This is a genomic window from Neoakkermansia glycaniphila, assembly GCF_001683795.1.
GTDB lineage: Bacteria > Verrucomicrobiota > Verrucomicrobiia > Verrucomicrobiales > Akkermansiaceae > Akkermansia > Akkermansia glycaniphila.
Genome location: NZ_LIGX01000021.1, coordinates 57,672 through 110,428 on the forward strand (window position 1 = coordinate 57,672; position 52,757 = coordinate 110,428).

The following is a 52,757-nucleotide window of genomic DNA, read 5'->3' on the forward strand; positions in this document are numbered from 1 at the left end:
CCCCAAGCTTCCACTCGGCGTATGCCATACAGTTGGCATCATTCTCCACAAAAGCGGGCAGACCCGTCGCTTCCGACACGATCCTGCAAATGGGCACCTCGTGCCACCCCGGCACATTCGTCAAATCTCCCACCACGCCTCGGGCATAATCCACCACACAGGGAATCCCCATGCCGACCGCACGTGCCGCAGGCCACTTCTTCACCAGATCCTTCAGCGTCTCCACCATGGCTTCAATCAGCAGTTCCGGCGTTGCAAACTCCTGAGTTTGCAATGCTGGAGCGCGATCCAGCATCTCGGTACCCTGAATAATGGCGAACTTGACGGAAGTACCGCCAAAATCCATACTGATCGCAATCTCCTCGGAATCGGTCATAACGGGCACGGAGAATATCATACTTCGGAATCGAACAAAAGCAAAAACACGAACTCCGGAACGCAGAATCGCATAAAAAAGAGCAGCCTTGAATGCCAGTGCATTCGGAGAATACCGCCAATCCGTTCCGCAAAACGGAAACGCATTGAAAAATTGGCTTCCATTATCGGAACGAACATGTAAAATATCCGTTAATCAATTCACACAATATGAATCTGAAACCATTTCTCGCCCTGGCCTGCGTATGCGCATTCGGCCTTTCGATCACGGCGGCGGAAGCCGCACAGACGCCTCCTGCCAAACAGGCAGCCTCCGCCAAAGCCCCCAAACTCTCCGCTTTCAAATGGTACACCACCAAAGCGGAAGCCCTCGCCGCCGCACAGAAATACAACGTCCCCGTATTCGTCGTCTTCACGGCGGACGACTGCTCCTACTGCAAAAAACTCGAAAAGGAAATCCTGGCATCCTCCACCTTCAAAAAAGAAATCAAAGGCAAGGCCGTCGGCCTCATGTTCAAGAAAAAATCGCTCCGCACCCCGTGGACGGGCGATGCCGCCGACTGCCAGCAATGGCTCATCATGCGAACCACTCCCGGCCTCGCCATCGTGGCTCCGAACGGCGAACGCATGGAACCCTGCGGCTACCGCGCTGAAAAGAAACCCAAGGAATACACCGAGCGCATCCAGCTCTGCTACGATAAACTCCGGAAGGAAGCCCAGCCGGAAACGGAACCTTCCTCCGACGCACCCGCCGAATAACTTCCCGCCCACCTTGCCCAGGCAACCTCTACTCTTCCGGAAGCCCCCGGACGGCGGCACTTGGCCGCACCTTGGCAACACGCAAACAACATCTTCTCTTTCATCAACATGAACATCACGACAATCATTCCGTCATGGAGCGCCGCTCTCGGCCTCCTCTGCCTCGCAGCCATCCCCGCCTCCGCCGCGAACCGCAAAATCGCACCCCGGGCCGCCAAAGCCCCCGCAGCGCAAACGGCAGACACCCAGAAGCTCCAATACGAAACCTCCGCCAAAAAGGCGCAGGCCAAAGCCAAAGCCGGCAAAAAAATCGTCTTCCTCCTCTTCACGAACGAACGCACCTGCCAGCCCTGCAAAATGCTCGAAGCGCAAATCCTGAGCAAGGCCGAATTTGCCAAAGGCCTTCAGGAACTGGCAGTACCCGTCAAATACGCCTTCCCCATCAGCGGTGAAGGCGCCACGCTACTCGGCAAATACAGCGTCGGCGGAACGCCCACCATCATCTACACGGATGCATCCGGCAAAAAGCTCGGGCAATCCGGATACCGCGGCGGCGACATCCAGTCGTACATCAACGAAGCCAAAAAATACCGCGACCAGGCATACGGTGCCCAATAACCCTCAGCTTCACATTCAACCATCCACACGCCCGGGAACATTGATTTCCGGGCGTTTTGCATCACAAAACGCAGCGCCGCCGCCGACCTCCGTTCCGGAACGGCAACAACTGGAAATCAAGGCTTGAAAAAACGCCGTCCATGCACGGAAAAAAGCTTGCAAAATCCCTCGTGCATACTAAAATGCGCGACCGATTTTTCGCTCAGCGGGCGCAGGCGCCTCATTCACCCGCTGCAGAAGAGGCCGCGAGAAACATCGGCAATATTAACTCAACATTCATATTAAATGAGCAAATCCGAATTGGAAGCTTTGATCGAAAGCAAGCTTCCGACCTATCACAAGGGCGACATCGTCAACGGCACCATCCTTGAAATCCGTCCGCAAGTCGTCCTCGTGGACATTGGCTACAAATCCGAAGGCGTCATTCCGATCTCGGAATTCGAAGACGAAGAAATCGAAGTGGGCGACCAGATCGAAGTTCTTCTCGAAAGCCTCGAAAACGACGAAGGCCTCGTCGTCCTTTCCAAGGAAAAAGCCGCCCACAAGCAAAACTGGGACAAGATCGTCGGCGTCTATCGCGATGGCGGCCTCGTCAAGGGCAAAGTCAAGAGCGTCGTCAAGGGCGGCCTGATGGTGAACGTAGGCGTCGAAGCCTTCCTTCCCGGCTCTCAGGTGGACATCATTCCGCCGAAAGACCTCAACGAATACCTCGGCAAAGTTTACGAATTCAAGATCGTCAAAGTCAACGACGAACGCAAGAACATCGTCCTCTCCCGCCGCGAAGTCATCGAAGCCGAACGCTCCGAACAGCGCCAGCGCTTCCTTGAAACCGTCAAGATCGGCGACAAGGTCGAAGGCCTCGTCAAGAACATCACCGACTTCGGCGCATTCGTGGACCTCAACGGCATGGACGGCCTGCTCCACATCACCGACATGAGCTGGGGCCGCGTAAACCACCCCTCCGAAGTTCTCCACATCGGCCAAAACCTCGAAGTCCTCATCCTCGAAGTGGATCGCGACAAGGAACGCGTCTCCCTCGGCCTCAAGCAGATGAGCGACAACCCCTGGGCGGACATCGAACGCAAGTACCCGATCGGCATGCATGTCAAGGGCCGCGTGACCAAGCTCCTCGCTTACGGCGCATTCGTCGAAATCGAACGCGGAGTCGAAGGCCTCGTCCACGTTTCCGAACTCTCCTGGGTCAAGCGCATCACGCGCCCGAGCGACGTACTCACCCTCGATCAGGAAATCGAAGCCGTTGTCCTCAACATCTCCGTTGAAGAACAGAAGATCTCCCTCGGCGTCCGTCAGCTCGACTCCAACCCGTGGGAAGCCATCGAAGCCCGCTTCCCGGTCGGCACCGTCATCACCGGCGCCGTGCGCAACCTGACGCCTTATGGTGCCTTCGTTGCCCTCGAAGAAGGAATCGACGGCATGATCCACGTCTCCGACATGAGCTGGACACGCAAGATCAACCACCCCTCCGAAGTCCTCAAGAAGGGCGACGTCGTCGAAGCCCGCGTCCTCAACATCGACAAGGAAAACCAGCGCGTCTCCCTCGGCATCAAGCAGCTTGAAAACGACCCGTGGGAATCCATCGACGAACGCTTCAAGGTCGGCGACCTCGTCTCCGGCCAAGTGGCCAAGATCGCATCCTTCGGTGCCTTCGTCAACCTCGACGGCGACATCGACGGCCTCATCCACATCTCCCAGCTCCGCGAAGACCATGTGGAACGCGTCAAGGACGTCATCAAGGTGGGCGACAGCATCCAGGCCCGCGTCATCAAGGTCGACAAGATCGAACGCCGCATCGGCCTCTCCATCAAGGCCGTCAGCTACGATCCGGAACAGCTTCGCCGCGAAACCGCTTCCTTCGAAACGCTTCGCGCCGGCGACATGGTTGGCCTCGAACAGGCCTTCAACCTTGCCGCTCTTCAGTCCGAAGAATGGAGCCCCTCCGAAAACAAGTAAACCTTCGGCTCATCCGAGCTTGAACAACAGCGCCGCAGGAACTCCCTGCGGCGCTTTTTCGTATCCCGGTCTCCGCTTTGGGCATAACATCTTCCTTGTCCTGTTTCATGAAATGGCTTGACGCGCAACCCGCGCATCAATAGTATAACAACATACATTCCGATCGAAATCGGAACATTTTATACCCCCAAATCCCGCAACACCAATGATCGAAACCACCCTCCTGATACTGAGCCTCGGAACACCGTTGCCGCAAATACTCTCTTCCGAACAACCGAAACCGGCCAACATCTGCGCCACGAACATCTCCATGCCGAACGGCACCGGACAGCCTGACGGAGCATCTACCTCCCGTCAAGAACCATGGTGGCCGCGGAAATACAGCAGCCAGACCGCGGACCCATGGGTCACGAACTCGAAACAGCCCAAACGCATCATCACCGACGAACAGGGACGACTCAAGGAAATATGCTTCATCGACGATGTCGGCAATCCATGCCACTACGACAACGTGCCGTTTGCCATCCTCCGCTTCCATTACGACGCTCGTGGCAATCTGATACGCGCCGAATACCTCGACGAACACGCACAATGGTATAAGCCTGACGACCTGCCCATCCTTTGCGGTCGTTTCGACTTCACCTACGACGCACAAAACAGGCTCGCCAGCCAAACCTCCATCGGCCCGGACGGCAAACCGTACAACCTCACCACAGGCACCCAGGGACTCCGGTATGCAACCTTTCGCCACACCTACGATACGCAGGGCCGCCTCATCGAAACACTCCTGCTCGATGCGGAAGGTCGCCCGATTCATGCAGAACCGCACCAGTACACGCGCACCAAACACGCCTACGACGACCGCTCGCGCACCATCACCACCACCTTTGAAGACGAACTGGGCCGCCCCAGCACATGGTTTTATGGAGCCGCTTCATGGGTGGAAACCTATGATGAACACGGCAAAAGAACCTCTCGCCGGTTCATCGATTCCACCGGCAGCCCGATCGAACGAGCCGATGCAACCGGAGAAACATGCACCTATGACAACAACGGCAGAAAAACGACCCTCACGGGCTTGAAGGTCCGCAACGGAACAGAAACACCCGGCATCACGACCCGTTATGAATACGATGAAGCCGGACACTGCATCCGCGAATCGCAATGGAATCCAGATGCCTCTCCTGCAGCCCACCGCAACGGGGCTCATGCCACAATCACCCGTTACGATTCATCCGGCAACATCATCCAGAAGTACGGTATCGATCCGGAAGAAAAACGCATCGGTTCATCGGCCATACTCGCCTACGATGACAATGGCCGCGTCGTGAGAATAACGAACGTCGATGAACAGGACAATCCGGCTCCACCAGAAAGTACAGGATACCAATACTATGCAGAGCATGCTGCCATTCGCCAATATTACGCGCGACCTCTTCCTGCCGCCATCCTTGAATACACATACGACCGTCTCGGCAATCGCACATCCATCACGAAAAAGGATACATCCGGCACCCCGGATCCCGACCAGTCGGGATGGACAACCGCACGTCAAACCTACGATACCCGGAGCAATTGCACCGGGGTCTCCTACTTCGATGCGGAAGGACGCCCGGTCATCGACCGCTCGACGGGCTACGCCTCCGCACGACACACCTACGACCGCAGAAACCGCCGCATCCGAAGCGAATACTTCGATGCAGAAGGAAATCCCCTTCCCGGCGAACCGCGCACGGAAACCCGCTGAGACGGCAAAACATCCACCCGGCATATTCACGCCGTCCGGCGGCGCCTCAGCAACAGACCGGACAGGCCGAAAAGGCTCAGAATGACCGACGACGGTTCGGGAACGGCAACAAACGGATCATTCGCCAGCGACCAGCCCATATCTTTGAACATCGCCAGCTCCAGATCGGAATAATTCCTGCGAACAACACCGCTCAAAGCCATATCTCCCATCAAAATATCCTTATACCCCACCCATTTGGAAATATGGGAACCGTCCTTGGACATCTCAACCCCCAGAGAAGCCATATCATTCGTCTCGTAGGCTGCATACGGATAATCCAGAATCCCCATCCCATGCTTCTGCAAATAGGCTACAGTCGTCGTCCCGTCGAAAAACTTGGGATCAATGCTTCCTGCATACGATTTCACACTCGTCAGCACCTCCAGAGCCGTCTTGCTGTCGCTCCTGCCCGGTGCATAAAACCCTAGGGGATGCGCCATTTCATGCAAAATAACCGTCTCCATATCAAACTGGAAGCCTTGAATTCCCGAAGCACTCGCACCGTAATACAATGAATTATTCAAATGCAGTGCCGAGCTGATCGTCACCACTACATCCGCATAATCCGAAGGCAGATAATGCCCATACTTCCAGACATCCTCAAGATTATTGACGGATGCCGCACTGCCGGAGGCTACCCCGCGGCCACCGAGATCGTCGGCCGTCCAAACTGTCTTCGTTTTCGGTGCGTAGGGCGGAGAACTCTCCGTACTCATGAGCGGCACGGCGGAAGCAGCCGTACCGATAGTCTGGTTGACATAGACGAATGACACATTCACCTTGCGGCTGGCTTCGTTGGAAAAAAGCCCCGCAATCGTATCCATCGCACGCATCACACTGGCAATCTGCGCATCGCTCCAGTCCACATTTCCCGGTGTTCCCGTCCATGACTCCGTCTCTCCATCATTGTAAAACGTACAGGAAAACGCACCATTTTCCCGAACGACAGGAGCAGCGGCAACCATACTGACCTGCACCAGCAAAGCCAGTGCGGCAACGGCGAAGAGAGAACGCAGTTTCATACTTGATTCCCTACCACAGACATCAGCCAAGCGTCAAGAGAAAAAGAAAAACACCTCAAAATGCATCCGTTTTTTTCCTTAGCCATTGACGCTCCCAAACATGAAGTATATACTGAAATACAAGAAATCCACGCTTTCCATACACAACATAAAACCCTAATAACAAAACAAATAAATGAAACCCACCTACCTTATTCCACTTCTGCTCGCCCTGCCTGTGACAGCCTATTCCGCGCCTCATCCGGTACAACAGGCCGCGCTTGCTGCAACCGCAGCCAAAAAGACTGCCAAACAGCTCGAACAGGACGTCGAAACCGCCCTCAAAAAAGGCGATGCAGCCGCCTACGAAAAGGCAGCCCAAGCCCTCTACGATCATGTAAACGGCATTATGGCCGCCGCCTATGATCCTATTCTCAACTTTCAACCGCCATCCAATCCTTCCCTTTTGATTGTCAAAGAGGAACCTGGCATGGGCACCAAACCCGCCGAAGCCGTCGTGGCAAAACTGCAGAGCATGAAGGCAACGCAGCAGGCATGGCTCGCCTTTCGGGAAGCCGAAGACGCCGCTATCCTCTATCCATGGAATGGAGACGGAACAGATTACCTCGACCGCCGCCCAAAAAGCATCAGCGAGCAAGGAGACAAAAACCTCTTCAAGGCCGTCCGCATACTGGAACGATTGCGCTTTGCCAGCGCCGTGAAAGCTCAATATGACGATTCTACCGAAAACACCCCTTATCCTTACTTGCCTTTCTCTGAAAATGAACCATTAGACAAATTCCTGAACAATCCCGATACTCAAAAGGCCATCGACCAAGACAACATGGCCTGGAAAAACTCCATCGGGCTGAATGCGCTGTACGAGAGTACCAGACTCCAGAGATATTTCTCTTTTTATCTCCATGGCGGAATCTGGGCGGCAGTCACGAAAGAAAAGCATGCTGCCATACAGCAGTTATGGGAAAAATACCGCGACTGCCTGCTCCACGAACATAGAGCCCATCCCGCTTATCTTCAAAGGATCACCGGCCTGAACCAACTCTGCGACGAAACAGGCCTTTCCAAACAACGCAGCCATGACATCCTGCAATACATGGGAGTCCTGCCCTATCCCAAAGAACTGGAGAACGGCCTCATCGATTACGCTCCCGCACCGTGGCCGTTCAAAACCGCAACAGACAACCTGCCGGCAGGAACCAAGCCCTGACCCGCTCCGGCAGGCTGCCCCTCCCTGAAGGCAAGTCCTCCGGAAACCGTCTTCCGGAGGGCTTTTGCCATACAGCGAACGAACCGCACCGTTTCCCGGAAAAAGAGGTTTCCGGGAGAGGTTTGCTTGTCAGGATGACACTCAATGACACGACTCCAGATAGATGAATCGGCCTTGCCGTAGTATACTGGCAGCGTGAAAAAGTGCCAAATCTGTGGGGCCAATGCGACCATGTTCCTCACACAAATCATCAACGGTCAAGTCACCGACCTCTCGCTATGCGAGAAGTGCGCGCGGGCTAAAGGGCTGTTCGATCCACAGTCCCTTTCCTTCGCCGAACAATTCTTCCCCTCCATGATGAAGGAGAAGATGGAAGAAATCGTCAACTCCATCTCACAACCCCGGCCGCAGTCCGTACCGTCGTCCGACAAAATGGACAACATGATCAGCGTCTGCCCGGCGTGCTCCTTCCGCATCGAGGACTTCCGGAACACAGGCCGTCTCGGCTGCCCCCACTGCTACTCCATCTTTGCGGAAGAAGTCTTCCCCTCGCTGGAACAGTGCCAGACGGGCAAGGAACACGCCGGCAAGGAACCGGAACAATCCAGCAAACAGGCCGAAGTGCGCCAGAACCGCCAGCAGCTCGAGCAGCAGCTCAAGCAGGCCGTGGCGCATGAAGACTATGAACTGGCGGCGAAACTGCGCGACCAACTGAAAGAACATTCATGAGAGCATCGGCATCCTTCCCCATGCGTCTCTCGACGCTTCTGAACCATCCTGCGCCCTGGCTCACCAGCCTCGGCGACGGGGACGACATCGCCCTGTACACGCGCATCAGCCTCGCGCGCAACCTGCCCGACCTGCCCTTCCCCGGCTGGTCTCTGCCCGAGCACAGGCAGGCCGTACTGAACCGCGTCCTGCCCGTCCTGCAGGAACTGCCTGAGCTGAAAAACGGCTTCTACAGCGAAATCTCCGATCTCCCCCTGCAAGAGCGGCACCTTCTGCTCGAACGCCAGCTCCTCTCCACCGAACTGGCCGCCAGGGATGCAGGGTGCGCCGTAGCCGTCTCGCGCAACCAATCGCTCGACATCCTCATCAACGAAGAAGACCACCTCCGACTGCGCCTCTACCAATCCGGATGCGACATCCCCGCGCTCTGGGCCGAAATGGACAGGCTGGACACATGGATCGAAAACCGCCTGCAATACGCCTACGACGCCCAGCTCGGCCACCTCACCTCCTGCCCGAGCAATCTGGGCACAGGCCTCCGCATCACCGTCGCACTTCACCTGCCCGGCATCTCCATGGCCAATCTGGCGCCGCAGCTCATGAACGCCGCGGAAAAACTCAACATCACCATCCGCAGCCTCTACGGCGACGGCCCCGAAGCCTTCGGCAACGTCTACCAAATCTCGAACAAAAGCACGCTCGGACAATCCGAAGAAGAAATCGTCACACAAATGGCGGCCATCGTCAACAGCATCGCCGAGCGCGAACGGCAGATCCGCCTCAAACTGCTGCAACGCAACTTCACGGATGTAATCGACCGCGTCGGCCGCTCCGTCGGCACCCTGCACTTCGCCTGCAGCCTCAGCTGCCGGGAAGCGGCGGAACACCTCTCGTACGTCCGGCTCGGAGCCGCCCTCGGGCTGGTCAACTGGGCGCCCGCCCCCCAGCGGGCCGAAGCACGGGAACAGCTCTCCTCCATCGCCCTGCACATCCTCCCCGCACACCTCAAAAAAGCCATGATCGAAACCTTCGGCGACAGGGCCGAGGAAAGCGACCAGCAAACCCTGCGGGCCTTCTACATCCACAAAAACCTCTGCCCGGCTCTCCCCTACGGAGCCAAGGAGCCGGATGCAGCCCCGACAAACGATTAACCACCATTTCCACATGAACCCCTTCACACCAAGAGCACAACAGGTACTTGCCCTCGCACGGCGCGAAGCGGACAGATTCCGCCACAACTACATCGGAGCCGAACACATCCTTCTCGGCCTGCTCCAGCTTGAACAGGGCGTCGCCATCAGCGTACTGGAAGCGGCGGATGTCAACATCGCCGACCTTCGCACCCGCATCGAGAAAAACCTCGTCCCGGGTACCAACAGCAACACCGAAGGCAACCTGCCCTACACGCCGCGGGTCAAGAAAATCCTCTCCATGGCAGGCAAGGAAGCCCAGAACATGAACCACTCCTACATCGGCACCGAGCACATCCTCCTCGCCATCATCCGCGACGGCGAAGGGCTTGCATGGCACGTCCTCGCCGAGGCAGGCCTCACCTACGAACAAATCCGGCAGGGAGTCCTCCACGAAATCAACCCGCGCTTCACCGCCAGCATCGACGATGACGACAGCGACCTCAAAAACTCCCGCGACGACGAGGAAGAAGAGGAAGAAGAGCCCACCTTCCTGCGCCGCTCCGACAACGAACGGCAAAGCGGAGAACGCTCCCGCACCCCCGCACTGAACGCCTTCGGCCGCGACCTCACCGAGCGCGCCCGCAAAGGTGAGCTCGACCCCGTCATCGGCCGCACGGGAGAAATCGAACGCGTCATCCAGATCATCTGCCGCCGCACGAAAAACAACCCCGTCCTTCTCGGCGAGGCGGGCGTCGGCAAAACCGCCATCGTCGAAGGCCTCGCCCAGCTCATCGTCTCCGGCGATGTGCCAGAATTCCTCCGCGACAAAAAACTCATCTCCCTCGACCTCGCCCTCATGGTCGCCGGCACCAAATACCGCGGCCAGTTCGAAGAACGCATCAAGGCCGTCATGGATGAAATCCGCAAGGAAAAAAACATCATCCTCTTCATCGACGAAATGCACACCCTCGTCGGAGCAGGCTCCGCCGAAGGCACCATGGACGCCTCCAACATCATCAAGCCAGCCCTCTCGCGAGGCGAACTGCAGGCCATCGGAGCCACCACCCTGAACGAATACCGCAAATACATCGAAAAGGATGCCGCCTTCGAACGCCGCTTCCAGCAGGTACAGGTCGGCGAACCCTCCGTGGACGACACCATTCTCATCCTCCGCGGCATCGCGCCGAAATACGAAGACCATCACAAGGTGCATTACACACCGAAGGCCATCGAAGCCGCCGCCAAACTCTCGCAGCGTTACCTCACAGGCCGCTTCCTGCCGGACAAAGCCATCGACATCCTCGACGAAGCAGGCTCCCGCAAACGCGTCGCCCGCATGACCCGTCCGGAAAAAATCAAAACCATCGAGCAGGAACAGGCCAAAATCATCGAAGCCAAATACCATGCCATCGAAACGCAGGACTTCGAGGAAGCCGCACGCCTGCGCGATGAAGAACACGCCCTCCGAGCCTCCCTCGAAGACACCATCCGCGTCTGGAAAGACGAAATGGAAACCAACTACCTCCAGGTAGACGAAGAAGACATCATGGTCGTCCTCTCCAAATGGACGGGCATCCCGCTCGCCCGCATGGAAGAAAAGGAAACCGAAAAACTCCTTCGCATGGAAGACGAGCTGAAAAGCAAAGTCATCGGGCAAAACGAAGCCGTCTCGGCCATCTCCCGCGCCCTGCGCCGCAGCCGCGCGGACATCAAGGACCCCCGCCGCCCCATCGGCTCCTTCCTCTTCATGGGCCCCACCGGCGTCGGCAAAACCTACCTCGCCCGCAACCTTGCGGAAATCATGTTCGGCACGGCGGACGCCCTCATTCAGGTGGACATGAGCGAATACATGGAAAAACATTCCACCTCCCGCCTCATCGGTTCGCCTCCCGGCTACGTCGGCCATGAAGACGGGGGCCAGCTCACCGAACAGGTGCGCCGCCGCCCCTACGCCGTCATCCTCTTCGACGAAGTGGAAAAAGCCCATCCGGACGTCATGAACCTCCTCCTCCAGATACTGGAAGAAGGTGTCGTCACCGACTCGCTGGGCCGCAAAATCAACTTCCGCAACACCATCATCATCCTCACCTCGAACGTCGGTGCCTCGCAGGCCAAACGGCAGAACGCCCTCGGCTTTGGAGCCATCTCCAACGACGAAGCCGACTTCGAAACGATGAAGGAACGCATCACGGAAGCGGCCCGCAAACAATTCCGCCCGGAATTCATCAACCGGTTCGACGAACTCATCGTCTTCCGCATGCTGGAACGCAAAGACCTCGAACGCATCGTCGTCCTCGAAGCCAACAAGCTCATCGACCGCCTCGCGCAGAAAAACATCCACCTCACCCTCTCGCCGGATGTCGTCTCCATGCTCGTGGACAAAGGCTACGACTCCCAGTACGGAGCCCGCCCCATGCGCCGCGCCATCGAACGCCTGCTTGAAGACCCCATCGCCGAAGCCATCCTCCGGGGCGATCTTTCAGACGGCAAAAATGCCACGGCCAACAAGGCGGACGGCAGCGACCTCATCAGCTTCTCCGACGACAACGCCAAACCTGCTGCAAAAACGCCAAAACCGCGCAAAAAAACGGCCGGCACGGGAGACGCCAACACAGAAACGCCCAAATGGCGCACACCGAAAAAGAAAAAGGACGAAGAATAAACGGAAAAGCTGCCGGCTCAACGCTGGCAGCCTACCCCGATAACCTCACACAGAAAAGGCGGGCAGCAGCCCGCCTTTCTACGTACAGAACGAAAACCTGCCATCCTTACCGAATCGTCACCGGCGTACCGATGGGCGTATTGGCAAAGAAAATCTTGGCCATCTTTTCCGGCAGGCGGATACAGCCGTGACTCACAGGATAACCCGTCACCTCACCTTCATGCATCCAGAAACCGCCGACGATCTGCATACCGGAGAACATGGGCGCACCGCGGTACTTCAGCCCCGCGGGAATGGGCCTTGACCCCATCACGAAATCGGGATCGACCACATTGCCGGCACTATCCACCAGTTCCCCATAGGAATTGGAACGCTTCTTGGCATCCTTGGCGAGAATCTTGAAATTGCCCCGCGGCGTACCGTGGCCTTCCTTGCCCGTCGAAATGGGTGCAAGGCCGATTTCCACCCCGCCCTTGTAATAAATCATCTTCTGCTGCTTCAAATCGATCACGATATGCAGAGGCCCGGTCAACGACGGATCATTATCCCAGTGGCCCTGCAGCAATCTTTCCTCCGGTGACTTGAATGTCACCGGATCGTCGCCGTACAGATAGGAAGCCGCCACGGGAGGCTTCGGATTCAAAAGATCGGAACACGAAACCAGAGACGACAAAGCCAGTCCGGCAGCAACGAGACGCAACATATTCATGGAATTTCGGGGTACGAAAAGTGTCACCGCGGTTTATGAAGCCTGAACCATGTTTTGTCAAGCCATATCGGCCCTCAAAACGCCGAACGGGCACAAAAAAACCATACCGCAGGCCAAGCGTATAAGGAAACCCTTCCGGCCCCGTTTTCCGAATCGTCAACGAATCGTCACAGGAGTGCCGACAGGCGTATGCTCGAAGAAAATTTTGGCCATCTTCGAAGGCAGCCGAATACAACCGTGGCTGACCGGATACCCTGTCACTTCACCCTCGTGCATCCAGATGCCCTTGTAAATATGCATCCCCCAAAACATCGGCGCACCGCGGTAGCGAAGACCGGCGGGAATCGGCTTCGACCCCATCTCGAAAGCCGGGTCCACCACATTTCCCTCCTTATCGATCAATTCTCCGTAGGAGCCGGAACGGTGCGTGGCATCCTTGCGGGCGATACTGAAATTCCCCCGAGGCGTCCTGTGCCCCTCCATCCCTGTCGAGGTCGGAGAAAGGCCGATCTCGACGTTGCCCTTGTAATAAATAACCTTCTGGTGAGACAAATCGATCACGATCCGAAGAGGCCCCTTCAGCGACGGATCGTTGTCCCAAAACCCCATATTCAGAATCTCTTCGGGAGACTTGAATGCAATCGGCTCCTCGCCTCCAAGATACGGCATCCGGTTCTGCGAACAGGAAACGAGGCCGAAGGCTAAAAAAGACAGAACTGGAACGGCGGTAATTTTCATCGGTGATCTTGCGGCGTCGGACTATCTTCTATGGCCTCTATCACCGATTTTGTCAAGAATTAACGCTATCATCTAGGCCGGAAAAATGTATTGGAAAGCATGGCCCGAAAAGCCGGAACGGCACATCATTTCCGACTGGCCGGAACAGGCACATGATAGAACGGCCTGTCCGGTTGAAAGTCCAGCATGAGCTGATCCAGCACAATCCCCATATCCAGAGCCTTCACGCTCACCGTATGGTCACCGGGCCTATCAATGACAATGGGAATGGCCCTGACGCTTTGCTGCCTCAGAACATTCCTTTCCCATTCTTCCGAATGGAATGACGTTTTGATATCGACCGTTGCAACTTCCCGGCCATCCACAAACACCCGATATCGGAGATCGCCTCCGTTCAAAGGATGGGTCGGCAAGGCGAAGAGGCGCAGCACGGCGTCTCCGCTGCTCGTTGTAGTGAAGCGGTAGACGGCTTCTCCGGGTTCTTCTCCATACATCATCACGGCATTCATGCTATGACCCAAAAGAGGCACCGGCACCACGGAACGCGATGCACCGGACTCGTATTCGCAAGCATTCCAGGCAACCACCCCGCCGGCTTCGACATGAGGCCGCTCTCCCGCCCGTTTGGCCGAAACGGCAACTTCATACGTGGCATCTCCGATTTGCAGCATGGCAACGCCCTCGGTATCGGACTGTACTTTTCCCCAGTCCGCTTCCAACACGAGCCTCTTTCCGCTCATGATCGGCAAGGGCATTTCCCGAACCGCGAGCCAGTCCGGCTTCCGCGCCACACTCCATGAAGGAGATTCACCCGTTCCCGCATACAGGGACATAACGGCTTCGTTTTTGATTGACTGCACAAGATCGACTGTGTGAGGCACCGAGGCTTTCAGCGGCTTCTCATACCCATCCAGCAAGACAATAGCACCCTGCGCACGAGAAGAAACCGATACGGGAGCAGGAAGCTGAGGCTGAGCGAACACGGGTAGCTTTCGCGGAGCCATATCCATCATACGATTCCATTTCCCGCCGGATATCTCCTCATTGTAAGTACGCGTCAGGCTGCGGATGTCTTCCAGTGCCTGACGGCTCAACCGGGCATATTCGTCGGCAGCGGGAAGATTTAATCCGGCGCAGTCATGTGCCTTCCGGGCATAGAGAAACTTCCGGTTCATCGCATCGCTCGCCAGCACGGGATACTTCACGAGCTGAAAGAAAGCATCCTTCCTATCGGCCGGAATGCGCTGTTCGATCTCACGCACCTGACCGGCCAAATCCTGCCATTCATCCAGCCGCGCCTGCACCTGATCGCCGAAATGGTTCGAGGCGAATTCGGTACCGCCCATCCTGCTCTGCTCTTCAACGCGGCTCCATCCCATGAATTCGGGCCGCCGGATGCCGGACAGTCGATAGTACTCCTTCATGGCGGCGGCGACGGGTTGGGCGCAATCCTGCCCCAGCTCTCGAGCCCAATACCGTTCCGCATGCCCGGCAATCGTCTCCGGGGTCACTGAATCAATATCCCACGCCATATCAAGCCCCAGCTCCATCAGATACTCGGCCGGCTTGATATCGCCGACATTGAAAATCCACAACCTGCGAGAACCGTAATCCCATGCCTGCCTCAACTGGTTGTACACCAGTCCGGGCTGAGTCGTGGCAAGCCAGAGGTAATCATGAGGGCTTCCCCAATAGGAAAGATGATAATAAAGCCCGGCTCCACCGCTGCGTTTTCTTTCCTCTGCATTGGAAAGGCGCGTAATATACCCGTGATTGTCATCGCACCAGACGAGCGTCACATCTTCCGGCACTGCGAGCCCGGCATTGTACACATTCAACACCTCCTTATAGGGAACAAAGGCCTGCGGCACCTTGGACATATCCTGATCGACATACTGTTTCAGAAGAGAACGCTGCACCCCGATCACCTCGTTGAGAGCGTCTTTGTATTGAGCCGTACCCTTGACGCCGAGCATGGGACCATCGTGAACCCCGCGCATGCCGATCGTATAGAAATTCTCCGACTTCCCGACGGCTTGCAGGCGTTCCGCCCAGTAGGAAAGAATATTGTCCTTATTGGTGAAGTAATTGAATGCTCCGAAGTTGGCCCTCTTCCATTCCCCTGCGTTATTGCGCATCAGTGGTTCGCAATGGGACGTACCGACGACGATACCGTATTTATCCGCCATTTCCTTATTGCCCGGCACGCAGTAGAACGGCACGGTCGTCTCATGCATCGCGGGCCAAACGGTATTGGCGCGCAAACGGAGCAGAAGCTCGAAAATCCTGCCGTACGTTTTCGGACCGATCACTCCACGCGCCGCCGGTTCGAATGTGGAACTGCTCCATGGCTGAAGCCCCCAGTCTTCATCATTCAGGAAAATGCCTCGATACGCAACCGAAGGTTTTCTGAACATCGAAAAACCGGCAGGCAAATCGAATCGCACGATCGGGCGCGGTGCTACGTCCGCCCACCATTCCCATGGAGAAACTCCCATCAGCCGCGACAATTCCAGCACACCGTACGCCGTTCCCCGAGCATCGCTGCCGATCACTGCCAGCACAGGCGCCTTATCCGCTTGGATCACCCTGATCTCGAAGGCCTCCCATTGCCCCTTCAACCGGGAATCATCCCAGCCGTACCGCTTCATGAAAGCATCGACCTCATCCGACCTGCCCAGAGTACCCACAAAAAAACCTGCATCCTGAACAGCCGCCACCGCTTCCGGCTTGCGGTGCCCCAATTTTTCCATATCACCGCCAAGAATCCCCAGCGCCGTATGGACGATGGAAGCTTCCCCGGAAGGAACAAAGCTTCTCAATGGCTTGTCAGGGACAAGAAGCGGCAAGGCTTGTTCCTGCTCACCGAATGTTACGTCTGCAAAGGAAAAAACGAGTAAACAAAAAACAAATCGAACAAAACGGTACATAAGCAACCATGAAAGGAGGAATCAAACCTTCCGAACAGTATATACGGAAAAAAACAGATTATTTTATCAACAGAAAACTCTATATCCCTTGCGACTTCTTCCATTTCACGAGCATTCCACCCAGCGTCCCCATTCTCCGTCAGCCTCTGCGCCATTGCGACTCCTGCACACGGCACGCAGGAAACATCAGGCATACGCGATTTGGACTCGCCAAGAGCGGCAAAATATCTTATAATCGATTTTGCATGGATAACATCAGGGTTTACACAGGCGGAATCGCCGCTTGCAACGGCTATCTTGTGATCACCGGAGACAACACCTACATTGCCATCGACGCCCCCCTCGGCTTCGTCGACTGGATTCTCTCCCGCAAACCCGATGCCAAAATCACCGACCTGCTCATCACCCACCAGCACTTCGACCACATTCAGGATGCGGCGAAATTCAAAAAACAGTTCGGCTGCACCATCCATGCCCACTCCCCCTACAGCCCTGAGCTCACGCTCGAAACCCTCGCGCGCAACGCATGGGACCCCGACATGCACGTCGAACCCTTCGAGGTAGACGACATCGTGGACGAAAAACGCCGCACCGCCAACTGGGGCGGCCAGCTCTGGCATATCCACTTCGTGCCGGGCCACTCCACGGACAGCAACGTCTACCACCTCGTAGACGAAGACAAACTCTTCTCCGGCGACGTCCTCTTCGCCGGATCCATCGGACGCACGGACCTTCCCGGCGGCGATGAAAAACAGCTCTTGAACGGCATCCATGCCCGCATCCTGAACCAGCCTGCCACCACCATCGTGCTTCCCGGCCACGGCCCCTACACCACCGTCAAGCATGAACGGCTCACCAACCCATTCCTCTCCTGACATCCCGTGATACCGGCCATCGGCGCTCCCTTCCCGGATCGCCGATTTTCGTTATACACACCTTCATTTAGATCAAAAATCATGTTGTTTTCCGAATTAGGACTCTCCGAACCCATCCTCCAGGCCGTATCCGACTGCGGCTATCAGACCCCCACCCCCATTCAGGAACAGGCCATCCCCATCGTCCTTGAAGGGCGCGACCTCATCGGCGCATCGCAGACGGGCACCGGCAAAACCGCCGCCTTCGCCCTCCCCCTCCTGAGCAAAATCACCCACACGGGCCAGCCCCAGATCCTCGTCCTCGAACCCACGCGCGAACTCGCCGACCAGGTCTCCGAAGCCTTCCGCGAATATGCCAAACACACCGACCTCACCGTCGCCCTCCTCTATGGCGGCGTCGGCTACGGCCAGCAAACCGAAGATCTGAAAAAGGGAGCCGACATCATCGTCGCCACCCCCGGCCGCCTCGTGGACCACTTCTACCGCGGCACCATGCGCTTCGGGCAGCTCAAATGCCTCGTCCTCGACGAAGTGGATCGCATGCTCGACATGGGCTTCCTCCCCATCGTCCGCAAAATCATCAACCTCTGCCCCTGGGAAGGCCGCCAGACACTCTTCTTCTCGGCCACCATGCCCCCAGTCATCGCCGGATTCGCCAAATGGTGCCTCACCGACCCCGTCGAAATCAGCATCGCCCGCCGCGAAGTAGCCGCGACCATCTCCCATGCCTTCTACCCCGTCGGCCTCGACCAGCGCGACGAACTCCTCCTCGCCCTCGTCAAAAGCACGGACTTCCAGTCCCTGATGATCTTCACCCGCACCCGCAAGGAAGCGGACAGCGTATGCTCCCTCCTTCAAAGGGACGGCCACGGCGACAAAGTCACCGCCATGCACTCCGACATCGGACAAAAGGAACGCATGCAGGCACTCAAAGGCTTCAAGGACGGCCAGTACAACATCCTCGTCGCCACGGACGTAGCCGCCCGCGGCATCGACATCAACGGCGTCACCCACGTCATCAACTACCGCGTACCCGAAAACGCCGAAGACTACGTCCACCGCATCGGCCGCACCGGCCGCGCCGAAGCCACCGGAGACGCCTTCACCCTCCTCACCGCCGATGAACTCGACTTTGCCAAATCCGTCGAAATCTTCATCGGCAAGGAAATCGAACGCCGCAAGCTCGACAGCTTCGACTACGCCTACACGGCCCTGCTCGACGGCGCTCCCGCACGCCCCCTCCGCAAGTCCCGGCCCGCGCCCAAAAAACGCCGCCGTTGACCGCGCCGCCGCCCCCCATGCGAGTACTCGCCATCGACCCTGCCATCCGCCACACGGGATACGCCGTCATCGAAGGCAACTCCCGCGAGGCGCGCGCGCTGGAATACGGCACACTCTCCATCCCCCAGAGCCGCAGCCAGTCCGAATGCCTGCTGCTCATCCACGAACGCATCGGCGAACTAATCGCTTCATGGCAACCCGATGAACTTGCCATCGAGCAGATCATCTACGTCCAGTCGCACCGCACCGCCATCACCATGGGATCGGCCCGCGCCGCCGTCGTCATCGCCGCCGCCGGGTGCGGATTGCGCATCATGGAATACCCGCCCACATGCGTCAAACTCGCCGTCGTCGGCAAAGGCAGCGCACAAAAACAGCAGGTCGCCTTCATGATGCGCGCCCTGCTCCACCTCACCGAAACGCCGCCCCCCGATGCGGCGGATGCCCTCGCCATCGCCTTCACCCACCTGGCCGCCACCGACCCATTGCGCGCCCATCTCTTCGACAAGAGAAAATACATCTGACCTCACCGGAAACAAGCCCCCCCCCGCCCACATATTGCGGCTCATTTATTTGGTGAATACCCAAAAACAAACCAAATAAACGCAAATATGTAATTTTCCACCGATTTGGGCTTGCAAAAAAACCGGAATATGGTACATCCTTCGTCCAGCACAAATGCCGCGCAATGTGGCATTCACCAAACAGCTAAAGCAAAGAAACCATTATGGCACGTCTTTTCGGCACAGAAATCCCTAACGAAAAGCGCATCGAAGCCGCACTGCCCTACATTTACGGCATCGGCGCTTCGACCGCTAAGAAGATCCTTGAGCAGGCCGGCATCGACCCGGACCTTCGCACGGGTCAACTCACCGACGAACAGCTCACCAAGATCGTTCAGGCCATCACGTCCAACGGCATCCTCATTGAAGGTGACCTTCGTCGTGCAAAGCAGATCGACCTCAAGCGTCTTTCCACCATCAACTGCGTCCGTGGCATCCGCCATCGCCGCGGCCTGCCCGTCCGCGGACAGCGCACCCGCACCAACGCTCGTACCCGCAAGGGCAAGAAGAAGACCGTCGGTGCCCAGAAGAAGAAGTAAGACAACCACGTAGAACATCTCATCATGGCTGAAGAAACCATCACAGAAATCACCGAAGAAGTGGTTGCCCCCGCTGAAGCTGCCGCTCCCGTGGCTGCTCCCGCCGCCGCTGAAGAAACCAAAAAGCCTGAAGCACGCCGCGACATCTTTGCCGAACTCGGCCTCGGCGATGCCGACGACAAGGTCAAAATCCTCAAGGCCAAGGGCAGCAAGAACGTCACCTCCGGTATCGTTCACATCTCCTCCACCTTCAACAACACCGTCGTCAGCGTGACCGACCTCAAGGGCAACGTCATCGGCTGGTCCTCCGCCGGCAAACTCAACTTCAAGGGCTCCCGCAAGAGCACGGCTTATGCCGGTCAGGTCGTCTGTCAGGACGCTTGCCGCCAGGCCATGGGCCACGGCCTCCGCGAAGCCGAAGTGCGCGTGAAGGGTCCGGGCTCCGGCCGCGAATCCGCCGTCCGTGCCGTCCAGGCCCTCGGCATCGAAATCACCGCCATCCGCGACGTCACCCCCATTCCCTACAATGGCTGCCGTCCTCCCAAGGCTCGCCGCGTCTAATTCATCAAACACTACATACAAGAACATTTATCATGGCTCGTTATACAGGTCCCCGCGATAAAGTCTCTCGTCGTTTCGGCGTTGAACTTTTTGGCCCCAGCAAGTCCTTTGCCCGCCGCCCCTTCCCCCCGGGTCAGCACGGCGTGCGTGCCGGACGCAAGAAGAAGTCCGACTACGGCGTGATGCTTGCCGAAAAGCAAAAGCTCCGTTTCCAATACGGCGTGCTTGAAGGCCAGTTCCGCAAATACTACGAAGAAGCATCCCGCCGCCGTGGCATCACGGGCGAAATCCTTCTTCAGCTCCTTGAACTCCGCCTCGACAACGTCGTGTACCGCCTCGGCTTCGCCAACACGCGTTCCGCCGCCCGCCAGCTCGTCTCGCACGGCCACGTCACCGTCAACGGCCGCAAGGTCAACGTCGCATCCTTCAGCTGCTCCCCCGGCGATGTCATCGCCGTCGCTTCGAAGGCCGCTTCCCAGACCCTCGTCACCCGTTATGCGGACCTCACGCAAACCGTCGTCGTCCCCGACTGGATGGAATGCGACAAGGACAAGTTCACCGGCAAAATCTCCCGCGTACCCACGAAGGAAGAAATCGCCCCCATCGTGAACGAACAGCTCATCGTGGAACTCTACTCCCGCTAAACGCAGGAAAAACTTCACACAAGCTTTTTCAACCTGCCGCCGCTTTCGCAAGAAAGCGGCGGTTTTGTTCATGGAGTACCGCGCGCTTCCGCATACCATTCCGGGAGCTCCGTCCCCCATGAGCGAAAGAACGTGAAAAAGTAACTTGACATGTGCAGGCAAACACTTATACTTGCAGAGTCAAACACGCCATGAAAGCACGTCTCATTTCCACATGTTCCGCACTCGCGCTGCTCCTCTCCGCAGCCTCCGCAGCACCGAACGTCTCTCCGGCCGATCTGTCCGTAGATACGCTCAAGCGCACCGCCACACCCAAGCAGCAGGCAAGCATCGACGAATATGCCAAAGCAAAGGAACGCGCCGAACAGGAACGCCTGAAATCCATCCAGCAGGCCAAGGAAATCACCGAAAAGAACAACATCGGCCAGAAAAAGCGCATTCAGGAACGCCAATTGAACGTCATGCTCCCCGCATGCGAACGCGAATCCTCCATTCCCAAGCGCTAACCGTTCCGACCAACCATTTTCCAAACGCCGCACCCTGCAAGGTGCGGCGTTTTTTCGATATCCCCGAATACACACGGCACAGACCCTATTTGCTGTGTACATTCCGCCCCTCTGCGCTATAATCGCCCCGTGCCTCCGCCCGCAGACCATCCCGCCCGACAGGCGCTCGACATGGCCGCCCGGCAGCTCGGATTCTCCGATTGCAGGGTAGCGCACGCCGTACCCACGCCCTACGGCCATACCCTGCAGCAATGGCTCCGCAACGGCTGCCATGCCTCCATGGAATGGATGGAGCGGCAGGAAGAAAAACGCCTTGATCCCACCCTCGTCCTCCCGGATGTACGGAGCATCGCCATCCTCTCCTATCCCTACACGCCGCATAACCTCCGAACCGCTCGCGGACGCATCGCCCGCTACGCCCACGGCCACGACTACCACAAACTGCTCGAAAGCAAACTGGCCGACCTCGACGAAACCCTCCGATTCTACGGAGGCAGCCAGCGGTACTACACCGACTCCGGCCCCGTCAACGAACGCGACTACGCCACCCTCTCCGGCATGGGATGGATCGGCAGGCACCGGCAAATCATCCACCCGCAGGGCGGCTCCTGCATCTTCCTCGCCACCATCCTCACCACGCTGGAACTCCCGGCGGATACCCCCTGCTCTCCTCGCTGCGGCTCCTGCCGCCGCTGCATTGATGCATGCCCCGGAGGCGCTCTCGACGGCCACTCCGTGGATGCCCGCCGCTGCATCTCCTACTGGACAATCGAACACAAAGGCAGCATCCCCGAAGAATGGAGATCCCTCCTCGGCGACCGCCTCTACGGCTGCGATACCTGCCTCGAAGCCTGCCCGTGGAACCGCTTCGCTCGGGAAACGCACGACACACGCCTCCTGCTCCCCCGGCACCTCCGCACCCTCCAGCCGCGCGACATCCTCACGCTGGATGACCAAACCTTCACCGAACACTTCCGCCACTCCCCCATCCGCCGCATCAAAAGGGAAGGTCTCCTGCGCAACGCCTGCTGCGTCCTCGGCAACATCGGCACCGCGGACGACCTCCCCGCACTCGAACAGGCCCTGCACGATACCCCGCTCATCGCCGAACACGCCGAGTGGGCCATCCGCCGCATCCACGATAGAACAGCCTCCTCTTCCGAACCATGAACGAAACCGCACGCCTAACCGTCTACCGCACACTTGAAGAACTGGGAATCTCCTACACCATCGCCGAGCACGCGCCCATGCACACCGTCGAAGACATGATGAACGCTACTCTCGGCACACAGGGCACCATCGCCAAAAACCTCTTCCTCCGCGATGCCAAAGGCCGCAGGCACTTCCTCATCGTCGTCCGCTGGGATAAAAACGTCGACATCAAAACGCTGCGCACCGTCATCGGCTCCACCGCCCTCTCCTTCGGCTCGGAAGAACGCCTCATGACCCACCTCGGCATCCGCCCCGGCTCGGTCTCCCCCTTCTGCATCCTCAACAACACGGAAAAAAATGTCGAAGTCTTCTTCGACCGCGACCTGGCCGCCTGCCCGCTCGTCGGCGTCCACCCCAACGACAACACCGCCACCGTCTTCCTCACCTTCGCCGACCTCGAACGCACCGTCCGCCACCACGGCAACCCGGCCACCCTCATCGGCATCCCGGAAGCCTGAGGCACTTCATCCGGCGCGCCTTCATTTCTTCCTTGCCATCAGGAGCTTCTTCCTGTATGCTCCACGCGCCGTATGAAGACGTATATCATCAGAAGACTCCTGCTGATGCCCCTCACCCTGATTGGAGTCACCTTCCTCGTCTTCTGCGTCACCCGCTTCGTCCCCGGCGGCCCCGTCGATCAGATGATGCAGGAACAGACCATGGGCGCGCTCTCCGGCGAAAAAGCCACGGCACAGGGGGACTCCAACATCAGCGAAGAAGACCTGGAGCGGCTGGAAGAGCAATTCAACCTTCAGGAGCGCACGGGCATCGCCTACCTGCAATGGCTCGGCATCCTGCCGAAAAAAACGCTCATCTCCAAGGCCGAACTCCCCTCCGGCGGCAACGAAACCGTCCTCACCCTCAGCGACTCCGGCCGCTTCGTCCGCCTCGCCAAACCCGAAGAAGGCACCACCCCCCGCCTCCTCGAATACCAGAATGGCGACGTATCCGAACCGGCACGGGAAGGATGGATGTTCGCCCTCGAAACCCCGCGCGACCGAGCCGAACGCTGGGCCAAACGCCTGGACAAAACAGATGAAACCGCCATCGCCGACAAAGCGGCAGGCTACCGATGGCGCGCCGTCGCATGGAAAGAGGATTACGACGGCATCCTTCAGGGCTCCTTCGGAAACTCCTTCAAATACAACGAACCCGTGTGGGACATGATCGCCGAGCGCATCCCCGTCTCCCTCTACTTCGGCATCCTCAGCGCCATCATCACCTACGCCGTCAGCCTGCCACTCGGCATCATGAAAGCCATCCGGCACAAAACTTGGTTCGACAACATCACCTCCGTCCTCATCTTCCTCGGCTATGCCGTACCGGGCTTCGCCCTCGGCGCCGTCCTCGTCGTCTACTTCGGCGCGCGGCTCGAATGGTTCCCCCTCTGCGGCCTCACCTCCTCCGGGTTCGAACACATGGGCTTCTGGGCGCAGGTGCGCGACCTCGCCCATCACACTGTCCTCCCCCTAGTCTGCTACGTCATCTCCACCTTTGCCGTCACCACCATGATGATGAAAAACAACCTCATGGAAAACCTCTCCTCGGACTACATCCGCACCGCCATGGCCAAAGGCGTCACCTTCCGGCAGGCCGTCTACGGGCATGCCTTCCGCAACTCCTTCATCCCCCTAGCCACCACCCTCGGCACCCTCGTCAGCACCATCATCGCGGGATCCATGCTCATCGAACGAGTCTTCGACATCCAGGGCTTCGGCATGCTCAGCTACCAGGCACTCATGGACAAAGACTACTCGCTCATCATGGCAAGCCTCCTCCTCACCTCCTTCTTCATGATGCTGGGCAACCTTCTGGCGGACATCGTCGTCGCCTGCGTCGACCCCCGCGTCAAATTCGACTGAACATGATCCGCAAACTCGCCTACCTCCTGCTCGCATGCGCCCTGCTCTCCGGCATCGGCGAAGCCTGCGGCCTGCTCCTCCCCACCCTGAGCTGGCCCTTCACCGCAGCACGCGAAATGGAGTTCCTCCACACGGCAGGCTTCAGCGACTCCTGGATCACGCCCGACGGCAAATTCCTCTGGTTCGGCTGGCTCTGCACCGCCGCCGCCCTCGCCCTCTCCATCTGGCTCCTCCGCCAGCCGCCGGGCCGCTTCCGCCTCACCCCCATCAACGCCCGGCGCATCGCCCGCTTCAAAAGCATCCGCCGGGGGTATGCCGCCTTCCTCGTCTTCCTTGGCCTCGTCTTCGTCGCATGCCTCGACCAGGCACTCGTCGGCAAACGCGCCCTCCTCGTCATCTATGAAGGCCGGTGGTACGCGCCCGCCTTCACTCGCTCCGTCATCCCCGGAGAAACCTTCGGCCTCACCGGCGATGCCGCCAAAGCCGAACCGGACTACCGCCGCCTCAAAACCGAAGAAGGCCACCCCGGCAAACCCTCCCTCGTCCTCCTCCCCCTCATCCCTTACGACCCCTCGGGCGATGCCGCCGCAGAACCCGTAGTCACCCTCGAACGCCGCAGCGACGGCCTCTGCTACGCCCCCGGCGAACAACGCCCCTACAACGGGCAGGCCTCCCGCCTGTATGAAGAAGGCACGGGCCGTCAGCACATGCGCCTCCGCTTCCGGCAGGGCCTGCCCGACGGCCCCGCGCAAGGCTGGCTTCCGGACGGCACGCAGGTACTCTCCGCCCACTACGCCAGGGGAATGCAGGACAAAGCCAAATACACCGGCCCCGGCACCCTTGGCGACTTCCTGACACGCACGCCGGAACACTCCTTCCACATCATCCACCACCACCCCTCGCCGCCACTCGCCGGAGGGCACCTTCTCGGCACCAACTCGCAGGGATCCGACATCCTCGCCTACCTCTACGGCGGCTTGCAGGTCAACCTCAAGGCGGCCTTCTTCTACCTCCCTTGCGTCTACCTCATCGGCATCTCCATGGGCATGCTCATGGGCTACTTCGGCGGCAAATACGACCTGGCCATGCAGCGCCTCATCGAAATCCTCTCGCAGGTGCCCTTCCTCTTCGTCGTCATGATCATCTCGGACCTCGTGCCGCTCCGGTTCAAGGGCCTCTTCCTCATCCTCGCCCTCCTCAGCATGTTCGGCTGGATGCAAATGACCTACCTCCTCCGAACCTCCACGATGAAGGAAAAAGCGCGCGACTACGTCTCCGCCGCCCGCGTCATGGGAGCATCCACCCCTCGCATCCTCTTCGTCCACATCCTGCCGAACCTCATCGCCATCCTCGTCACCCTCATCCCCTTCAGCGTCTCCGGCCTCATCCTCGCCCTCGCCTCGCTGGACTACCTCGGCTTCGGCCTGCCGGACACCTACGCAAGCTGGGGCCGCCTCCTCAACGACGGCCTCGCCAACCTCTCCAAACCGTGGATCGTCTCCTCCGCCTTCTCCGCCCTCGTCTTCGTCCTGCTCCTCGTCACCTTCATGGGGGAAGCCGTCCGCGAAGCCTTCGACCCGAAAAAATTCACCACCTATAAATGAAACACGGCTTCCTCAGCTTCTGCACCCTGCTCTTCCTCCTCATCTGCCTCAACGGATGCGGCGACTCGGCTCGCGCACGCGGCGTCGCCTGGCAGCCCGAACCGGAAGAACAGGACATGCCCCTCGGCTTCCCCGGCAAAAACACGCCCGACTATGCGAAAAAATGGCGCATGCCCCCCGGCTTCGCCCCCACGGACAAATCCCCCGGCTTCATCGCCTCGTGGAACGCCCGCTGCCGCTCGTGGCTCGAAAACGCCATCAAACAGCAAGAAGAAACCGTCGCATCCCTCGAACGCCTCAAGGAACAGGCACAGAATCCGGCCGAAAAACGCCATCACGAAACCACCCTCAAAACAGCCCGCAACCAGCTTGCCGCCTACCGCACCCGCCTCGACGGCGGCCCCTACATCCGGCTGCAACGTCCCGAAGACCTTCCGGCAGCACTCCCATGGGAAAGCAACTGGGACGAACCGGAACTGGGAGACCCCCGTGCCACCAAAGGCGGCACTCTCCGCCTGCCCATCACCCGCTCCTTCCCGGACACATTCCGCCCCTTCGGCCCGAACAGCAACAACGGATTCCGCCGCTACCTCTACGACGACATCGCCATGGACCTCGTCACCATTCACCCCGGCACCGGAGCCATCATCCCCGGACTGGCGGACAAATGGGCCGTCTCGGACGACGGACGAACCGTCTACTACCACATCGACGACAAAGCCACCTTCACCGACGGCACCCCCATCACGACGCGCGACTTCCTCACCGCCATCTACATCCGCACCTCCCCCTACGCCAAAGCCTCCTACTACCAGAACTACTACCTCGAAAACATCGCCGGCATCACCCTCTACGGCCCGCGCACCTTCTCCGTCACCCTCCCGGCCCGTGCGCCCATGCCCGTCTACAAAGCCGCACTCACCTGCGACCCCACCCACTTCTACAGCGAATTCGGCGCGGACTACGCCGAACGCTACCAGTGGCGCACACCGCCCGGAACCGGGGGCTACGCCGTCTCTCCGGACAACGTCATCCGCGGCACGCAAATCGGCCTGCGACGCATCCCCGACTGGTGGGCCAAAAACCGCAAATACGCGCGCTACTCCTGCAACGTCGACGACATCCTCTACCTCTTCTATGCCGACCCGGCCAAAGTCCGCGAACTCTTCCGTATCGGCGAACTCGACGTCCTCTCCCTCCGGGAACCGGAACACTGGTACGAAGGCATGGAAATTCCAGAAGTCCACCACGGCTACATCCGCCGCGCCGAATTCCACAACATCTGGCCACGCTCCCCCTTCGGCTTCTTCCTCAACACCTCACGCCCCCCCTTCAACGACAAAAACATCCGGCTGGGACTGCATCATGCCATGAACATCGACGGCATCATCGACACCGTCTTCCGGGGAGACTACCGCCGCCTCCACTCCTACGCCACCGGATTCGGCAAATACACCAACCCCTCCATCCGCGCCCGCGAATACTCCCCGGAAAAAGCCCGCGAATACTTCGCCATGGCAGGCTACACGCGGACAGACCGCGAAGGCTACCTCTGCACTCCCGGAGGAAAACGCCTCACCGTCGAAATCTCCTACGCCAACGAACCCCTCTACAACATCTTCATGAGCAAACTCCGGGAAGACGCCGCGCGATGCGGCGTCGAAATCCTGCCGGACTCGCTCGACACCATGGTCTTCTTCCGCAAAGTCATGGACAAACGCCATCAGGCCGCCGTCTGGTCCTGGGGCTTCACTCCGCCCATCCCCCGCCTCCATCAGGGATTCCACTCCAGCTTCGCCTACGACAGCAAAGGAAACGTCGCCACCACGACCAACAACATCACCGCCTACGCCGACGACGACCTTGACGAAGCCCTCATCGACGAACGCGACGCCACCACCGAACAGGAAGCCGTCGCCGCCTCGCACCGCGCCCAGCAGCTCATCCACGACTCCGCCACATGGATACCCGGCTGGACGACCGACTTCTGGCGGCTCGCCTATTGGCGCTGGATCCAATGGCCCCGCAGCGAAACCACCAACTTCGCCCCGCCCCGCTACTACGACCCGCTCGACAGCCACCTCTACTGGATCGACGAAAACGAAAAAGCCGCCACCATCCGCGCCCGGCACAACGGCGAAACCTACCCTGAAAAACAGGAAAACATCCCCCTGCCTCCCGGCCAGACACCTTAACCAGCCATGAGCGACAACCTCCTTGAAGTCCGCAACCTCGTCACCGCCTTCGACACCGACGGCGGACAGCTCCGCGCCGTCGACGACATCAGCTTCACCGTACCCCGCGGCTCCTGCGTCGGCATCGTCGGAGAATCCGGCTGCGGCAAAAGCGTCACCGCCATGTCCATCATCCGGCTTCTCCCGCAGCCCATGGGCAAAATCCTCGGCGGCAGCGTCCTCCTCAATGGAAAAGACCTCGTCACCGCCAGCCTTGAAGACATGTACCGCATCCGGGGCGGAGAAATCGGCACCATCTTTCAGGAACCCATGACCGCCCTCAACCCCGTCCACACCATCGGACGGCAAATCGCGGAATCCCTCGCCATCCACAAAGGCATGTCGCCTGCCGAAGGCCGAAATGCCGCCATCGAACTCCTCCGACGCGTCCGCATCCCCGCCCCCGAACAACGCGTCGACGAATATCCGCACCAGCTCTCCGGCGGCATGCGCCAGCGCGTCGTCATCGCCATCGCTCTCGCCTGCACCCCCTCCCTCATCATCGCGGACGAACCCACCACCGCCCTCGACGTCACCGTACAGGCGCAAATCCTCGACCTCCTCCGCGAACTCCGGGAAGAAACACACGCCTCCTCCATCCTTATCACGCACGACCTCGGAGTCATCGCCCAGCACTGCGACTCCGTCGTCGTCATGTACGCCGGGCGCATCGTCGAAACCGCCCCCGTCCGCGAACTCTTCACCCACCCCACACACGCCTACACCCGGGGACTCCTCGCCTCCATGCCGCGCCTCGACACCCCGCGCAAAACGCACCTTCCCACCATCCTCGGCCAGGTGGCGGGCATCGGGGAATTCGCAGCAGGCTGCCGCTTCTGCCAGCGCATGGGCCGCCCGGCAGACGAACTGCTCGAAAGGCCGCCCATGAAGGAAATCTCACCGGGCCACCTCGTCGAAGCATGCCCCGTCTGCTGCCCGTAACACCCTCACCGCACACCGCCATGGAAACACCGCTCCTCGACGTCCAGCACCTTAAAACATATTTCCCTGTCCGCAAAGGCATCCTCATGCGCCGAGCCGGATGGGTCAAAGCCGTGGACGACGTCTCCCTCACCATCCGCGAAGGAGAAACCCTCGGCCTCGTCGGTGAATCCGGCTGCGGCAAATCCACCATCGGCAAAACCATCGTCCGCCTCCTCAAACCCACCGCAGGCCGCATCCTCTTTCAGGGAACCGACATCTCAAACCTCTCCGAACACCGCCTCCGTCCCCTCCGGCCCGGCATCCAAATGGTCTTCCAGGACCCCGCCGACTCCCTCAACCAGCGCATGTCCGTCGGCCAAATCGTCGCCGAACCCTACCTCATCCACCGCATCGGCACCCCTGCAGAACGCCGCGACCGTGTCCGCGCCCTCCTCGACCGCGTCGGCCTCCCGCCGAACGCCATCGACCGCTTCCCCTTCGAATTCTCCGGCGGCCAGCGCCAGCGCATCGGCATCGCCCGCGCCCTCGCACTCAACCCGAAACTCCTCATCCTCGACGAACCCGTCTCCGCGCTCGACGTCTCCGTCCAATCGCAAGTCCTCAACCTCCTCCTCGACCTGCAGGAAGAAAGAAAACTCTCCTACCTCTTCATCGCGCACGACCTCGCCGTCGTCAAACACATCTCGGACCGCGTTGCCGTCATGTACCTCGGCAAAATCGTCGAAACAGCTCCCTCTGAAGAAATCTACAAAAACCCGAAACACGCCTACACCAAGGCCCTCATCTCCGCCATCCCCGAACCGGATCCGGCGAAGAAAAACAATGCCCGGCCCCTGCCCGGCGATGTCCCTTCCCCCATCGACCCGCCCGCAGGCTCCGCCTTCGGCCATCGCATCGGCCACCCGGCCTACGAACAAAGCATCGGCATCGACCTCACGCCCGTCGAAATCGCCATGAGCCACTTCGTCGCGCCCGATCCCTGCGCTCTCGAAGCAGACGACCTCTTGCAGGCTCAACAGGCTGCAAACCGCCGGACATCCTGAACCGCCCGGCAACCGTTCAAAACGGCATCAAACGAAAGTACGAATAATCGCCTTATTGCGAAGCCGCTCCACCCACTGGCGATAACGCTCTTCACTGCGCTTGCGACGCACGGAGGCATCCACCTCTTCCTTCACCTTGCTCAGAGGAGGAGCGGGAGCCAGCGACTTATCCACCACACGCACAATCGTAAAACCACCGTGCTGCAACGTTTGGGGGTCCGGCCTGTCAACCAGCGGCCCTACAATTTCCCCAACCGGCGCACTGAACACCACGGAAGCAAACTCCGCTGCCAGCTCGCCGCGCTTGATGCGATCCCAGCGCCCCCCCTTCTCCGCCATGGAATCCGATGAATACTCCTTGGCTGCGTCGGCAAATGAAATCTCTTTATTCTTCAGCTTCTTGGCCACCTCTTCAGCCAGCAGAAACTGATCGTCCGGAGTTTTGGACGGATCATACGGAATGAACGGAATGAAAATCTTATCGTACACGATCGAATCCTGCGTCAAATCGCGGAAATCGGACTTGATCTTCTGATACTCAGCATTGATCTCATCCGGCGTAGGCGGAATATTGCGGTCGAACCGGCTGCTGCGCATCGCATTCACGATCTCCTGCTTCCTGATCGACTCGCGGAAATCCGTCAAATTCTGCCCCGCCGCCTGCAACCCCTTGAGGAAAGCATCGCGGTTACCGTTGAAACGCGTCAGAATATGGTAATTGATCGCCGTCTCGATATGGTCGTCGCGCATCATATACCCCTTCTCTTCAAACTCGCCCAGCACCAGCTCGCGCTCAATCAAATCATTCAGAATCATCTTCTTCGCATTGGCCAGCTCCGAAAAGAACTTGGGACCCTGCTTGGGATACAGCACCTGCAACTCCCGGAGAATCGGATACAGGGAAGCTCTCACTTCCGCCGTCGTAATCGGACGACCGTTCACCGAAGCTGCTATGCGATTCACCACGCGCTGGGGCTTGGGCCTGCCGGCCTCCGGCTGCTCCTGCGCCGAAACGGGCAACACACCGGACACGAACAGAAAAGCGCAAACGGGAAGTGTAACAGGGAAAAATTTCATCATGAGTTCGGGTGAACTCTACCTGTAAAACACAAAAACCACAACCCCAAACTACGTCTTCCGCCGAATCCTTCCCGGCAAACCGCCTCCGAACACCGGAATGCCACCTCAATCACCATCACCATCGGAGGGAATCTGCGGCGTGCGCACCGGCACATCCACCTGAGGCAAAGCCTTATCCTCCGCCTTCGACTTCGCCGCCACTCCCATCTGCGCCAGCTTCCGCGCACGAGGCAGCAGGCGGGACTCCGCCGTACCGATCGCATTATTGTAATGCGACACAGAACTCTTCAACGCCACACCCAATTTCCCCAGATTCTCAAGAAACGTCAGGCAACTCTCATACACCTTGCTACCCTGCTCCGAAATCGCCTTCGCCCCCAGCGCCAGCTGCTCCTGCCGCCAGCCGTAGGCCACCGCCTTCAGCAGGGCGATCAGCGTCGAAGGAGTCGCCATCACCACATTGCCCTCCAGGCACTGCTCGAACAAAGCCGGATCCGCCTCCATCGCCGCATGCAGCAGAGATTCGCCGGGCAGGAACATCACCACGAACTCCGGCGTATTGTCGAACATCGCAAAATACCTCTTATCCGCCAGTGCGCGCTGGTGCGCCCGCACCTGCTTCGCATGCTGCGCCAAATGCGCCGCCTGCTCCTCGGGACTCGCCGCCTCCATCGCCAGCAAATAGGCATCCATAGGCACCTTCGCATCGATCACGACACAACGCCCGCCCGGAAGATTCACCACCATATCGGGGCGGAACGCCCGCTCATCCTTCACCGAAACCTGCGTCTCGAAATCGCAATGCTCCACCATCCCCGCCAGCTCCACGATCCTCCGCAACTGCAGCTCGCCCCACCTCCCGCGCGCACTGCGGCTATGCAGGGCGGAACTCAACTTCGACGTCTCCCGCACCAGCTCCACGTGGCTCTGCCGCATCTGCGCCAGATTCTCGCGCAGCGAACCGAGATTCTCCTTCCTCTCCTTCTCGATCTCCGCCATCACCGCATGTACCTTCTCCAAAGACTGCCCCACCGGATCCAGCAAATGGCGAATCGCCATCTCCTTCTTCTCCAGCGAACCCTGGGCCTGCACCTGCTGCGTCTCCAGTTCGGACTTCGCCATCGTCATGAACTGCCTGCCCAAATGCTCCAGACTCTTCCGGGACAACTCCGAAAAATCCTCCGACATCCGCAGCCGCAGCATCTCGCTCAACTCCTCCACCTTCTCCGCCCGCAAACGCTCATTCTCCGCATCGCGCCGCGCATTCTCCAGATCCGCCGCTCCCCGCACCGCCCGATCCCTCTCGCGCATCCACAACAAAAAAAGCAGCAAACTCACCCCTGCCAGCACACACAGCAAAACCGTCATCACCACCTGACCGTCGGAAGACATACTCATGCGCTCATCTTACCACGAACAGCCTCCCGCACCAAGCGAGAAAACCGCATCCTACCGACCCGCATCTCCCTCACGGCCACGCATGCCGGGCCTCACGCATTTAGGCGCATCCTTCAAATCACAGAGCTGCCTCACCGCCCTCGCCCTCAACTCCGCTTCCGCCATCTCCCGCCGCATCCTCCTCCTCGCCCATACATCATGGAGGCACAATCCGAACAGACTCAGCCCCGCCGCCATCAGGCTGGAACGCAGCATCTCCCATTTGAACCTGGCATCACGCTCTTTTCTCGCCTCCTCAGACGCCTCCTGCATATACATGGAAAACGTCTCCTGAGCCGCAACCGAATCACCGTGATCGGCAGCCCGCTTGTACAAACGCTGAGCCTGACCGCTATCCTGCGGCACTCCTTTTCCCTCGCGATAACACCACGCAAGCGCCCGTTCCGCCCGGCCAAACCCTTGATCGGACGATCTCCTGAACCACTGCGCGGCTTGCACATCATCTTTCGGCACGCCGATACCCTCGGAACACGCATGGCCCATCCTGCATTGTGCGATGGGATCACCCTTCTCCGCCGCTTCCCGAATCTCCGGCACCTCCGCAGCCGCCATCTTGTAAAGCTCCTCTTCTCTGGAACCTCCCGCCATATAATCGCGATATCTCAAAACCTCCTCATCACTCAACGAACCTCCGCCGCCGGACAAACACCAATCGTCTCCGAACCATCCATACGTATCCGAACCTTCCCGGAAAGACGCATGGCGCATATAAACGGACACCCCGATTCCGGCACACAACAAAACGGCAGCACAGATAAAAGAACGGCGGCCATGGGCCAAAGGTATCGATTTCACAGGAGTCATGCACGAAAGTATAGGTAAAAACAGACACGGAATCAACCGGAATCCTCCGCGACGCAAAAATGCCGACAGCACATCCGATAAACGCCTGCCCTCGGCAGGCACACACCGGACACGCCTCCTCATGAATGAAGAACCGCCCACCCTTGGACAAGCCGTCGGACTACGGCACCGCCACGCCATTCAAACCGGCCATCGCACCCTGAAGAACCACGCTCATCCATCAGGGCAACGCCAGCTTGCTGCATCCGAACAAGGTAAACAACACACTCCCGGGCATCACGCGAATCCGCCGCCCTGCGGGCCCCTCACTCCGCCTGTTTACCTTGTTCAAACGCTTCCTGAAACATATCCCGCATGGGAGGAGCATCACCGAGAGGGGCAAGAGTGTCACTGGGAACAGGGAGCGCGCTGCTTGCCCTCTGCCGCAAGATCTCTTTTGCAGGAGCAAATCCCTGCTGTGCCGCCTTCTCTAGCCAGAAAACACCTTTCTCCTCATCCTGTGACGTTCCTTTGCCCACCATATAGCAACCGCCCAGATTATATTGCGCCTGGGCATCCCCCTGTTGAGCCGCCTTCTCCGTCCATGAAAATCCTTTCTCGACATCCTGCTGCACGCCTCTGCCTTCCAGGTACAAAACACCCATTGCTGTTTGAGCATCAGCATATCCCTGCTGTGCCGCCTTTTCATACCACGTGAAAGCCTGCCTGTCATTCTGCGGTACTCCTTTGCCCTTCTGATAAATGACGCCCAAATTACACTGAGCTGGAGCATAACCCCGCTGAGCCGCCTTTTCATACCATGCAAAAGCCTGTCTGTCATCCTGCGGCACGCCTTCGCCATCATGATATAAATTGCCAAGCTGATATTGCGCTTGAGAATTCCCCTGCTGTGCCGCCTTCTCCATCCATGCAAATCCTTTCTCGGCATCCTGCGGTGCTCCTTTGCCTTCCAGATAGCAAAAACCCAGTACCATTTGAGCCTGGGCATCCCCCTGCCGTGCAGCCTTCTCTGCCCATGCAAATGCTTTCTCGACATCCTGCGACACTCCTTTGCCTTCCAGATAGAAGAAACCCAACTTACCTTGAGCCTCGGCATTTCCCTGTTTCGCCGCCTTTTCATACCATGCAAAAGCCTGTCTGTCATCCTGCGGCACGCCTTTGCCATCACAATAGAAATTGCCAAGCAGATATTGCGCTTGAGCATATCCCTGCTGGGCCGCCTTTTCATACCATTCGAAAGCCAGCCTGTCATCCTGCGGCACTTCTTTGCCTTCCAGATAGCAAAAACCCAGTACCATTTGAGCTGCGGCATTTCCCTGCTGTGCCGCCTTCTCCAGCCATGCAAATCCTTTCTCGACATCCTGCTGCACGCCTCTGCCTTCCAGGTACAAAACACCCATTGCTATTTGAGCACCAGCATATCCCTGCTGGGCCGCTTTCTCTATCCATATAAAAGCCTGACTGTCATCCCGCGGCGTTCCTGTACCATCATAATAGCAGAGACCCAGATTATATTGCGCCTGGGCATTTCCCTGCTTCGCCGCCTTCTCCATCCATGCAAATCCTTTCTCGGCATCCTGCGGCGCTCCTTTGCCTTCCAGATAGCAAAAACCCAGTACCATTTGAGCCTGGGCATCCCCCTGCCGTGCAGCCTTCTCTGCCCATGCAAATGCTTTCTCGACATCCTGCGACACTCCTTTGCCTTCCAGATAGAAGAAACCCAGCGTACCTTGAGCCTCGGCATTTCCCTGCTCTGCCGCTTTGCGCATCCATTGCGCCGCCTGATCGAAATCCTGCACGGCACCGCCGGTACCCCGGCCATAACGCAGGCCGAGTTCACATTGCGCCAAGGCGTCACCCTGCTCCGCAGCCGCCATCACAGCGGACAAATCTTTCTGTGAATAGCCGGAGGCATCGCCGGATCCGGCCATCAATACTTCACCCCCTCCGTTCTCGGCAGCAACAAGCGCAGCCATGCCGCAACATCCCACCCCCAGGGCAAACGCAACAATCTTGCCTGCTACCCTTGCAGAATACTTTTCAAAGAAACAATAACGGTACATATATAGACATTAATTGAATGAATCATACCAGGGAATACAAAGAAGTCAAACACCCCATTCGTCCCTTTTCATCTTGAATAACGCTCCAACAACCGCATCGTCCGAAATCAGACGCTCTTTTATCAAAAAAAATCTCTTCGCCCCAATAAATGTCCGGCACATCCGGTTTATCACATCCTCTTCCGCCCCCCCAAGAGCAGCGCTCTCAATCGCAAAGCTCATTCCTCGACACAGCCTGCCATGCGAGCCCGATACGAGCCTGCATTCGGCAAACTTCGCCGCCTCCTCCGCATCATGTTGCGCTTTTCAACCCTGAGTCACCCCGCAGCACCCGGAAAAACCGCCAGCGTCGCCCGCCGGAAGGCATACTCTTGCAGCCGACTTGCCATAAAAAGGCTTCTCCACCCAGAGCGAAAACACCTTCCGTCCACAAACAGGAAGGCAACTTATTGATCGGATGAACCGGAAAGCCTCTTCAACACAGGCTCCACAGCCTCGGCCATGCGCAGAGCACCCTGCGTATTCGGATGAAGAGGGCCGCATTTTCTCCCCAGAAAATTGACCTCCCAGGGATCATAGAAAAGTTGTTCATTGACCGTATTATCAGCATTCAAAAACGATTTCTCCATATTCAAAAACGTTGCATACGGCACATCCCGCAAAAGCGCTTCGACTCTTTGATTCACGAGGCGGTCGGCAGCCCATTTGGCTGCCGGATCCTTCGCGCCAATCACATGCCAGTCCCGTATATCATTCGGCAGAATGCCAAGCACCAGAATACGCGCCGTCGGCAACTTTGCATGAACGAGTTTGACGATATCGGAAATCCCTTCCACAGTCTGCTCGACAGAACGCCCCGTTCCGGTATCATTGGTACCGATCAACAGCATCACAACCTTGGGCTGGAGCTGATCCAGCAAACCGCCCTGAATCCGCCGAATCACATCAACCGTCTTACAACCGCTCACTCCGAAATTGACAGCATGATACGGAGCATAATACTTCTTCCAAATCGGCTGAAAATCTCGCAACGGAGGTTCCGATTTCCTCAAATTGTCCGTAATCGAATCGCCCAGCATGACCAGTTGGACATCCGCTGCCGGCACACCCTGAATCACGGCTCCGCCGCCATCCGTTCCGGGATCTGCGGCCACCGCATCCATCCTGAACAGGCACAGACACGACATCATCGCCATCAGACAAACAATAAAATGATTCTTCATAAGTATAGATGAAATACGCACACCCCATCAGAAAACTTTCAACATGCCCGTTCTGGCCTCCATACTGCCCCGATCCATACTTGCCCGCCGTGGAAACATTTCTTATACTCGCCTTGATGGATCTCTTCACGCCACACGGACGAAGCGACGACACACGCACGCAGGCCACCCCGCTCGACACCATGCCGCTGGCCGCACGCATGCGCCCCCGCACCATCGGTGAAATCGTCGGGCAGCAGCACCTCCTCGCCCCCGGCAAACTCCTCCGCCGTGCCATCGAAACCGACCGCTTCTCCTCCCTCCTCTTCTACGGCCCGCCCGGCGTCGGCAAAACCACCATCGCCTCCGTCATCGCCCAGCAGACAGCGGCCTACTTCGTCATGCTCAACGGCGTCGAATCCAACGTCTCCGAAGTACGCGACCGCATCGCCGAAGCCCGCACCCGCCAAACCCTCCACGGCCAGCGCACCATCCTCTTCGTCGACGAACTCCACCGCTTCAACAAAGCCCAGCAGGACGTCCTCCTCCCCCACCTCGAAAAAGGAGTCATCCGCTTCATCGGAGCCACCACGGAGAACCCCTACTTCGCCATCAACACCCCGCTCCTCTCCCGCTCCCAGATCTTCCCGCTGGAACCCGTCTCCGAGGAAGACATGATCGCCCTCCTCCGCCGCGCCATCGCCGACGAAGAACGCGGCTTCGGCACCCGGAACATCGACATCACGCAGGAAGCCCTCGACCACATCGCCCTCAAGGCCGACGGAGACGCCCGCAAAGCCCTCACAGCCCTCGAAGTCGCCGTCCTCTCCACCGATGCGGACGCACAGGGAATCATCCTCATCGACCTCGCCGTCGCCGAAGAATCCATCCAGAAAAAAGCCGTCCGCTACGACCGAGGGGGCGACGGACACTACGACACCATCTCCGCCTTCATCAAATCCATGCGCGGCTCCGACCCGGACGCCGCCCTCTACTGGCTCGCCGTCATGCTCAACGCCGGGGAAGACCCGCGCTTCATTGCACGCCGCATCGTCATCGCCGCCAGTGAAGACGTCGGCCTTGCCGACTCGAACGCCCTCCGCGTCGCCCTCGATGCCGCCCGCGCCGTCGAAATGATCGGCATGCCCGAAGCCCGCATCAACCTTGCCCACGCCACCGTCTACCTCGCCACCGCCCCCAAAAGCAACTCCGCCTACCTCGGCATCGACATGGCCCTCAAAGACGTACGTGAAGGCAAAACCCTCGCCGTACCCGCCCACCTCTCCACCCCCACGCGCAAAAAACTCGCCAAAGCCGGAGGCGCCGACGACGCCGACCTCCAATACAAATACGCCCACGACTACGACGAACACTACGTCCCCCAGGCCTACCTCCCCGAAGGCCGCATCTACTACACCCCCACCGCCAACGGCCTCGAACTCCGCATCGGCGAACGCATGGCACACCTCCGCAGCCTGCGCGACCGGCAGCCTGCTCCGCCCCAACAACCTCCGCACTGAACCGCCCCTCCGGCACAGCGCGGCATCACCGCCGAAAAAACACCCTTTCGGCTTGAAATCGTCCCATCCGTGGCGTATCGTCCCCGTATGAGCACCACAGTACGCACACGCTTCGCACCATCGCCCACCGGATACCTGCACATCGGCGGCGCGCGCACCGCACTCTTCAACTACCTCTTCGCCCGCAAAATGGGCGGCACCTTCGTCCTCCGCATTGAAGACACCGACCACGAACGCCACGTCGAAGACGCCACCCGCGCCATCTTCGCAGGCATGGAATGGCTCGGCCTCGACTGGGACGAAGGCCACGGCAAAGGCGGCGACTACGGCCCCTACTTCCAAAGCCAGCGCGACGGCATCTACGACGCCTACTTCCAGAAACTCATGGCCACCGGCCGCGTCTACGAACAGGATGGCGCATGGCGCTTCCGCTTCACCCGCGACGGCATCGTCACCCTCCACGACCTCATCTGCGGAGACATCTCCGTCGACTACTCCAACGAAGACAACACCCCGGACATGGTCGTCAAACGCTCGGATGGCTCCTACATCTTCCACTTCGTCAACGTCGTCGACGACATCGAAATGGAAATCACCCACGTCATCCGCGGGGAAGACCACATCATGAACACCTTCAAGCACATCCAGCTCTTCGAGGCGTTCGGAGTCACCCCCCCGGCCTACGCGCACATCCCCCTCATCCAGAACCCGGACGGCTCCAAAATGTCCAAACGCGACGTAGGCGCCGCCCTCGGCACCTACCCCGAAGACGGCTTCGTCCCCGACGCCGTCGTCAACTTCATCGCCCTCCTCGGCTGGTCGCCCAAGGATGATACCGAAATCTTCACCAAAGAAGAACTCATCCAGCGCTTCAGCCTCGAAGCCGTCAACCGCTCCGCCGCCAAATTCGACATCGCCAAATGCAAATGGATGAACCAGCAGCACATCCTCCGCATGGCTCCCGACCGCTTCGTCGAAATGGCCCTCCCCTTCTGCCTCGCAGCCGGCATGCAGGACACCCCCGTCCTCCGCATGGCCATCCCGAGCGTCCAGACCAAAGTCCAGCTCCTCAGCGAAGTACCCGCGCACCTCGGCTTCATCGAAACCCTCGAATACGAACAGGAAGCCCTCGGCAAACTCCAGCCCAACGCCCCCGAACTCCTCGCAACCTTCGCCCAGACCATCGAACACATGACCATCTTCGACGGCCACGAAGCCGTCTCCCTCATCAAACCCCTTGCCAAGGAACGCGGCCTCAAACCCGGAGCCATCATGTTCCCCGTCCGCATCGCCCTCACCGGCTCCCATGCAGGCCCCGACCTCGGAGACATCATCGCCATCCTCGGCCGGGATGAAACCCTCCGGCGCCTGCGCCTCCTCCAACTCCCGGCCTGACCGCCGCACGCCACTCCAACCCAAACCCCACTACCCCATGAACCCCATCCGCACCTGCCTTGCCTTCATACCCGCCTTGCTCGCCGTCTGCACGGCGGACACACTGCCCGAACACGCCCGCGAGCAAATCGGTGTCACCGTCACCTACGACCCCTCCTACGTCTCCCTCCCCTACCCGGGAGGCGACGTCGCCCAGGATCGCGGAGTCTGCACCGACGTCGTCATCCGCGCCATGCGCCGCAAAGGCCTCGACCTCCAGAAAGCCGTCCATGAAGACATGAAGGCCAACTTCTCGCGCTACCCCCGCCAATGGGGGCTCAAACGCCCCGACAAAAACATCGACCACCGCCGCGTCCCCAACCTCATGACCTTCATGTCGCGTCGCGGCTGGAGCCTCCCCGTCACCAAAAACCCGGCGGACTACCTGCCCGGCGACATCATCACCTGCACCGTCCCACCCAACCTCCCCCACATCGCCATCGTCTCCGACCGGAAAAATGCCGAAGGCACTCCCCTCATCATCCACAACATCGGCAGCGGCACACAGGAAGAAGACATGCTCTTCACCTTCCCCCTCACCGGACACTATCGCCCCTCCTGGAGCAAATAACGCCCTCCTTGCGTCACCTGCCTCGCCGCACGGCACAGCCCGACAGGCAACAACTCACCCTGCACGAACATCACACAATCAAGCAACAACGCAAACAGACACACACAAACCCGAAAAACTCGAAAAAAAGACTTGCAAACATCGGGAAAACATGTAGAATCTCTCCCGCAACAAGCCCCCTTCCGGGCAACTTGCAACAACCTGTGAACCAAACGGTTCACGCATCCAAGCGGATGTAGCTCAGGGGTAGAGCGCAACCTTGCCAAGGTTGATGTCGTGGGTTCGAATCCCATCATCCGCTCCATTTATACCTGTGAACCAAAAAGTTCACGCATCCAAGCGGATGTAGCTCAGGGGTAGAGCGCAACCTTGCCAAGGTTGATGTCGTGGGTTCGAATCCCATCATCCGCTCCATTCTTTCGCCTTCTTGAACACAGGAAGGCTTTTTTATTTTAAGCCTCTCCCTGCACGAAACCTGAACGCAAGCACTCACGGTCAGGAAAACGAATAAACTTGTACCGGCGATAGCCGACTCATTCCGAGCTATCGCATCCCAACACTCGCCGGCCCTTCCTTCCCGAGCCACTAGCCCGGCCCGAACCTGGTCCTTGTTGTGACTTCGCGGAACCCTTGCATGAAAATCGACCCTGATAAAACGATTGATGCACCATCAGCCGCTTGAAATCCGAACGGGCATAATGCCACAGCGTCACGAGAACAAACACCATCACCAGTAAAACACACCATAAAAGAAAAGCGACAAAAGAGGGCTCTCCGTTAAAATCGGTGGATGACCACCAAAGGAAGCAAAAAGGAAGCAATCAGCAACGCACAAAATCAAGCCCCCCGACAAAATGAATTGAGCATGGAGGGACGTATCCCTGCCATGCCCTGTGTGTATCATCGAAACTTCAGAATACTTCGCACCTACGGCCTACGGCAAGCCAAAACTTCGCGTGTTGAATACATCTCTCCACGACGCGTGGTCTGCCCCCAATGTGGGAAGAGCAGCTTAAAACTCTACGACCACTACTCGCGTCAAGCTGCCTTCATCAATGATGAAGGAGCAAAAAGAACATTTCTCATCCAAGCAAAACGCTACAAATGCCAACACTGCACCTACCTCTTTCGCGAACCCATCGAAGGCTTGCTGCCCAAAAAGAGAAGCAGCGAACAATATCGCAAAGCCATCACTCACGAATACATCAAAAACGTCAACAACAAAACCATATCGAAAGAATTCGGTGTATCCCCCAGCACAGTGGAACGCATCATCCACGAACGATTTGAACTCAAAATCAAAGAATCCTTAAACTACCCCGCCCCCCTCATGATCGGCATCGACGAACACACCATCCACAAGGGACGCAAGTTTGCCACCACCATCGCCGACCTGGGCAACCACCGCATCTACGACATCATCGAAGGCAAATCCCTTGCTCAAGTAGAAAGAACCTTAAAAACTTACAAAAACAGAGACAAAGTACAAATGGTCTGCATGGACCTAAGCTCAAGCTACAGAAACATCGTCCGCAAATGCTTCCCCAACGCCAAAATAGTAGCGGATCGCTTCCACGTCATCCGCATGATCCAGCACCACTTTATGGAATTCTGCAAACAAGCTCAGCAAACCATACGCTGGAAACGCCTCATCATCCATCCCCTGAGAAAAAGAACCTGCAACCTCACCTCCCGGGAAAAGCAAACCTTGCATCAACTCTTTGAACTCAACCCCGCTATTGGCATCTCTCATCACTTCAAGGAACAACTCTGTGACCTCTTGAGAATCAAAACGCAGAATGTAAAGCAATGCAAACGAAACATACGAAAACTCAGGGAAATGATGCTCATGCTCACTCATCAGGCTCCGCCTGAAATGAAGAAAATAGGACTCACCATCAGGAAATGGTATGCCCCCATCATCAGAATGTGGAGATACCTCCAAAACAACGGAATTACGGAAGGCTTCCATCGAAAAATGAAACTCATCCAGCGCCGGGCTTATGGGTTTCGCAACTTTCAAAACTACCGCCTCAGAGTACTGGTCGAATGCGGAGGGTTTAATCTATGATTTTCTCTCTATAATCCATCTTCCCACCGATTTTGCCGTTGACCCCAAAAGAGTGCCCAAGATGAAAGGAACCTCCGATATCTTGATCCACAGCATCGGCATACGACCCCAAACACATCACAAGACAGCTTATGCCTGAAAAGAAAAACAACTTGGATACATAGATGGAGAAGCATCGGCGAAGACAAGGAATACAAGCTTGCACGATCAGCAACACCGTCACCGCACACCAGAAAACGAACCAATCCCAGAAACTCAAGGAATGAAAAAATCCACTTATCATCAACAGCATAATCACAACCGTAGGAAATCTCGTTTTTCACACAAGCACACAGCCCCCAACCTCTCACACTGACGTAACTCCCGGAGACCAACCGGCAACACCGTACCATGATGTCCATTATCGAAAGGTACAGTCATATCTTCGATCCTGAACCCTATTCTTTCCATCTCCCTATAAAGCATCCAGCACTCGTCCGAAGCAACCTTGTGCATCAGATGAACGGTAAAAGCATTCTTCAAATCGGCATGCCTCTTCAATTGTTCCAGAGAAGCATAGCGTATTCCAACATATTCGAACTCAACCTTCCCTTTGGAACACCACACGCGAATGGACCGGTTCGTCCCCGTATCGGCATACTTGAGCAACTCGATCAATTGATAATACTGCTCGTCCGGCAACACGAGATCCGCCCATGCATTGGATCGTCGCTGTGCATCAGATGCCGAACAGACCCGAGCCAAAGACACCCTGCCAGCCTCCTTGCCGTGAATATCCAGAAACACAAGATCGGGAGGCATTCGGAAAAAATCGACATCCGCATCCAACCGGCGAAGAACACCGGAACGGCTATCCTCCCTCAAAATCTTCACCACCTCCTTCGTTCGCGCTGGATCGATCATCTCCGAAGGCGAACTTCTGTCGATCCATTCAAGCCTGATCGCAGCTGTCCGCTTCAGCACTGCCACCAAATCATCCTTCGCCACCTTCCCTCGCCGCACCATGGCAACAGCCTTCTTCTCCTTGGAATCCGAAGAAAAAGAAGCACACATACAGCACGATAACGAGCCGCAAACCAGCCAGAATATCCTGAACATATCAATATGGGTAATTGGAGTATTGGAAACAGCCGACATAAAAATGCCCAGCAGCTTCCATCTACAACAATCATACCCCATGCAACACCTGAGACAAGACAAAACTCGCGCAGACAACCGGCAGCTCACTCCGTTTCACGTCATCCCTTTCTCATCGATGCCAGACACCATCTTTTCACGCCAACAGCACCGAACCGCGTCAGCAAAAGGATTACTTTTAGCCACGCCTTCCTCTCTATTTAGACTTCACAGGCAAATGGAAATAAGATAGAATACCGCCAGTATGTCAGCCACCAATCAAAGAACCTTAGCAAAAAGCGCCTCGCTCGAAGGCACATCCCTGCACACGGGCCAGCCCGTCACCCTGACACTCAACCCCGCCCCGGCTGATTCCGGTTTGAAATTCCGCCGCGTCGACCTGCCCGACCAACCCTTCATCGCCGCCGATGTAGACAAGGTTCAGACCGTCGAACGCGCCACCACGCTCGCCGAAGGCTCCGTCAAGGTTCACACCGTCGAACACATCCTCTCCGCCCTCACGGGCATGGGCGTCGACAACGCCATCATCGAAATGGACGCCAACGAGCCCCCCATTGCGGACGGCTCCTCACGCCCCTACGTCGAACTCATCAAATCGGCCGGCATCGTCGAACAGGATGCTCCCCGCCGCGTCTGGCAAATCCGTCAGCCCGTCACCATCGAAACCAAAGGCGGCTCCATCCTCACCGTCCTTCCCTCGAAAGACTTCCGCATCTCCGTCACCTGCGTCGGCCCGGAAGGCCGCTTCACCCAGTACTTCGACGCCGTCATCACGCCGGAAACCTACGAAGCCGAACTCTCACCCGCGCGCACCTTCTGCTTCTACGAAGACGTCGCCCCCCTCATCGAAAAAGGCCTCATCAAAGGCGGCAGCATCGAAAACGCCATCGTCCTCAAAGGCGACCAGATCCTCAGCAAAGAACCCCTCCGCTTCCACAACGAACTGGCCCGCCACAAGGCCATGGACATGATCGGCGACCTCATCCTCAACGGCCGCCGCATCCTCGGCCACGTCATCGCCATCATGCCGGGCCACGGACCGAACACCCAGCTTGCAGCCAAGCTCAAGAAGGAATACAGCAACATGCAATCCCTTCTGCCCAAGCCTGCCGACATCCCCACCGGCGAAGCCGTACTCGACACCCGCGAAGTCATGAAACTTCTGCCGCACCGCTACCCCTTCCTCATGGTGGACCGCATCATCGGCTTTGAAGGAGAAACCAAGTGCATCGGCCAGAAAAACCTCACCATGAACGAGCTCTTCTTCCAGGGCCACTTCCCGGAACACCCCGTCATGCCCGGTGTACTTCAGGTTGAAGCCATGGCGCAGGTAGCCTCCATCCTCATGCTCCGCATCCCCGGCAACCAAGGCAAAATCGGCTACTTCATGAGTGCGGACAAAGTCAAATTCCGCCGCCCCGTCATCCCCGGCGACATCCTCATCATCGAAACGGAACTCGTCAAAATGCGCGGAGCCATCGGCCAAGCTATCGGCCGCTGCCTCGTCAACGGTGAAATCACCGCCGAAGCGGAACTCAAATTCATCGTTCAGGACGCATAAAAAGCCCAAAAACGAGGATGACGTCTTGACATGCGGGAAAAATCGGTTATGATTCCTCACCCGGTCGTGTGTCAAGCGGCTCCGACGGACGTATTAACTTAACATCGATCTTTTACTGATATGAGCAAGAGAACCTACCAGCCTTCCAAGCGCTGCCGCAAGCGCCAGTTCGGATTCCGTGCACGCATGGCCACCAAGAACGGCCAGGACATCCTTCGCCGCCGTCGCGCCAAAGGCCGCAAGCGCCTCCTTCCCAAGGGCGCCGAAGTGCACTACAAGCGCCACACCATCCAGCACGGCCGCTAAGCCTTACGTCAATAAAAGACATAGGCTTCCACCGGAAGCTTATGTCCTTGTTGAACAAGGAGCACCTCCCGGAGCGCCCTGTGAACGATGCGATTGACACGCCGGCAAAGTATGACGCGAGCCTATGAGTTCGCCAAGGTACGTTCGGACGGAGCATCTTCCGCGGGGCGCCTTCTTGTATTGAGCGCAGCCGCTCTACCCGATCCGGCCACCGAATCCCGGTTCGGCATCATCTGCACGAAGAAAGTCGGCAACGCCGTCCTTCGCAACCTGTTGCGCCGCCGCATCCGGGAAATCCTTCGCCAGCACGGCGCACCCCTTGCCTCAGGATACCATGTCGTCGTCATACTGCGTTGGCGTGCAGCGGAAGCGGACTACGCCCATCTGGACAAAGACTTCCGCAAAACGCTGCTCCGACTGCAAACGCAGTTGAATGCCAAACGAACTCCGGCCCCCTGCACTGCATGAAGCACGTGATCCGCCTCCTGATAGCCTTCTATCGCCACGTCATCCGCAGACCCTTGCACATCCTCTGCGGCCCCGGCAGCGGATGCCGCTTCACCCCCTCATGCTCGGAATACTTCATGCAGGCCGTCAACGCGCACGGCGCATGGAAAGGCTCGGCACTCGGCATTCGCCGCATCCTCAAATGCAACCCTTGGGGCCCCATGGGCTACGATCCGGTACCTCCGGCCAAAACGCCCAAACCGTAACCCTTCCCCCCAGCATCACCCCTCCGATTTTCACGATACACCACCATCAGACATACCATGGATAAAAAAGCTTGGATCATCGTCATCCTGTGTTGCGCCTGCCTCGGCCTGAGCCTGTACTACAGCGACCAAAACCAGAAAATCAAAGAACAGAATGCACAGCTGGCAGCGGCCAAACAGCCCACCATGCAAACGCAGCCCTCCGCCGCTCCTGCGGCACCTGCAGCCGAAACCGCAACAGCCACTGCCGAAACCGCCGCTGCACCGTCCACCCGCTTCACCCCCAAAACCATTGCCACCCTCGTCTCCAAAGACAACGGCAAGGACATCGCCAAATTCGCCTTCTCCAACAAGGGCGGCTCGCTCGAATACGTCGAAATCTGCGAACAGCAAATCAACAGCCAAACCGTTCCGGACCATCACGTCCGCATCAATGAAGACAGCCCGGTCGGCATCGGCTCCATCGCCTACAACCTCAGCGGCCACGCCGCCCCCCTGTACGACGAAACAGAATACACCCTCCTTGACTCCTCCCCCACCACAGTACGCCTCCTCGGCAAATCTCCGGACGGCAAACTCGGCATCATCAAGGAATACAGCCTCAAGCCCGCCGCCAAGGACGACGAAAAAAGCAACCTCTACACAGTCTCCCTCAAAATCACCATGGAGAACATCTCCAAGGAACGAGTGAGCCATCGTGACATCGGCATCATGGCTGGCGGCGGCTACCCCATCGCCAAAAACGAAAATGCAGACGCCTACACAAACCTCGTCTACCAAGCCGACGGCGATTACGAACACGAAGCGCCTTCCTACTTCAAGGGCGGATGGTTCAGCGATGCCAAGGACCGCGAATTCAAAACACTCAACAACATCACATGGGGCGGCGTCATGAACCAGTACTACGCCACCCTCCTCATCCCCGGCAAAGACTCCACGGGCGAAGCCATCTACACCGCCCCCCGCCACTTCAAACTGAAACATGAAAACAGCTATGGAGTCAACGGCGTCGAATTCGCCATCCTCATGCCTGCCATCGACCTCCGCCCGGTCGAAGGAGAACACCGCGGCGACCAGAAAACCGTCCAGTACGACATCTACGCCGGCCCCAAACTCAACCAATACCTGAGCGGCATGCCCAACCAGCTTGACTCCATCATGGGCTACGGCTGGCTCTGGATCCTTGCAGCACCGATGAACTGGCTGCTCAACCTCTTCCACGGCTGGCTCGGCAACTGGGGCTGGTCCATCGTCTGCATGACCATCGTCGTACGCCTCCTTATCTGGCCGCTGCACAAAAAATCGTACATGTCCATGAAGCGCATGTCGCTCATGCAGCCCAAAATGAAAGAGCTCAAGGAAAAGTACGGCGACGACAAGCAGAAAATCAACATGGAAATGATGAAACTGTACCAGCAGTACGGCATCAATCCCGCCAGCGGCTGCCTGCCCATGCTCCTGCAGATCCCCATCTTCTTCGCCTTCTACCGCGTACTTCAATACTCCGCAGAACTGCGCGGCCAAGGATTCCTCGGCTGGATCCACGACCTCTCCCTGCCGGACACCGTCGCCACCCTCCCCATCATGGGCTGGGACCTGCCGATCAACATCCTTCCCATCATCATGGCCGCTACCATGATCATCCAGATGAAACTCACGCCGAAGGCGGGCGACCCCACGCAGCAGAAAATCATGGCCTTCATGCCCTGGATATTCTTCTTCTTCTGCTACAACTTCGCCAGCGCCCTCGCCCTCTACTGGACAGTGCAAAACCTCATCTCCATCGGCCAATCCTACATCATCCGCCGCCTGCCCATGCCTGAGCTGACCAAACAGCCCAAGAAAAAAGGCGGCTTCCTCCAGCGCATGATGGAAGCCCAGAAAGCCGCTCTGGAAGAACAGCAGAAACGCGCACAAGGCCAGTGCCCCATGCGCAACGTCACGAAAAAATAACACAGGCACTCCAACCTGACGAAAAAGCCGGAAGCCCCCCTTCCGGCTTTTTTGCAGCCACGCCGCCCGCTTTACAAAAAGGCGGCGGCATGCTTCAATAAATGCACACTTGAGGCTATCCCTCATCCTTTTGCATGGCAGCAAGGAAAACGGAACAGCCTCGACACCTTCGCCATGATACAGGAACTCCTTGCCCGCGTCGCACGCACAGCGGCATTTCGCCGGAAATTGTCCGTTCTGGGCAAGGAAAACACGCGCAACACTCCTGTCATCTTCGAACAAACTCCTCCGGCGGCGCTCTCCTTCCTCATCTCCCTCATCGCCTCCACTGCCGGGCCGAAACAGCGCATCTGGATACTCACACCCGACCTCCCCCGGCAGGAACGCCTCGCAGCCGAACTCCCCATCTGGAAACAAGGCCACACACTCTTCCTCCCCGAACAGGAAATCCACATCAACAACGGACTCTCCGACCCCGACCTCCTCGCCGAACGCCTCGACATCCTTCAAAAACTCTCCCTGCCCTCCGAAGAACGACAACTCGTCGTCCTCACGGAAACCGCACTCATGCAGGATGCCCCCGCCTCCAGCACCATCGAAGAACAAACCTCATACTTCAGCATCGGCGACACCATCGAGCAAAATGCGCTCATCGCCATGCTCACCGAAGCCGGATTCGAACGCAGCGACCAGGTCATCGCACGCGGGCAGTGGTCCGTCCGGGGCGGCATCGTCGACGTATTCCCGTTGCAAGCCCCCCACCCCCTCCGCATCGAACTCTTCGGCGACACCATCGAATCCATCCGAGCCTTCGACATCGACTCCCAGCTATCCTTCAAAAAACTCAAAGGAGCTCAACTCCTCCTCTCCGAACCTCCGTCCAAACAAAAACTCAAAAACTGGATCAGCCCCGACGACTGGATCATCTCCACCCCCGACTGCCGGGAAAGCGGCAACATCGTCATCCTCGAAACGCCTCCGGAAGACATACCCGACGCCGCCGAACTCGACCGCCCGCAAAACAACGACAAAACCGCCTTCTACGGTACCCCGCTCGGCAGCTTCGACACCGGCGACTTCGTCATGCAGGAGGCCAAACGCAACTACGCGCACGGCCAGCTTGAAAAATGGAACAGGCAGGCATGGGAAATCGCCATCTTCTTTCCCCATCCCGGAGAAGAAAAACGCTTCCGCGAAATCTGCGGCAACGACCCCGCATGGGAACGCGTTCACCACTGCCAGGGTGAACTGCCGCACGGCTTCACCGCCCCGGGAGCCAAACTCGCCGTCCTCTCCTCCTCCGAACTCTTCGGCCGCTACACCACGCCACAGGCCCGCAAACGCGCTGATCGCGAAGACGCCGCACGCCGCGAACGCGCCCAAACACCCCTCCGCGAAATCCTCCCCGGCGACCTCGTCATCCACGCCTCCCACGGCCTCGGCAAATACATCGGCATCGACAAAAGCCCCGACACCGGCGAAGAAGAAATGTACATCGAATACCGGGGAGGAGTCAAACTCGGCATCCCCATCCGGCAATCACACCTCGTCTCCAAATACATCGGACTCGGCACCAAAACGCCCGAACTCAGCAAACTCGGGGACGCCAAATGGGTACGCGCCTGCAAAGCCGCCGAAAAAGCAGTCGCCGACTACGCCGCCCAACTCCTCGAAGTACAGGCCGAACGCGAAACCAACCAGGGCTACGCCCACCCGGCAGACTCCGCCTGGATGTGGGAATTCGAATCCTCCTTCCCCTACCGCGAAACGCCGGACCAGCTGCGAGCCATCCAGCAAGCCAAGGCGGACATGGAATCCCCGCGCCCCATGGACCGCCTCATCTGCGGCGACGTAGGCTTCGGCAAAACGGAAGTCGCCATCCGCGCCGCCTTCAAATGCATCACGGGAGGCAAACAGGCCGCCATCCTCGTACCCACCACCGTCCTTGCCGACCAGCACGGCCGCAGCTTCAAAGCGCGCATGAGCGAATACCCCGTACGCATCGAAATACTCAGCCGCTTCACCCCCGCCAAAAAAGAAAAGGAAATCCTGCAAGGCCTCGCCAACGGCTCCGTCGACATCGTCGTCGGCACCCACCGCCTCATCTCCAAAGACATTCGCTTCAAAAACCTCGGCCTCGTCGTCATCGACGAAGAACAACGCTTCGGCGTTCGGCACAAAGAACAATTCAAAACGAACTTCCGAGCCGTCGACATGCTCACCCTCTCCGCCACCCCCATTCCGCGCACCCTCTACATCGCCCTCATGGGCGCACGCGACATGAGCACCATCGACACCGCTCCCCTCAACCGCCTCCCCGTACAAACCGCCGTCTGCCCCTACGACGAAAAACTCATCAAAGATGCCATCGAACGCGAACTCAAACGCGGCGGACAGGTCTTCTTCCTCCACAACCGCGTCCAAACCATCGACCACATGGCTCACCAACTCCACCAGCTCGTCCCCAAAGCCCGTATCGTCATCGGCCACGGACAAATGGACAAAAGCGACCTTGAAAACGTCATGGGGCAATTCGTACGCGGAGAAGCGGACATCCTCCTCTCCACCACCATCATCGAAAGCGGCATCGACATCCCCAACGCCAACACCATCATCATCGACCGCGCCGACCGCTTCGGCCTCGCCGACCTCTACCAGCTCCGAGGCCGCGTAGGCCGTGCAGGCCACCGCGCCTACGCCTACCTCCTCCTCCCGAGACACGCCCTCACCACCGGAGACGCCCGAAAACGCGTCTCCGCCATCAAACAATACACCGAACTCGGCTCCGGCTTCAAAATCGCCATGCGCGACCTCGAAATCCGCGGAGCCGGCAACCTCCTCGGCACCCAGCAAAGCGGCCACATCGCCGCCATAGGCTTCGAACTATACTGCCAGCTCCTCCGGCAATCCATCGAACGCCTCCAGGGCAAAACACCCACCCTCCGCACCGACTCCACCCTCAAAGCCGACTTCATCTGCTGGAGCGAAGCCAAAATGACCATCCAGGAAAGCCGCAAAGGCATCATCGGCACCTACCTTCCCTCGGCCTACATGGAATCCACCCGCACCCGCATTGCGGCCTACAAAGACCTTGCCAACGCCACCCACCTGAACGACCTCGACCAACTCCAGAAACACTGGATCGACCGCTTCGGTTCTCTCCCCGCAGAAGCCGAAAACCTCCTGCAATGCCAGCGCATCAAACTCCTGGCCTCCCGCGCCAACATCGCTCAGGTCGAAATCGTCGGCCAAAAACTCATGCTCACCCGCAACCGCGACTACATCCTCCTCGAAGGCCGCTTCCCCCGCCTCAAAAAACTCCACCCCGTCGATAAACTGCGGGAAGTATTGGAATTGCTGCTCACTCTCTAAAATATTATTCCCGACCAAAGATAACCATGATGCAAACAATTCCTTCTCAAATTATGGAAAAAGAATTCTATCTATTCCTACAAAACAAAGCTTTAAAACCTCGCACATGTCAAAGCTACATCAATGCCATCAAAAATAAAATCTCAAACTATTTACAAAACGAAAAAATTCTTGCCCATAATCACACCCTATTCCATATAAACGATCCTGCTCTTTTATTTGCGATACAACACGGCTTTGAACTTTCCGAAAGTTTCCGGGAATCCAATATTATTGGACACAATATGTACAGTTGCGCATTAGGCCATTATATCCAATTCATTCATTCGTACACAAAAGACAATCCATCCTCCATCATCAAAGAACAAACCGCACTGATTGTACGAACAGAGGGTGGCAGAAGAGTTGTAGTATCAACTCTGATTGAACGCAATCCTGCATTGAGAAATGCCGCTATCGCCATACATGGCACAACATGCTTAGGTTGTGGATTTAATTTTGGAGAGACGTACGGTACATACGGAGAGGGATACATTGAGATCCATCATGTTTATCCTCTTGGTAAAGAAACACGGTACGTCAAAACATCCGTAGCAACTGATTTAATCCCTTTGTGCTCCAATTGCCATTGTATGGTTCATCACAAAAAAGATTATGTACTCACTCTGAACGAGCTACAAATGATACTAAAGTCACCTCAAAGTCGCAGTTCTGTAACTTATACAACAGGTATTTCCCTATCAGGCGAGCTCCTCCAATAACCAGACCTTCTTCACAGCGGCATCACTGGATATAACGATGCGAATGGCTTTCACCTCCACCATATCAATCACCCTTTTATCTTCGCACCGCGAAAGGTGAACGTATGCGCGAGCATTCAGGTATTGAGAAGGATGAAATGAAACAGGGCGATAATGGAAACAGCATCGGTGAAGATACCCTCATTGCCCACAACAACGGCAACGAAATCGGTCTGCACGACCTGGCGGGCAATGTACAGG

44 protein-coding genes and 2 tRNA genes (1 of these 46 only partly in view) are annotated in these 52,757 nt (G+C 58.0%); 35 read left to right on the forward strand and 11 right to left on the reverse strand.

The window, feature by feature from the left end:
- Nucleotides 1-376: the beginning of an ROK family protein gene (locus AC781_RS06370; RefSeq protein WP_067775405.1), read on the reverse strand. The gene continues 575 nt to the left of window position 1, outside the view; 376 of the gene's 951 nt are visible here — the first part of the coding sequence; the start codon lies at nucleotides 374-376; its stop codon lies beyond the left edge, outside the window.
- 209 nt (nucleotides 377-585) lie between these two features.
- Here AC781_RS06370 and AC781_RS06375 point away from each other — a divergent pair, with 209 nt between their 5' ends.
- From AC781_RS06375 to AC781_RS06390, 4 genes are all read left to right on the forward strand, one after another.
- The gene (locus AC781_RS06375) at nucleotides 586-1,134 is read left to right on the forward strand and encodes a thioredoxin family protein (RefSeq protein WP_067775266.1); all 549 of its coding nucleotides are present in this window, start codon (nucleotides 586-588) and stop codon (nucleotides 1,132-1,134) included.
- Nucleotides 1,135-1,242: 108 nt separating this feature from the next.
- Nucleotides 1,243-1,752: a thioredoxin family protein gene (locus AC781_RS06380; RefSeq protein WP_141675789.1), complete on the forward strand. Its 510-nt coding sequence runs from the start codon at nucleotides 1,243-1,245 to the stop codon at nucleotides 1,750-1,752.
- Between the two features lie 285 nt (nucleotides 1,753-2,037).
- Nucleotides 2,038-3,723 carry a 30S ribosomal protein S1 gene (gene rpsA / locus AC781_RS06385; protein ID WP_067775271.1) on the forward strand — a complete coding sequence of 562 codons (1,686 nt, stop codon included), beginning with the start codon at nucleotides 2,038-2,040 and terminating at the stop codon, nucleotides 3,721-3,723.
- A 205-nt stretch (nucleotides 3,724-3,928) separates the two neighbouring features.
- Complete coding sequence (locus AC781_RS06390) at nucleotides 3,929-5,470, forward strand: RHS repeat domain-containing protein (RefSeq protein WP_067775279.1); 1,542 nt, start codon at nucleotides 3,929-3,931, stop codon at nucleotides 5,468-5,470.
- Between the two features lie 26 nt (nucleotides 5,471-5,496).
- On the opposite strand, the gene AC781_RS06395 is transcribed toward AC781_RS06390, so the two are convergent.
- Nucleotides 5,497-6,534, reverse strand: a complete 1,038-nt coding sequence (locus tag AC781_RS06395) for a PEP-CTERM sorting domain-containing protein (RefSeq protein ID WP_067775282.1) — start codon at nucleotides 6,532-6,534, stop codon at nucleotides 5,497-5,499.
- Between the two features lie 175 nt (nucleotides 6,535-6,709).
- On the opposite strand from AC781_RS06395, the gene AC781_RS06400 reads away from it, so the two are divergent.
- From AC781_RS06400 to AC781_RS06415, 4 genes are all read left to right on the forward strand, one after another.
- A complete protein-coding gene (locus tag AC781_RS06400) occupies nucleotides 6,710-7,741 on the forward strand; it encodes a hypothetical protein (protein WP_067775288.1) in 1,032 nt (343 codons plus the stop codon).
- A 231-nt stretch (nucleotides 7,742-7,972) separates the two neighbouring features.
- Nucleotides 7,973-8,470, forward strand: a complete 498-nt coding sequence (locus AC781_RS06405; protein WP_071133457.1) for a UvrB/UvrC motif-containing protein — start codon at nucleotides 7,973-7,975, stop codon at nucleotides 8,468-8,470.
- Nucleotides 8,467-9,621, forward strand: a complete 1,155-nt coding sequence (locus tag AC781_RS06410) for a hypothetical protein (protein ID WP_071133456.1) — start codon at nucleotides 8,467-8,469, stop codon at nucleotides 9,619-9,621. The genes AC781_RS06405 and AC781_RS06410 overlap by 4 nt, the downstream gene beginning before the upstream one ends.
- Nucleotides 9,622-9,634: 13 nt before the next feature.
- The gene (locus tag AC781_RS06415; RefSeq protein WP_083076658.1) at nucleotides 9,635-12,265 is read left to right on the forward strand and encodes an ATP-dependent Clp protease ATP-binding subunit; all 2,631 of its coding nucleotides are present in this window, start codon (nucleotides 9,635-9,637) and stop codon (nucleotides 12,263-12,265) included.
- Nucleotides 12,266-12,371: 106 nt separating this feature from the next.
- Here the strand turns inward: AC781_RS06415 and AC781_RS06420 are convergent, their stop codons facing one another.
- The 3 genes from AC781_RS06420 to AC781_RS06430 form a co-directional block, all read right to left on the reverse strand.
- The gene (locus AC781_RS06420) at nucleotides 12,372-12,974 is read right to left on the reverse strand and encodes a L,D-transpeptidase family protein (RefSeq protein WP_083076660.1); all 603 of its coding nucleotides are present in this window, start codon (nucleotides 12,972-12,974) and stop codon (nucleotides 12,372-12,374) included.
- Between the two features lie 156 nt (nucleotides 12,975-13,130).
- Nucleotides 13,131-13,712 carry a L,D-transpeptidase family protein gene (locus AC781_RS06425; RefSeq protein WP_197677900.1) on the reverse strand — a complete coding sequence of 194 codons (582 nt, stop codon included), beginning with the start codon at nucleotides 13,710-13,712 and terminating at the stop codon, nucleotides 13,131-13,133.
- Nucleotides 13,713-13,837: 125 nt separating this feature from the next.
- The gene (locus AC781_RS06430) at nucleotides 13,838-16,465 is read right to left on the reverse strand and encodes a glycosyl hydrolase 115 family protein (RefSeq protein ID WP_067775310.1); all 2,628 of its coding nucleotides are present in this window, start codon (nucleotides 16,463-16,465) and stop codon (nucleotides 13,838-13,840) included.
- A 422-nt stretch (nucleotides 16,466-16,887) separates the two neighbouring features.
- On the opposite strand from AC781_RS06430, the gene AC781_RS06435 reads away from it, so the two are divergent.
- The 14 genes from AC781_RS06435 (at nucleotide 16,888) to AC781_RS06500 (ending at nucleotide 30,511) form a co-directional block, all read left to right on the forward strand.
- Entirely contained in the window at nucleotides 16,888-17,517 is a 630-nt protein-coding gene (locus tag AC781_RS06435; RefSeq protein ID WP_067775314.1) for an MBL fold metallo-hydrolase, read from the forward strand.
- An 81-nt stretch (nucleotides 17,518-17,598) separates the two neighbouring features.
- Nucleotides 17,599-18,798, forward strand: a complete 1,200-nt coding sequence (locus AC781_RS06440; RefSeq protein ID WP_067775317.1) for a DEAD/DEAH box helicase — start codon at nucleotides 17,599-17,601, stop codon at nucleotides 18,796-18,798.
- A gap of 17 nt (nucleotides 18,799-18,815) precedes the next feature.
- Nucleotides 18,816-19,322 (forward strand): crossover junction endodeoxyribonuclease RuvC, encoded by a 507-nt coding sequence (ruvC, locus tag AC781_RS06445; RefSeq protein WP_067775320.1) that lies wholly within the window; start codon nucleotides 18,816-18,818, stop codon nucleotides 19,320-19,322.
- A gap of 203 nt (nucleotides 19,323-19,525) precedes the next feature.
- Nucleotides 19,526-19,900: a 30S ribosomal protein S13 gene (gene rpsM / locus AC781_RS06450; protein WP_067775322.1), complete on the forward strand. Its 375-nt coding sequence runs from the start codon at nucleotides 19,526-19,528 to the stop codon at nucleotides 19,898-19,900.
- A gap of 24 nt (nucleotides 19,901-19,924) precedes the next feature.
- Nucleotides 19,925-20,461: a 30S ribosomal protein S11 gene (rpsK, locus tag AC781_RS06455; RefSeq protein ID WP_083076664.1), complete on the forward strand. Its 537-nt coding sequence runs from the start codon at nucleotides 19,925-19,927 to the stop codon at nucleotides 20,459-20,461.
- Between the two features lie 32 nt (nucleotides 20,462-20,493).
- On the forward strand, nucleotides 20,494-21,105 hold the full coding sequence (gene rpsD, locus AC781_RS06460) for a 30S ribosomal protein S4 (RefSeq protein WP_067775329.1): 612 nt from the start codon (nucleotides 20,494-20,496) through the stop codon (nucleotides 21,103-21,105).
- Nucleotides 21,106-21,296: 191 nt separating this feature from the next.
- The gene (locus AC781_RS06465; RefSeq protein WP_067775331.1) at nucleotides 21,297-21,611 is read left to right on the forward strand and encodes a hypothetical protein; all 315 of its coding nucleotides are present in this window, start codon (nucleotides 21,297-21,299) and stop codon (nucleotides 21,609-21,611) included.
- Nucleotides 21,612-21,740: 129 nt separating this feature from the next.
- Nucleotides 21,741-22,781, forward strand: a complete 1,041-nt coding sequence (gene queG / locus AC781_RS06470) for a tRNA epoxyqueuosine(34) reductase QueG (protein ID WP_141675790.1) — start codon at nucleotides 21,741-21,743, stop codon at nucleotides 22,779-22,781.
- Nucleotides 22,778-23,281, forward strand: coding sequence for a prolyl-tRNA synthetase associated domain-containing protein (locus AC781_RS06475; RefSeq protein ID WP_067775336.1), 504 nt, complete (start codon nucleotides 22,778-22,780; stop codon nucleotides 23,279-23,281). The genes queG and AC781_RS06475 overlap by 4 nt, the downstream gene beginning before the upstream one ends.
- Nucleotides 23,282-23,353: 72 nt before the next feature.
- Complete coding sequence (locus AC781_RS06480) at nucleotides 23,354-24,685, forward strand: ABC transporter permease (protein ID WP_067775339.1); 1,332 nt, start codon at nucleotides 23,354-23,356, stop codon at nucleotides 24,683-24,685.
- 2 nt (nucleotides 24,686-24,687) lie between these two features.
- Nucleotides 24,688-26,289 (forward strand): ABC transporter permease subunit, encoded by a 1,602-nt coding sequence (locus AC781_RS06485; protein ID WP_067775341.1) that lies wholly within the window; start codon nucleotides 24,688-24,690, stop codon nucleotides 26,287-26,289.
- A complete protein-coding gene (locus tag AC781_RS06490) occupies nucleotides 26,286-28,484 on the forward strand; it encodes an extracellular solute-binding protein (protein WP_067775349.1) in 2,199 nt (732 codons plus the stop codon). The genes AC781_RS06485 and AC781_RS06490 overlap by 4 nt, the downstream gene beginning before the upstream one ends.
- Before the next feature lie 6 nt (nucleotides 28,485-28,490).
- Entirely contained in the window at nucleotides 28,491-29,465 is a 975-nt protein-coding gene (locus tag AC781_RS06495; protein WP_067775356.1) for an ABC transporter ATP-binding protein, read from the forward strand.
- A 20-nt stretch (nucleotides 29,466-29,485) separates the two neighbouring features.
- On the forward strand, nucleotides 29,486-30,511 hold the full coding sequence (locus AC781_RS06500; protein ID WP_067775416.1) for an ABC transporter ATP-binding protein: 1,026 nt from the start codon (nucleotides 29,486-29,488) through the stop codon (nucleotides 30,509-30,511).
- A 27-nt stretch (nucleotides 30,512-30,538) separates the two neighbouring features.
- Here AC781_RS06500 and AC781_RS06505 read toward each other — a convergent pair whose 3' ends face one another.
- The 5 genes from AC781_RS06505 to AC781_RS06525 all read right to left on the reverse strand — a co-directional run bounded on the left by AC781_RS06505 (nucleotide 30,539) and on the right by AC781_RS06525 (nucleotide 37,139).
- Complete coding sequence (locus tag AC781_RS06505; protein WP_067775359.1) at nucleotides 30,539-31,591, reverse strand: peptidylprolyl isomerase; 1,053 nt, start codon at nucleotides 31,589-31,591, stop codon at nucleotides 30,539-30,541.
- 105 nt (nucleotides 31,592-31,696) lie between these two features.
- A complete protein-coding gene (locus tag AC781_RS06510; protein WP_083076668.1) occupies nucleotides 31,697-32,989 on the reverse strand; it encodes a DNA recombination protein RmuC in 1,293 nt (430 codons plus the stop codon).
- Between the two features lie 51 nt (nucleotides 32,990-33,040).
- Nucleotides 33,041-33,853: a tetratricopeptide repeat protein gene (locus tag AC781_RS06515; RefSeq protein WP_172801814.1), complete on the reverse strand. Its 813-nt coding sequence runs from the start codon at nucleotides 33,851-33,853 to the stop codon at nucleotides 33,041-33,043.
- 305 nt (nucleotides 33,854-34,158) lie between these two features.
- Nucleotides 34,159-35,916, reverse strand: a complete 1,758-nt coding sequence (locus AC781_RS06520) for an SEL1-like repeat protein (protein ID WP_067775364.1) — start codon at nucleotides 35,914-35,916, stop codon at nucleotides 34,159-34,161.
- 446 nt (nucleotides 35,917-36,362) lie between these two features.
- Nucleotides 36,363-37,139 (reverse strand): GDSL-type esterase/lipase family protein, encoded by a 777-nt coding sequence (locus tag AC781_RS06525; protein WP_083076672.1) that lies wholly within the window; start codon nucleotides 37,137-37,139, stop codon nucleotides 36,363-36,365.
- A gap of 116 nt (nucleotides 37,140-37,255) precedes the next feature.
- Between AC781_RS06525 and AC781_RS06530 the strand changes: the two genes are divergently transcribed.
- The 6 genes from AC781_RS06530 to AC781_RS06555 all read left to right on the forward strand — a co-directional run bounded on the left by AC781_RS06530 (nucleotide 37,256) and on the right by AC781_RS06555 (nucleotide 42,714).
- Complete coding sequence (locus tag AC781_RS06530) at nucleotides 37,256-38,638, forward strand: replication-associated recombination protein A (protein WP_067775373.1); 1,383 nt, start codon at nucleotides 37,256-37,258, stop codon at nucleotides 38,636-38,638.
- Nucleotides 38,639-38,725: 87 nt separating this feature from the next.
- Nucleotides 38,726-40,033, forward strand: a complete 1,308-nt coding sequence (locus AC781_RS06535) for a glutamate--tRNA ligase (protein ID WP_067775376.1) — start codon at nucleotides 38,726-38,728, stop codon at nucleotides 40,031-40,033.
- A 37-nt stretch (nucleotides 40,034-40,070) separates the two neighbouring features.
- Nucleotides 40,071-40,643 carry a DUF1287 domain-containing protein gene (locus AC781_RS06540; protein WP_067775422.1) on the forward strand — a complete coding sequence of 191 codons (573 nt, stop codon included), beginning with the start codon at nucleotides 40,071-40,073 and terminating at the stop codon, nucleotides 40,641-40,643.
- A gap of 229 nt (nucleotides 40,644-40,872) precedes the next feature.
- Nucleotides 40,873-40,947: transfer RNA gene (locus AC781_RS06545), tRNA-Gly, on the forward strand.
- Nucleotides 40,948-40,982: 35 nt separating this feature from the next.
- Nucleotides 40,983-41,057 (forward strand) — tRNA-Gly (locus AC781_RS06550).
- Between the two features lie 376 nt (nucleotides 41,058-41,433).
- Nucleotides 41,434-42,714 carry an ISL3 family transposase gene (locus AC781_RS06555; RefSeq protein ID WP_083076674.1) on the forward strand — a complete coding sequence of 427 codons (1,281 nt, stop codon included), beginning with the start codon at nucleotides 41,434-41,436 and terminating at the stop codon, nucleotides 42,712-42,714.
- A gap of 294 nt (nucleotides 42,715-43,008) precedes the next feature.
- Here the strand turns inward: AC781_RS06555 and AC781_RS06565 are convergent, their stop codons facing one another.
- On the reverse strand, nucleotides 43,009-43,851 hold the full coding sequence (locus AC781_RS06565; protein ID WP_141675791.1) for a hypothetical protein: 843 nt from the start codon (nucleotides 43,849-43,851) through the stop codon (nucleotides 43,009-43,011).
- A 244-nt stretch (nucleotides 43,852-44,095) separates the two neighbouring features.
- Between AC781_RS06565 and AC781_RS06575 the strand changes: the two genes are divergently transcribed.
- The 7 genes from AC781_RS06575 (at nucleotide 44,096) to AC781_RS13680 (ending at nucleotide 52,517) form a co-directional block, all read left to right on the forward strand.
- Entirely contained in the window at nucleotides 44,096-45,412 is a 1,317-nt protein-coding gene (locus AC781_RS06575) for a bifunctional UDP-3-O-[3-hydroxymyristoyl] N-acetylglucosamine deacetylase/3-hydroxyacyl-ACP dehydratase (protein WP_067775395.1), read from the forward strand.
- Nucleotides 45,413-45,532: 120 nt separating this feature from the next.
- Nucleotides 45,533-45,718, forward strand: a complete 186-nt coding sequence (rpmH, locus tag AC781_RS06580; RefSeq protein ID WP_067775397.1) for a 50S ribosomal protein L34 — start codon at nucleotides 45,533-45,535, stop codon at nucleotides 45,716-45,718.
- An 87-nt stretch (nucleotides 45,719-45,805) separates the two neighbouring features.
- Entirely contained in the window at nucleotides 45,806-46,186 is a 381-nt protein-coding gene (rnpA, locus tag AC781_RS06585; RefSeq protein ID WP_083076677.1) for a ribonuclease P protein component, read from the forward strand.
- On the forward strand, nucleotides 46,183-46,431 hold the full coding sequence (yidD, locus tag AC781_RS06590) for a membrane protein insertion efficiency factor YidD (protein ID WP_067775399.1): 249 nt from the start codon (nucleotides 46,183-46,185) through the stop codon (nucleotides 46,429-46,431). The genes rnpA and yidD overlap by 4 nt, the downstream gene beginning before the upstream one ends.
- 57 nt (nucleotides 46,432-46,488) lie before the next feature.
- Nucleotides 46,489-48,384, forward strand: coding sequence for a membrane protein insertase YidC (gene yidC, locus AC781_RS06595; RefSeq protein WP_067775401.1), 1,896 nt, complete (start codon nucleotides 46,489-46,491; stop codon nucleotides 48,382-48,384).
- A gap of 174 nt (nucleotides 48,385-48,558) precedes the next feature.
- Nucleotides 48,559-51,756 (forward strand): transcription-repair coupling factor, encoded by a 3,198-nt coding sequence (gene mfd / locus AC781_RS06600; protein ID WP_067775434.1) that lies wholly within the window; start codon nucleotides 48,559-48,561, stop codon nucleotides 51,754-51,756.
- A gap of 53 nt (nucleotides 51,757-51,809) precedes the next feature.
- On the forward strand, nucleotides 51,810-52,517 hold the full coding sequence (locus AC781_RS13680; RefSeq protein ID WP_218107260.1) for an HNH endonuclease: 708 nt from the start codon (nucleotides 51,810-51,812) through the stop codon (nucleotides 52,515-52,517).
- Nucleotides 52,518-52,757 lie beyond the last annotated feature (240 nt).

Excerpts from the sequence above, each read along its gene's own strand:
- AC781_RS06510 (WP_083076668.1), bottom strand. The coding sequence starts at position 32,989 with ATGAGTATGTCTTCCGACGGTCAGGTGGTGATGACGGTTTTGCTGTGT.
- rnpA (WP_083076677.1), top strand. The coding sequence starts at position 45,806 with ATGCGATTGACACGCCGGCAAAGTATGACGCGAGCCTATGAGTTCGCC.
- AC781_RS06565 (WP_141675791.1), bottom strand. The coding sequence starts at position 43,851 with ATGTCGGCTGTTTCCAATACTCCAATTACCCATATTGATATGTTCAGG.
- AC781_RS06530 (WP_067775373.1), top strand. The coding sequence starts at position 37,256 with ATGGATCTCTTCACGCCACACGGACGAAGCGACGACACACGCACGCAG.
- AC781_RS06390 (WP_067775279.1), top strand. The coding sequence starts at position 3,929 with ATGATCGAAACCACCCTCCTGATACTGAGCCTCGGAACACCGTTGCCG.
- rpsM (WP_067775322.1), top strand. The coding sequence starts at position 19,526 with ATGGCACGTCTTTTCGGCACAGAAATCCCTAACGAAAAGCGCATCGAA.
- rpmH (WP_067775397.1), top strand. The coding sequence starts at position 45,533 with ATGAGCAAGAGAACCTACCAGCCTTCCAAGCGCTGCCGCAAGCGCCAG.
- rpsA (WP_067775271.1), top strand. The coding sequence starts at position 2,038 with ATGAGCAAATCCGAATTGGAAGCTTTGATCGAAAGCAAGCTTCCGACC.
- AC781_RS06525 (WP_083076672.1), bottom strand. The coding sequence starts at position 37,139 with ATGAAGAATCATTTTATTGTTTGTCTGATGGCGATGATGTCGTGTCTG.
- rpsK (WP_083076664.1), top strand. The coding sequence starts at position 19,925 with ATGGCTGAAGAAACCATCACAGAAATCACCGAAGAAGTGGTTGCCCCC.
- AC781_RS06430 (WP_067775310.1), bottom strand. The coding sequence starts at position 16,465 with ATGGAAAAATTGGGGCACCGCAAGCCGGAAGCGGTGGCGGCTGTTCAG.
- AC781_RS06435 (WP_067775314.1), top strand. The coding sequence starts at position 16,888 with ATGGATAACATCAGGGTTTACACAGGCGGAATCGCCGCTTGCAACGGC.
- AC781_RS06485 (WP_067775341.1), top strand. The coding sequence starts at position 24,688 with ATGATCCGCAAACTCGCCTACCTCCTGCTCGCATGCGCCCTGCTCTCC.
- AC781_RS06515 (WP_172801814.1), bottom strand. The coding sequence starts at position 33,853 with ATGACTCCTGTGAAATCGATACCTTTGGCCCATGGCCGCCGTTCTTTT.
- yidD (WP_067775399.1), top strand. The coding sequence starts at position 46,183 with ATGAAGCACGTGATCCGCCTCCTGATAGCCTTCTATCGCCACGTCATC.
- AC781_RS06440 (WP_067775317.1), top strand. The coding sequence starts at position 17,599 with ATGTTGTTTTCCGAATTAGGACTCTCCGAACCCATCCTCCAGGCCGTA.
- yidC (WP_067775401.1), top strand. The coding sequence starts at position 46,489 with ATGGATAAAAAAGCTTGGATCATCGTCATCCTGTGTTGCGCCTGCCTC.
- AC781_RS06480 (WP_067775339.1), top strand. The coding sequence starts at position 23,354 with ATGAAGACGTATATCATCAGAAGACTCCTGCTGATGCCCCTCACCCTG.
- AC781_RS06420 (WP_083076660.1), bottom strand. The coding sequence starts at position 12,974 with ATGAATATGTTGCGTCTCGTTGCTGCCGGACTGGCTTTGTCGTCTCTG.
- AC781_RS06415 (WP_083076658.1), top strand. The coding sequence starts at position 9,635 with ATGAACCCCTTCACACCAAGAGCACAACAGGTACTTGCCCTCGCACGG.
- AC781_RS06410 (WP_071133456.1), top strand. The coding sequence starts at position 8,467 with ATGAGAGCATCGGCATCCTTCCCCATGCGTCTCTCGACGCTTCTGAAC.
- ruvC (WP_067775320.1), top strand. The coding sequence starts at position 18,816 with ATGCGAGTACTCGCCATCGACCCTGCCATCCGCCACACGGGATACGCC.
- AC781_RS06555 (WP_083076674.1), top strand. The coding sequence starts at position 41,434 with ATGACCACCAAAGGAAGCAAAAAGGAAGCAATCAGCAACGCACAAAAT.
- mfd (WP_067775434.1), top strand. The coding sequence starts at position 48,559 with ATGATACAGGAACTCCTTGCCCGCGTCGCACGCACAGCGGCATTTCGC.
- AC781_RS06575 (WP_067775395.1), top strand. The coding sequence starts at position 44,096 with ATGTCAGCCACCAATCAAAGAACCTTAGCAAAAAGCGCCTCGCTCGAA.
- AC781_RS06400 (WP_067775288.1), top strand. The coding sequence starts at position 6,710 with ATGAAACCCACCTACCTTATTCCACTTCTGCTCGCCCTGCCTGTGACA.
- AC781_RS06500 (WP_067775416.1), top strand. The coding sequence starts at position 29,486 with ATGGAAACACCGCTCCTCGACGTCCAGCACCTTAAAACATATTTCCCT.
- AC781_RS06535 (WP_067775376.1), top strand. The coding sequence starts at position 38,726 with ATGAGCACCACAGTACGCACACGCTTCGCACCATCGCCCACCGGATAC.
- AC781_RS06490 (WP_067775349.1), top strand. The coding sequence starts at position 26,286 with ATGAAACACGGCTTCCTCAGCTTCTGCACCCTGCTCTTCCTCCTCATC.
- AC781_RS06375 (WP_067775266.1), top strand. The coding sequence starts at position 586 with ATGAATCTGAAACCATTTCTCGCCCTGGCCTGCGTATGCGCATTCGGC.
- AC781_RS06395 (WP_067775282.1), bottom strand. The coding sequence starts at position 6,534 with ATGAAACTGCGTTCTCTCTTCGCCGTTGCCGCACTGGCTTTGCTGGTG.
- AC781_RS06425 (WP_197677900.1), bottom strand. The coding sequence starts at position 13,712 with ATGAAAATTACCGCCGTTCCAGTTCTGTCTTTTTTAGCCTTCGGCCTC.
- AC781_RS06495 (WP_067775356.1), top strand. The coding sequence starts at position 28,491 with ATGAGCGACAACCTCCTTGAAGTCCGCAACCTCGTCACCGCCTTCGAC.
- AC781_RS06465 (WP_067775331.1), top strand. The coding sequence starts at position 21,297 with ATGAAAGCACGTCTCATTTCCACATGTTCCGCACTCGCGCTGCTCCTC.
- AC781_RS06475 (WP_067775336.1), top strand. The coding sequence starts at position 22,778 with ATGAACGAAACCGCACGCCTAACCGTCTACCGCACACTTGAAGAACTG.
- AC781_RS06405 (WP_071133457.1), top strand. The coding sequence starts at position 7,973 with ATGTTCCTCACACAAATCATCAACGGTCAAGTCACCGACCTCTCGCTA.
- AC781_RS06540 (WP_067775422.1), top strand. The coding sequence starts at position 40,071 with ATGAACCCCATCCGCACCTGCCTTGCCTTCATACCCGCCTTGCTCGCC.
- AC781_RS13680 (WP_218107260.1), top strand. The coding sequence starts at position 51,810 with ATGGAAAAAGAATTCTATCTATTCCTACAAAACAAAGCTTTAAAACCT.
- AC781_RS06380 (WP_141675789.1), top strand. The coding sequence starts at position 1,243 with ATGAACATCACGACAATCATTCCGTCATGGAGCGCCGCTCTCGGCCTC.
- AC781_RS06520 (WP_067775364.1), bottom strand. The coding sequence starts at position 35,916 with ATGTACCGTTATTGTTTCTTTGAAAAGTATTCTGCAAGGGTAGCAGGC.
- AC781_RS06505 (WP_067775359.1), bottom strand. The coding sequence starts at position 31,591 with ATGATGAAATTTTTCCCTGTTACACTTCCCGTTTGCGCTTTTCTGTTC.
- rpsD (WP_067775329.1), top strand. The coding sequence starts at position 20,494 with ATGGCTCGTTATACAGGTCCCCGCGATAAAGTCTCTCGTCGTTTCGGC.